This is a genomic window from Faecalicatena faecalis (assembly GCF_012524165.2).
GTDB classification, from domain to species: domain Bacteria; phylum Bacillota; class Clostridia; order Lachnospirales; family Lachnospiraceae; genus Faecalicatena_A; species Faecalicatena_A faecalis.
The window spans coordinates 1-57,671 of sequence record NZ_JABACJ020000023.1; the positions used below are offsets into that span (position 1 = coordinate 1).

Annotated in this window: 46 protein-coding genes and 3 pseudogenes (1 of these 49 running past the window's edge); 4 read left to right on the top strand and 45 right to left on the bottom strand. The window is 42.2% G+C overall.

Annotated elements, in window-relative coordinates; all coding sequences use genetic code 11:
* Positions 1 to 122: 122 nt before the first annotated feature.
* On the bottom strand, positions 123 to 482 hold the full coding sequence (locus HGO97_RS18485; protein WP_004452794.1) for an MmcQ/YjbR family DNA-binding protein: 360 nt from the start codon (positions 480 to 482) through the stop codon (positions 123 to 125).
* Between the two features lie 259 nt (positions 483 to 741).
* Here HGO97_RS18485 and HGO97_RS18490 point away from each other — a divergent pair, with 259 nt between their 5' ends.
* Both HGO97_RS18490 and HGO97_RS18495 read left to right on the top strand, forming a co-directional pair.
* The gene (locus HGO97_RS18490; protein WP_117761217.1) at positions 742 to 1,065 is read left to right on the top strand and encodes a MobC family plasmid mobilization relaxosome protein; all 324 of its coding nucleotides are present in this window, start codon (positions 742 to 744) and stop codon (positions 1,063 to 1,065) included.
* Positions 1,032 to 2,411, top strand: a complete 1,380-nt coding sequence (locus HGO97_RS18495) for a relaxase/mobilization nuclease domain-containing protein (RefSeq protein WP_216244414.1) — start codon at positions 1,032 to 1,034, stop codon at positions 2,409 to 2,411. The genes HGO97_RS18490 and HGO97_RS18495 overlap by 34 nt, the downstream gene beginning before the upstream one ends.
* 16 nt (positions 2,412 to 2,427) lie before the next feature.
* On the opposite strand, the gene HGO97_RS23880 is transcribed toward HGO97_RS18495, so the two are convergent.
* Complete coding sequence (locus tag HGO97_RS23880; RefSeq protein WP_246597581.1) at positions 2,428 to 2,946, bottom strand: hypothetical protein; 519 nt, start codon at positions 2,944 to 2,946, stop codon at positions 2,428 to 2,430.
* 10 nt (positions 2,947 to 2,956) lie between these two features.
* Positions 2,957 to 3,415, bottom strand: a complete 459-nt coding sequence (locus HGO97_RS18505; RefSeq protein ID WP_216244438.1) for a YaiI/YqxD family protein — start codon at positions 3,413 to 3,415, stop codon at positions 2,957 to 2,959.
* Here HGO97_RS18505 and HGO97_RS24455 point away from each other — a divergent pair.
* Positions 3,405 to 3,560: pseudogene (locus HGO97_RS24455) on the top strand (ISNCY family transposase); the annotation flags it as partial. The gene HGO97_RS18505 and the pseudogene HGO97_RS24455 sit on opposite strands and share 11 nt — an antisense overlap.
* Positions 3,561 to 3,711: 151 nt before the next feature.
* On the opposite strand, the pseudogene HGO97_RS18510 reads toward HGO97_RS24455, so the two are convergent.
* From HGO97_RS18510 to HGO97_RS18520, 3 genes and pseudogenes are all read right to left on the bottom strand, one after another.
* Positions 3,712 to 4,041: pseudogene (locus HGO97_RS18510) on the bottom strand (MobA/MobL family protein); the annotation flags it as partial.
* Between the two features lie 238 nt (positions 4,042 to 4,279).
* A complete protein-coding gene (locus tag HGO97_RS18515) occupies positions 4,280 to 5,758 on the bottom strand; it encodes an NHL repeat-containing protein (RefSeq protein ID WP_216244415.1) in 1,479 nt (492 codons plus the stop codon).
* Between the two features lie 40 nt (positions 5,759 to 5,798).
* Positions 5,799 to 6,539 carry a hypothetical protein gene (locus HGO97_RS18520; RefSeq protein WP_216244416.1) on the bottom strand — a complete coding sequence of 247 codons (741 nt, stop codon included), beginning with the start codon at positions 6,537 to 6,539 and terminating at the stop codon, positions 5,799 to 5,801.
* Between the two features lie 77 nt (positions 6,540 to 6,616).
* Here HGO97_RS18520 and HGO97_RS24565 point away from each other — a divergent pair.
* Positions 6,617 to 6,982, top strand: a pseudogene (locus HGO97_RS24565) (ISNCY family transposase); the annotation flags it as partial.
* 117 nt (positions 6,983 to 7,099) lie between these two features.
* On the opposite strand, the gene HGO97_RS18530 reads toward HGO97_RS24565, so the two are convergent.
* The 39 genes from HGO97_RS18530 to HGO97_RS18715 all read right to left on the bottom strand — a co-directional run.
* Complete coding sequence (locus tag HGO97_RS18530; RefSeq protein WP_117891090.1) at positions 7,100 to 7,915, bottom strand: TPM domain-containing protein; 816 nt, start codon at positions 7,913 to 7,915, stop codon at positions 7,100 to 7,102.
* An 11-nt stretch (positions 7,916 to 7,926) separates the two neighbouring features.
* Positions 7,927 to 9,021: a hypothetical protein gene (locus HGO97_RS18535; protein ID WP_216244418.1), complete on the bottom strand. Its 1,095-nt coding sequence runs from the start codon at positions 9,019 to 9,021 to the stop codon at positions 7,927 to 7,929.
* Positions 9,022 to 9,036: 15 nt separating this feature from the next.
* Positions 9,037 to 9,798 (bottom strand): hypothetical protein, encoded by a 762-nt coding sequence (locus HGO97_RS18540; protein ID WP_216244419.1) that lies wholly within the window; start codon positions 9,796 to 9,798, stop codon positions 9,037 to 9,039.
* 53 nt (positions 9,799 to 9,851) lie between these two features.
* Positions 9,852 to 11,159: a zinc ribbon domain-containing protein gene (locus HGO97_RS18545; protein WP_117891087.1), complete on the bottom strand. Its 1,308-nt coding sequence runs from the start codon at positions 11,157 to 11,159 to the stop codon at positions 9,852 to 9,854.
* Positions 11,160 to 11,196: 37 nt separating this feature from the next.
* Positions 11,197 to 11,652 (bottom strand): hypothetical protein, encoded by a 456-nt coding sequence (locus HGO97_RS18550; RefSeq protein WP_117891086.1) that lies wholly within the window; start codon positions 11,650 to 11,652, stop codon positions 11,197 to 11,199.
* A gap of 30 nt (positions 11,653 to 11,682) precedes the next feature.
* Positions 11,683 to 12,276 (bottom strand): hypothetical protein, encoded by a 594-nt coding sequence (locus tag HGO97_RS18555; RefSeq protein WP_117891085.1) that lies wholly within the window; start codon positions 12,274 to 12,276, stop codon positions 11,683 to 11,685.
* Positions 12,277 to 12,297: 21 nt separating this feature from the next.
* The gene (locus tag HGO97_RS18560; RefSeq protein ID WP_117891084.1) at positions 12,298 to 12,780 is read right to left on the bottom strand and encodes a DUF3592 domain-containing protein; all 483 of its coding nucleotides are present in this window, start codon (positions 12,778 to 12,780) and stop codon (positions 12,298 to 12,300) included.
* 23 nt (positions 12,781 to 12,803) lie between these two features.
* The gene (locus HGO97_RS18565; protein ID WP_117891083.1) at positions 12,804 to 14,267 is read right to left on the bottom strand and encodes an SPFH domain-containing protein; all 1,464 of its coding nucleotides are present in this window, start codon (positions 14,265 to 14,267) and stop codon (positions 12,804 to 12,806) included.
* 77 nt (positions 14,268 to 14,344) lie between these two features.
* Positions 14,345 to 15,250, bottom strand: a complete 906-nt coding sequence (locus HGO97_RS18570; RefSeq protein ID WP_216244420.1) for a hypothetical protein — start codon at positions 15,248 to 15,250, stop codon at positions 14,345 to 14,347.
* Positions 15,251 to 15,303: 53 nt separating this feature from the next.
* Positions 15,304 to 15,687 (bottom strand): hypothetical protein, encoded by a 384-nt coding sequence (locus tag HGO97_RS18575; RefSeq protein WP_216244421.1) that lies wholly within the window; start codon positions 15,685 to 15,687, stop codon positions 15,304 to 15,306.
* A 255-nt stretch (positions 15,688 to 15,942) separates the two neighbouring features.
* On the bottom strand, positions 15,943 to 16,584 hold the full coding sequence (locus tag HGO97_RS24290; RefSeq protein ID WP_287840947.1) for a response regulator transcription factor: 642 nt from the start codon (positions 16,582 to 16,584) through the stop codon (positions 15,943 to 15,945).
* A gap of 24 nt (positions 16,585 to 16,608) precedes the next feature.
* Positions 16,609 to 17,553: a PAS domain-containing sensor histidine kinase gene (locus HGO97_RS18585; RefSeq protein WP_216244422.1), complete on the bottom strand. Its 945-nt coding sequence runs from the start codon at positions 17,551 to 17,553 to the stop codon at positions 16,609 to 16,611.
* Positions 17,546 to 19,144, bottom strand: coding sequence for a histidine kinase N-terminal 7TM domain-containing protein (locus tag HGO97_RS18590; protein ID WP_246597583.1), 1,599 nt, complete (start codon positions 19,142 to 19,144; stop codon positions 17,546 to 17,548). Before HGO97_RS18590 ends, HGO97_RS18585 begins: the two co-directional genes overlap by 8 nt.
* 491 nt (positions 19,145 to 19,635) lie before the next feature.
* Positions 19,636 to 19,758: a hypothetical protein gene (locus HGO97_RS24085; protein ID WP_281419978.1), complete on the bottom strand. Its 123-nt coding sequence runs from the start codon at positions 19,756 to 19,758 to the stop codon at positions 19,636 to 19,638.
* 75 nt (positions 19,759 to 19,833) lie between these two features.
* Positions 19,834 to 22,587 (bottom strand): YodL domain-containing protein, encoded by a 2,754-nt coding sequence (locus HGO97_RS18595; RefSeq protein ID WP_216244423.1) that lies wholly within the window; start codon positions 22,585 to 22,587, stop codon positions 19,834 to 19,836.
* 80 nt (positions 22,588 to 22,667) lie between these two features.
* Positions 22,668 to 23,543 (bottom strand): helicase, encoded by an 876-nt coding sequence (locus HGO97_RS18600; RefSeq protein ID WP_246597585.1) that lies wholly within the window; start codon positions 23,541 to 23,543, stop codon positions 22,668 to 22,670.
* 120 nt (positions 23,544 to 23,663) lie between these two features.
* Entirely contained in the window at positions 23,664 to 25,334 is a 1,671-nt protein-coding gene (gene ltrA / locus HGO97_RS18605) for a group II intron reverse transcriptase/maturase (protein WP_216244425.1), read from the bottom strand.
* 578 nt (positions 25,335 to 25,912) lie between these two features.
* Positions 25,913 to 32,701 carry a DEAD/DEAH box helicase family protein gene (locus HGO97_RS18610; RefSeq protein ID WP_216244426.1) on the bottom strand — a complete coding sequence of 2,263 codons (6,789 nt, stop codon included), beginning with the start codon at positions 32,699 to 32,701 and terminating at the stop codon, positions 25,913 to 25,915.
* Positions 32,702 to 32,769: 68 nt separating this feature from the next.
* Positions 32,770 to 33,858, bottom strand: coding sequence for a DUF5688 family protein (locus HGO97_RS18615; RefSeq protein WP_216244427.1), 1,089 nt, complete (start codon positions 33,856 to 33,858; stop codon positions 32,770 to 32,772).
* A gap of 6 nt (positions 33,859 to 33,864) precedes the next feature.
* On the bottom strand, positions 33,865 to 34,005 hold the full coding sequence (locus HGO97_RS18620; RefSeq protein ID WP_008688072.1) for a hypothetical protein: 141 nt from the start codon (positions 34,003 to 34,005) through the stop codon (positions 33,865 to 33,867).
* An 88-nt stretch (positions 34,006 to 34,093) separates the two neighbouring features.
* A complete protein-coding gene (locus HGO97_RS18625; protein WP_216244428.1) occupies positions 34,094 to 40,384 on the bottom strand; it encodes a SpaA isopeptide-forming pilin-related protein in 6,291 nt (2,096 codons plus the stop codon).
* Between the two features lie 69 nt (positions 40,385 to 40,453).
* Positions 40,454 to 42,529 (bottom strand): DNA topoisomerase 3, encoded by a 2,076-nt coding sequence (locus HGO97_RS18630; protein WP_216244429.1) that lies wholly within the window; start codon positions 42,527 to 42,529, stop codon positions 40,454 to 40,456.
* Positions 42,526 to 43,086, bottom strand: coding sequence for an MT-A70 family methyltransferase (locus tag HGO97_RS18635; RefSeq protein ID WP_118576006.1), 561 nt, complete (start codon positions 43,084 to 43,086; stop codon positions 42,526 to 42,528). Before HGO97_RS18635 ends, HGO97_RS18630 begins: the two co-directional genes overlap by 4 nt.
* Positions 43,087 to 43,090: 4 nt before the next feature.
* The gene (locus HGO97_RS18640; protein ID WP_330654297.1) at positions 43,091 to 44,506 is read right to left on the bottom strand and encodes a CD1107 family mobile element protein; all 1,416 of its coding nucleotides are present in this window, start codon (positions 44,504 to 44,506) and stop codon (positions 43,091 to 43,093) included.
* On the bottom strand, positions 44,478 to 44,780 hold the full coding sequence (locus tag HGO97_RS18645; RefSeq protein WP_008688068.1) for a DUF4315 family protein: 303 nt from the start codon (positions 44,778 to 44,780) through the stop codon (positions 44,478 to 44,480). Before HGO97_RS18645 ends, HGO97_RS18640 begins: the two co-directional genes overlap by 29 nt.
* Positions 44,781 to 44,822: 42 nt before the next feature.
* A complete protein-coding gene (locus HGO97_RS18650) occupies positions 44,823 to 47,624 on the bottom strand; it encodes a CD1108 family mobile element protein (protein ID WP_216244441.1) in 2,802 nt (933 codons plus the stop codon).
* Positions 47,625 to 47,642: 18 nt separating this feature from the next.
* The gene (locus HGO97_RS18655; RefSeq protein WP_118018859.1) at positions 47,643 to 47,753 is read right to left on the bottom strand and encodes a DUF3789 domain-containing protein; all 111 of its coding nucleotides are present in this window, start codon (positions 47,751 to 47,753) and stop codon (positions 47,643 to 47,645) included.
* 16 nt (positions 47,754 to 47,769) lie between these two features.
* Positions 47,770 to 50,226, bottom strand: a complete 2,457-nt coding sequence (locus HGO97_RS18660) for a VirB4-like conjugal transfer ATPase, CD1110 family (RefSeq protein WP_207211679.1) — start codon at positions 50,224 to 50,226, stop codon at positions 47,770 to 47,772.
* Positions 50,108 to 50,572, bottom strand: coding sequence for a PrgI family protein (locus tag HGO97_RS18665; protein WP_092073132.1), 465 nt, complete (start codon positions 50,570 to 50,572; stop codon positions 50,108 to 50,110). Before HGO97_RS18665 ends, HGO97_RS18660 begins: the two co-directional genes overlap by 119 nt.
* A 23-nt stretch (positions 50,573 to 50,595) precedes the next feature.
* A complete protein-coding gene (locus HGO97_RS18670) occupies positions 50,596 to 51,465 on the bottom strand; it encodes a VirB6/TrbL-like conjugal transfer protein, CD1112 family (RefSeq protein WP_055057307.1) in 870 nt (289 codons plus the stop codon).
* A gap of 12 nt (positions 51,466 to 51,477) precedes the next feature.
* Positions 51,478 to 51,693, bottom strand: a complete 216-nt coding sequence (locus HGO97_RS18675; RefSeq protein ID WP_017144663.1) for a Maff2 family mobile element protein — start codon at positions 51,691 to 51,693, stop codon at positions 51,478 to 51,480.
* Positions 51,694 to 51,816: 123 nt separating this feature from the next.
* Positions 51,817 to 53,676 (bottom strand): VirD4-like conjugal transfer protein, CD1115 family, encoded by a 1,860-nt coding sequence (locus tag HGO97_RS18680; protein WP_227597995.1) that lies wholly within the window; start codon positions 53,674 to 53,676, stop codon positions 51,817 to 51,819.
* Positions 53,677 to 53,699: 23 nt separating this feature from the next.
* Complete coding sequence (locus HGO97_RS18685; protein ID WP_109273659.1) at positions 53,700 to 54,191, bottom strand: PcfB family protein; 492 nt, start codon at positions 54,189 to 54,191, stop codon at positions 53,700 to 53,702.
* A gap of 82 nt (positions 54,192 to 54,273) precedes the next feature.
* Complete coding sequence (locus HGO97_RS18690; RefSeq protein WP_118440636.1) at positions 54,274 to 55,068, bottom strand: ATP-binding protein; 795 nt, start codon at positions 55,066 to 55,068, stop codon at positions 54,274 to 54,276.
* Positions 55,068 to 55,886 carry a replication initiator protein A gene (locus HGO97_RS18695; RefSeq protein ID WP_216244430.1) on the bottom strand — a complete coding sequence of 273 codons (819 nt, stop codon included), beginning with the start codon at positions 55,884 to 55,886 and terminating at the stop codon, positions 55,068 to 55,070. The genes HGO97_RS18690 and HGO97_RS18695 overlap by 1 nt, the downstream gene beginning before the upstream one ends.
* Positions 55,887 to 55,895: 9 nt before the next feature.
* Positions 55,896 to 56,774, bottom strand: coding sequence for a replication initiator protein A (locus HGO97_RS18700; protein ID WP_216244431.1), 879 nt, complete (start codon positions 56,772 to 56,774; stop codon positions 55,896 to 55,898).
* Positions 56,767 to 57,159 (bottom strand): hypothetical protein, encoded by a 393-nt coding sequence (locus HGO97_RS18705; protein ID WP_055060295.1) that lies wholly within the window; start codon positions 57,157 to 57,159, stop codon positions 56,767 to 56,769. The genes HGO97_RS18700 and HGO97_RS18705 overlap by 8 nt, the downstream gene beginning before the upstream one ends.
* A gap of 13 nt (positions 57,160 to 57,172) precedes the next feature.
* On the bottom strand, positions 57,173 to 57,571 hold the full coding sequence (locus HGO97_RS18710; protein ID WP_005344165.1) for a single-stranded DNA-binding protein: 399 nt from the start codon (positions 57,569 to 57,571) through the stop codon (positions 57,173 to 57,175).
* Between the two features lie 13 nt (positions 57,572 to 57,584).
* Positions 57,585 to 57,671: the 3' end of a hypothetical protein gene (locus tag HGO97_RS18715; RefSeq protein ID WP_044921493.1), read on the bottom strand. 312 nt of this gene lie beyond the right edge of the window; the window shows 87 of its 399 coding nt (coding positions 313–399); the start codon falls outside the window, past its right edge — the gene reads right to left on this strand; its stop codon occupies positions 57,585 to 57,587.

Below are 57,671 nucleotides of genomic sequence, written 5' to 3' on the forward strand. Positions count from 1 at the left end.
GCAGGGAGGGTCTCTGGAACCCTTTCTTTTTATACTTCATTGACAGTATAATGGTCATTTCAGAGACAATCAAGTGTAGCATAAGATTGCTAATTTATTCGGGCAATAACACCTTGTCATCATCACTTTTTCCCATCAATCAAATCGTAACTCATATCCAGAAAATCCAATATCTTTGATTCCCCTACTGTTCCATCCAACAAAATCGTAATCCAATGCTGCTTATTCATGTGATAGCCCGGCAGAAAACCATAGGTCTGGATAATCATTCCTGTCATTTCCGGATCACATTTAACATCTATAATTTCCACGGTACCGTCTCCATTCAAACCAAGTTTGGATTTTTCGGCATTCATGATCACCGCATACCATTTTCCATTTTGGTGGCGAAGTACTGCACTATCTGGAGAACTGCTCCACAAATATTCCGGTATTGTTCCATACTGCTTCTTTACATATTCAAAGATTTCTTCTCTATCCACAATCTATTCACACCCTTGGATGTTCTCGTATCTTGACAATAATCATACCACATTTTCATGATCTGCACTACCTGTTCAGTTTCTCAAATTCTTTTGCATTTTTCTTTTCTCTCTGAATTTATCTATTAGAGGGTATAACAGCAAGGACAGGAAGTGAGGATACACTTCCGGGAAATCCCAATTTAGTGAACCCTGCCCTAAATTGAAAAAACGCTGAAAGCAACGATACTACTGTCCTCTCAGAAAGGAGAACCCGCCAATGGCTGAAAGAAAGAGAAACAAAGAAATCCATTTCTATGTCACCGAAGAAGAACGAAAGTTAATCCGCAGGAAGATGATAGAATCAAAGACAAAAAACATGGGAGCTTATCTGCGCAAAATGGCAATCGACGGTTACATCGTCAACACAGATACCACTCCACTGAAGAAACAGTATGAGGAAATGCACAAGATTGGTGTAAATATCAACCAGATTGCAAAAAAGGTAAATACCACCGGAGATCTATATCCGGAAGAAATGCAAGAATTGAAAGAGATGGTAAAAGAAATATGGCATATCTTAAAATCTTCCCCATTAAAGTAACAGACAAGAAAGCTCTAGACTATATTACAAATCCAGATAAGACAGATGAAAAACTGTTAGTTTCCAGTTTTGGCTGTTCCTCGGAAACTGCAGATCTTGAATTTTCTATGACAAGAGAAATGGCAAAAAAGAATGGAATGGACAAGGGTGATAACCTGGCATTTCATCTGATCCAGTCATTTAAGCCTGGAGAAGTTGATGCCGAAAATGCCCATCGCTTAGGGCAGCAATTTGCTGACGAAGTACTGAAAGGAAAATATGAATATGTGATCAGTACCCATGTTGACAAAAATCATATCCATAACCACATCATCTTCAACGCTGCAAGCTTTGTTGATCATCACAAGTATGTTTCCAATAAGCGGAGCTACCATAAAATCTGCCGGATCAGTAATCGCATTTGCCATGAAAACGGACTTGCCACCAGTATGCCAACCGGAGAAAAAGGTAAAAGCTATAAAGAGAATATGGAATATCATCGTGGCACCAGTTGGAAAGCCAAGCTACGTGTTGCAGTTGATAAGGCAATCTGGTCTTCCATCAACTATGAGGAATTTCTACAGAAAATGCAGTTAGCCGGATATGAAATCCGCCAAGGAAAGCACCTGTCATTCCGTGCACCGGAACAGCAGAACTTCACTTATATGAAATCTCTCGGAAGCTATTATTCCGAAGAAAATGTTCGCATCCGTCTGGCTAAAAATCGTAGCAAAGTAAAAACTCCAAGACATCTGTCCAGAGAAGCTCGCTTGTATATCAATATCTCCACTTATGTCACAACTGGAAATCGAGAGGGATTTGAACGATGGGCAAAGCTCAATAATCTAAAAGAGGCAGCCCGCACCTTCAACTATCTTTCCGAAAATAACCTGCTGAATTATGAAGATTTCCAGCAGCATGTTTCTGACATTGAAGCTTCTGTTAAAGCGGCTGATCAGAGAATAACACAAGTCAACAATAATCTGAGCAGACAGAAAGTCATTCAGAAACACTGTGATTCTTACCGGCTCTGCCGTAAAGTGATTGAAGATTGCAAATCTGCAAAAAATCCAAAAGCATACCGCAGTAAGCATCAGGCAGAATACCAACTCCACGATTCACTAAAAAAAGAGCTTCAGGATCTCGGTGTCACCAAAATCCCAAGCTCTAATAAAATCCAGAAGCGAATTGAAAATCTTGAATGTGAACAGACTGCTACTGTCCGGGAAAAACAGGAATTACAGAAAAAGCAGAATACACTGGAGATCATTCAGCAGAATTTCACTGCACTCCTCGATGCTCCAGAGATCAGTTCTGACTTACTTCCGGCAAAACGGGAACCTGTTTCAGTCACAAGAGATAAATAAAAATTGCACTGACAACTCAATTATTCTCTTCCAAATCTTCCCAAGGTTTCAGACCCATTTCCTCCCGGGTGACACCATACGGTGCACCTCCGGAGGTATAACCAGCAATAAAGAAAAATCTGTCATCTTGCAAGATTTCTTTTTTAGCCAGATTATCTCTTGTTTCTTTTTTCCGTCTTGCTCGCCTCTGCTGCTTCTTTTGTTTCGCAACAGCTGCTTTTTCTTCCGGCGTTTTCTTATGTTTTTTTGCCATAAGTGTTTCCAGTGTAATCCCACTCTGAATGTCTCTCAGGATACGTTCTTCATAACTCTTTTCACGCTTTTCCATAATTTTATAAAATTCTTCATATTCCGTTTTAGGAGCAAGCGATTGAACTGCTGTAAACAACCTTTTGCATATATCATTCACTTCAGCATCAACCGGCATTCGCTGATTCTCAAGATAAAACTTCAAGTACATTTTGTATATTTTATCTGCTATTGCACTCTTCTGTTTTTGTTTTAAGTCTTTATAGCTTCTGTTGTTCCTCTGCATCTATAATTCCTCATCTGACATCTTTCTCACGTGCCATCAAAAGCATTTTTTCAAAAGATTGAGCGAATCTTTCATCATCTTCCTCCGTCCGCTTCTTCGGTCCCTTGATATGACATTTACGGGAACTTCTTCTGGCTTTTTTATTCAGGTGACGTTCCATTAGCATCTGATCAATATTATCATTCGTGTACCATTTACCTGATTGATGAATAGCATAAGCACCTTTTCCCAATGCCATTGCAGCTACACCGTAGTCCTGTGATACGACAATATCTCCTTTATGGCAGATACTGATCAGTTTATAATCTACTGCATCTGCTCCTGCACCGACAACAACAACTTCGCTATAAGCTGATGACAGAACATGATTCGTATCACACAACAACGTTACCGGAACACTATTTTCTTTTGCGATTTTTTCAATGATTGCAACTACAGGGCAGGCATCTGCATCAACAAATATTTGCATCTTTGCCGGACGAAAAACACAAAACGAAAAAACGCTCCATGCAGATTTGATCCTTGCAGGTATCACACAACTTATTACCGTTGTTCTTGCAGACAAAATTCATCATCATGAATATATTCGCAGTTTGAAACCACTCATTGCTTAGGCTTACCAGCTTAATTAAATCAGAGGTTTATTTAAGTGCGCCCCAAAGTATAAATTAGTCACTCCCCATGTTTAAGTTATATCCCAAATGTAAAGCTCTTTCTTTTTGTGTTCTAAACACAAATAAATCTAACGAGTTTCGCAATTACCTAAATAATACTGCATACTGCCCGAAGATTTCCCTGTTCATCTAAAATCTCTTTCTTCGTGCGTCTGTGCTTGCCCTGCTCATCATAAAACATATTTCTGGTAGCAATTTTCACTTCTGGATGTTCCAGCATTTTCCGTTCGCTGAATACGAGATGAATATGGTAATTGGTCATTTTCTTGTTATGGTGAAGTGCCGCACTGCATTCCACATCGTACCTTTTATGAAAGCTGTCCGTGAAAAGCCTTACCACATCATCTGCCTTGTACTCAACAAAACTTTCCGGAAGTGCAATGATAAACTCCCGTCCTTCAATACACTTCCCAGCTGTTCCGCTTGTATTCAGTGTTATCGTATGGATTATGGCATGGACCAAAAAAGCACTCGATAAAAAGGAGGGGATCCTGATGTTGATCCTCTATGCCATTTATGTTGTATATATCTGTATACGATAAATATGAAAATTGATTCACTGATGTGATAAAATTCTACCTTTATATTGGAAACAGGAAACAGAAAAATCACTTGCCGGCAGATAAATTTCTGCCGGCAAGCGATTTTTATTTTTTCAATTAAAATCCTGTCAATCTGAAAAACATCAATTCATTTGCTGATCCATCGTCTCGTTCCTGTGTCAGCATAATTAACAGAGAGCCGTCATCTAAAAGCTGCATATCTTCCAGCCATGGATAACTGACACCAAATATGTCCTCTGTAGAAATTGCACCTACGTGCGTTCCATCTTTTGCCCAAAATTGTATTTCGCGCATATTTCCATCTGCAGCCACAAAACCATTTTCTGTTTCCGCCATGCCCGTAATGGAACCGAGCTTGTCCGGAGAACTGATATCTTCTCCACCTAATTTCAAAAGCTGATTACCATCATAATCATAAACAACAATTTTTGTGCCTTCATCTTCCGCAGCCATGGATCCGGCAACCATAATATGACTATTCGTGATCTGTACGTCATCTATCATGGAAAACAGTCCCTTGCGTTCTTCATCGTTATTTAATCCGGTCAGTATCCACGGTTCTGCCGTCAGGTTACCGCCTTGATTCGCAATCTTCTGAGTATCACTGTTCACCCAGAAACTGATTCCCCATTCTCCGGATGGATGCATATTCAGATCTCCGTCTACTGTTGTCTGAAGTGCTTTTTTCCCATCTTTTACGCCAATTACATCTCCGATTCCCGGTGAAAGATATAACATTCCACTGCTGTCCCCAGACAAATATTCAAAATCATCGTCTAATTCCATCGAAGAAACGAATTCAAGTCCACTTTCTGAATATTCATAAGTATCCAGTTTATTCTCCAGCAGATGGAATACCTGATTGCCCTGTTTTACAAACTGATGATCCATAATCTGCATAACGCCCTGTGCTTCTTTAAATGGGATATATTCCGGAACGATTGTATAAGAACCTACCATCTGCTCTGCCAATATAGGTTCAAGAGGCTCTCCCTCCCATGGCCATGGTGCGTCTTTATTTCCTTCATCCTCTAATTTCAGCACAATTCCTTCCAGCAATTCTTTGTCAGAATCATCTATTTCCTGTCCTTTTACTCTGATATCATAGGATGTGCCAGACTGTTCATAACGATACATATACGTTTTTTCTATGGAATTACTTTCCGGCATTGCTGTATATTCTGCATTTCCTATTGTTACAGTGTCCATTTTCCCTTCAGCATATGCCTCTAAATCCACTCCAAAGGCAATTAAACTCTTTCGATATGTATATGAATCCTCCTTGGTCGCTTCTATAGAAATAACATTCTCGGATCCATCTGCTGTATCTCCATCAAAAAATCTAACGTAAGAATATTCTTCATCTTTCTTCATATTCTCTTTATCGTAGTTCCATGCCTTTGGATAATACACTGTAAATAAACTTAATTTAAGACTTTCTCTGTCTTTAAATTCTGTTTCTTCCTGCTCTGCTTTTTCCGATTTTTTCTTCTCCGGATTCTTTTTTTGTCCACATGCCGCTATCATCATCATACATATCATGATACACAGCACACACCACAGTTTCTTTTTCATGGCGTCTTCCCTCCTTTCATGATTTCCACATCCTTTTCAGTTATTCACTGTCACTTTTTACACAGTGGAATGTGTAGTAGTCATCATCATCACTGTAGTCTACTTTCAAAGTATCATCGTCATTTATCATCACTATAAGAGATGGATTTTCTGATTCAATCGAACAATATCCCAGTGCAACTGACCATGGGAAAGTCCCAATCTCCTCCCCTTTATAAATAACTGTTACATTACGGTCACTTTTGAAATCAAGACGCAGTGCATCATTGATGTTGTCTACTCCTTCCATAGAAGTCTGAGGTCCGTCTCCTAAAAGTTCTTCCACACTTTCTGCAGCCCACTCACCTATGACTGCATTTTCCTCCTCTGTCAGATAGAGTGCCGGATCCATTGCATCCGTTCCATCCTTTGCAAAAATCACCTTTACTCCCATCTCGAGCATATTATCAAAAGAAATAATATCTTTTCCGATGATTCCCACCATTTCTTCTCCTTCGATGCTCAAGATAAACTGATCATCTTCGACAGACCATTTTCCATTCCCTGTAGTGTCTCCAGCTGAAAAGGAAACTTTTCCGCCATTTTTCACTTCAAATTCAAAATCTCCTCCGAAAACTTCATCTATACTGACGGACATTCCCATCATCTGAGCGGACACCGCTACCCATTTCCCTTCATACGGGTTCTTTTCTCCTGATTTCCCGGAGCCTCCACAACCAGTCAATACTATCATACTGATGATAAGCACTAGTCCAAATAACAAATTCAACTTTTTTCTCATAATCTTCTCTCCTTTCAATTACTTATTATCTAGGCGTTTGCGAAACGCCACAAGCCGCATAAATACTGCATTTTTTGTTACTAAAAATGAAATATGTCTATAACAAATCCACGCAAAAGACCCATCGCAAATGCATGTGTGAATCTCCATGTACTACATCCTCATGCGGAAGAATGATTCACATATATCCAGAAAAGGATCTGCGTGCTTACCCGGGTGTCCTTCGAGGTACCGAAGAATGGGAAAATACTTATAAAATCAGGACTGCGGTTGAACGTGACATCAATCACCTCAAAGAGCATTTATGTCTTGCCGGACGAAAAACACAAAACGAAAAAACGCTCCATGCAGATTTGATCCTTGCAGGTATCACACAACTTATTACCGTTGTTCTTGCAGACAAAATTCATCATCATGAATATATTCGCAGTTTGAAACCACTCGCGTCCCATTGCTTCTGGTGTCATATACATAGAAAGCGGGTTTCCCAGAGCAAAATATATCATAGCAAACAAAAACAGATACTAGAAATCATACCAAAAGCATCTGTCACCCCCTTCCTAGAATTTCGTACCTCCACCACCATGCGTTCTACCAGAAGATGATGTGTGGGTGCTGCTGCCTGAAGAACTCTTTTCTTTTGCAGTCTTTGTTACCGTATGGTACAAGAACAAATCTCTGCTTTCTGTGACATTCATACTTCCATCTTTCACATAATTTCCTGCTGCCGCCTGGAAGCGAACGGTCTTCAACTGTGCCTTCATTCTTCCAACAATAATGAATGCCAAAATCACACCAACACCAATGGAAATAAAGATCCAATAGAATGGTAATGCATCTTTTGGAAGTGTCCTTGCTGTATACGGGCTTCCATTTCGTGCCTGTGTAATAAAATCATCACAAAGTTCAGCAAATGTCATACATGCGGAAAAATAATCCTGCGATTTCAGATCATCCATCATCTGTTTTGGAATATACTTAATGCCCGCATCGGTAAAAGCAGTGATACCATAACCGCAGGTTGATATATAAACATCGTTATCTTCTGTACTGATCAATAACAGCACACCATCTTTATCCGCTCCATATCCATATTCGCAGTAGTCATACATGTCATCTGCAAATTCCTCAACTGTTAATCCTTCGAGTGTATCCGTTGTCATGACGATTACGTCCATCTTCTGTCGGATACTGATTTCATCCAGGACATCGAGCAATTCGCTTTCCTCGCTGTCAGTCATAAGATCGGCCTGATCCTGCACCCGGTAATATTCATCCGCAAAGCCTTCGGAATCCTCTGCATATGCCGGAATTGTCATACCAAGACAAAGGATGAGGATAAGTAAAAACGATATCATTTTCATTTTCTTTTTCATTCCGTCACCCCCTAAAATAGTCCAATAAAGTGCAGAAGTGTCGCCGCACCATAGGTTACTGCTGTGAATGCTACTGCTAGAATTGCAGTCCAGCGAGTTGCTGCTGCTTTATCTACCGGCAGATCTCCGACGAATTTTCCGGTCTGTCCATTCATTGCAAATGTGTATTTGTTTCCATTCCATGTCGTATTCAAAAGCCATACTGGATATAATGCATACTTCGCTTTTCCATTATGAAACTGTACACTACTATTTTCTGCTGTGACACTGTTATATCCCTGAACGGTTTCAGCAAAAGCCTCCTCAGTCGAGCGCTTTACACGTGCATTCGCCCGTTCGATACTCTCTTCCGCTGTCACATCATATTTATCTGCCAAATATCCGGCAAGGTAAGCAGTCTGGAAATCCACTGCTTCCGCACAGTTGTATGGTTCAATGGATTCCATCAGATCATCCGCCATTTTAGACGAACCGTCTACGGGAACATTTTCAAAGCCAACGTTACCGCCTCTATGTACCATAAAGTAGCTGGTTTCCGTATAATCGTAATCACTGTCACTCCATACACGGATCTTGGTTGCCCGGTAACGCACATTGGCATCTACATCGGTATCAAAAAGCCAGAATGGAACATAGACTCCTTTGATCTCATCAATATGATTCTGATCCTTGAAGATCTTCGGCAAAAGACGCTTTCCGGTTAAATGCTTCATCAATCCTTCTTTTGCCGCTTTTTTGTCCAACTTAAACGGTATTACCAAATCCGGCTTTAATGCTCCTGAGAACTGTCCCATCATGACAATCGGATTGTCACAGAATGGACAAGAGGTCGCTGCCATATTGGCATCTCCCACAATCTCTCCTCCACAAGACTTACATACATAAGTACGTAATCCTTCGGTTTCACCTTCCTGCCATTCTCCACCGGCATTGGTTTCCCACTCCATACTATCTGTCTGTTCTTCCTGTAGTTCGTCGTCATACCCCTTCAGTGCATCCATTTCGAACTCGGTGTCACAATATGGACACTTCATCTTCTGAATCGTACTGTCAAATGCTATTGCGCCACCACAACAAGGACATTTATATTCCTGCAAGGTTGCCATGAAAACCCTCCTCTCTTACTGAGCCTGTCGGTCAAATTCTGCAAGCGCTTCATCCGCTCTCCGGATCCACTCTGTACGGTCGCCATAGATTGCTGCATCCAAAGAGTTCATTGCCTGCTCTGCCTTTTCTGCCATATCTGCATCTCCTCGTACCGCAGCATTGAATCCAACAGAAATATCTTTCACTGCATCCATCTGTTTCTTCCAGTTATTCATTGCATTGCCCAGTGTTTTCTGGATTCCAAACAGACTATCAAAATATTTTTTCAGTTTTTCAAAATCCAGACAATTATTCATCGGAAGCAATACATCATAAAGTCCCGGAGTATTAATAAATGCAAGATGTGCTACTTCTTTTTTCTCTGTCTTATCGCCATTTCTTACTTCTTCTTTTTCGAATTCATAAGCACGCAGATCTGCAATCCGATATACACAGGCTCTGGTACTCTTTCCGAATATCCAGAATTTATAATCCACCTGGGTAAATGCCACCAAACCGATATCCTCTGCTACGTAAAGATGCACACCGAATCGTTTCAGTTTCTGCGCCTTATTCTTTGTTTTCAGACGAGGTTCAAAGAAGTACTCCCAAAGCTTTGTTCCACGTTCTACCTGTTCCAAATGTGACTGAACACTTGGAAGATTTGCATGCACATAGTCAAATGCTTTCATACCCTTACTTCTACAATTCTTTCGGCAAATGCAATTTCCATCTGCCAGTTTCTGAGTCTGGATTAAGTTAATTTCTGCTCCACAGATTGCACATTTGTTTGCCATAATTCATTCTCCTTTCAACCAATACCGGAATCCCGGTTATCTTCTTTTCTCGTTTATGATTCTCCTGTTGCTTTCACGACCCATTTGGCATTGTCTACCTGGAAGCTATAACCACAGAAGGAACAACAATTGTGTTCATCTGGTATGAAATTGGCTCCACAGGATGGGCAATCTTTTTCCTTGAAAAATGCTCCGTCCGTCTTCCTTCTTTCTGGATATCTCGCCCTCTGCAAAACGAGTGTCGTTTTTGTTTTCTTTGTATACGGTTTTCCGCTCTCAGGCAGGTAGGTTTCACTTCCATATGCCGTAGCGGTAATTTCTGTTGTTTTGTCTGTATTTACAACATTTTTAAGTATGATCGATCCGATTCCATAATCCATCAGATCGGGCTTGTTTACATCTTTATAAAGTGCCTCATTGATGCAGGATCTCAGATAATTTTCCGAGTATCTTACGATTTCCTTTGGCAGCTTTTCCTGTTTTTCTTCCTTGGATTGGATAATTTTCGCAATTCCCAGAAGTATAAGCAGTGTAGCAATTACACCTATGGTAAGAGAAATATCCGTGTCTTTAATCAGGTAAAGGCATAAGGTCAGACACAGGAACATGATGCCCGAGTAAGCTAGCAATAACAATCCATATTGCATGTTCGCACCCATTTTCTCATAAATTTCGAATGCCTCTGTCTGCCAGTCGTAGAATTCACTTTGTATCACACCGCCACAATATGGACAGATGACTTGCTGACTGCTCAGTTCCACCTCAGCTCCACAGGATGGACAGAGGATCGTCCCTTTATCGGAATAAAATTCCTTGTTCTTACCCTGACGGTCAGAATGACGGATATGCCTTGACTGAAGAATCCGAAGGTAACTGTTTTTCCGATAGATCTGATGCACTGTCTTACCAGCTTGAGGAGAAATAAGACGTTCCAAAGAACTACATTGCAGGATAGACTCCCTCCACTCCCGTCCGTCATCATTCCATCTTTTGAAATTATTTTTTGGAAGTGGTACAACGTCCGTCACCTGGATATCTCGGCAAAGCTTACGCTTTCCCAGCAGTTCCACCTGATGAACCATCTTTCTGCGAAATGTAAGATCCATTCTCTTTGGAAGATAACCCTTATCTGCTTTTCCAAGTGGAAGTAATACATTTTCAAAGGAATCCTTGATGTCCTTCTGAAGCCTTGCCCCTTGCAACGGTGTTTCACGCTTTGCAAGAATTCTTTTCATTTTTGCTTTTTTCAAATTCTTTGGCATAAACTGTTCAAAGTCTATGTCAATGATTTTCTCAGCAATGGCAAACGCACAGATTATGGTAGCTGCAAACGCAAACAGCATCGCCTCTGACAATCCCATATTTATCCCTCCTCATCTATCATTCTATCTGGTTGACCTATTGTTCCTTCTCTTTGCTCTTACCAAATATTTCATAGATCAGGAATATGGAGATAATGATTCCCGCCGGGATCATCATAACGGAGGTAATGTTATCACCTATATCGCCTGTGTAAAGCTTGTATTCTCCATTCAAAGCCCGGTAAGCCTTCTCTGTCACTTCATCCCCCCGGGATATATCTCTGGAAAATACATCTTTTCCTGTATAAGTTTTTCCATCCACTTCAAAGGACAGAATTGCGTGATACTTTACAACTTCATCGCCCTTTTCATCGGTCTTAACACTTATCTGATAATCTTTTACAACGGCGGTTACCTGACGAACATCGGAAGATAGTTTATATTCTATACTGAAAAAAATATGAGTAATTCCATATACAACAAGCCCAATCGAACCAATCAGTAAGAATACACATATCACCTTATTTTGTGCTTTATCTGAAAGTACCTTCACGCAACCCCCTCCTTCCTATCTTTTCTTTTACTACTTTGTTTCTTCCTCGGAATCCTCTAACGTTACCTTAAAAGAACTCAGGAAATGCATAAAATCCTCACTGTCAACAAATTCCTTCACATCTAAATCTTCACACTCGAGACCCTTTGTGAAATTTACTTTCACTGCATAAACCATATTTTTATCAGATGGTTCCGTAAGCACTAATCGGATCTCACACTCACGAATGGAATCCTCTTTTCCCCAGCTTCTAAATACCTTAGAGCCTTTGTAATCCCCAATCGTGATATGTTCGAAACCACTGTGATCTTCTCCGTAGTCCTCAGCCTCACGTACCACTGTAGAACTTTTCGAATTCTCATGGAACAATACAATATCAATCGACGTATCATTTTCTTGATTTGCTAGTGTTAAACTGCTTGTATCTGACGTTTTTTCCTGATAGCCTAACTCCTTGGCAATTTCAAAGCTGATACTTGCTTCATCCTTTTCCTTCGTATAAGTATCTACTTCTTTCTTATATCCGTCTCCCTTTTTCCCGTCATCCTTTGAGCCACATGCACAAAGTCCAACAAGCATAGCAGCAATCAGAAGTACCGATAATTTTCTATATTTTTTCATCATTTCCCCTCTCCCTTCCAATACTTACAATCTTCTCCCCTCTTTTTCTTCCCGGTGATACTTGATAAGATCTTTACTTTGTGCGACAAAACCAATGAGACCTAGCGGAATCATTGCAGCAAATGCAAGAAAGTAAAACGGAGTTGGCCCTGGTTCCAATTTGTATCTTCCCTTTGAATCCCGGTAAACTACAATCCGCACAGTATCTCCTTCTCTTTTTTTCTCAGAGTAAGTTTTAAAATCGTCATATGTTGTTCCATCGATTTCATAAGTAAAGCTTACCTTATATTCTTCTTTTCGATTTCCGTTATCGTCTTTTTCATTCGTTTGAGCACAATTGTAAACGAGTGCATCAATTGTTCGGACATCGGTGGAATTCTTATACTCCCAGCTTACTTTCTTCGTATATATCATGCCACCGATTCCGGCAATAATAATGATAATACTTAAAATCAAAGCACCGATTGTGGCCTTATGCTCCTCTCTTTCTGATGGTAGTCTATACATAACACTCCCTCCTCTCTCTCGAATTACTGTCTGTCGTTTTCGTCAAAGAGGTCGCCACATTCTGGGCAGAATTTTGGTGGGTGTGCTGGATCTTCCGGTTCCCATCCACATTTATCACAACGATAAAGCGGTGCACCTTCCGGTTTCTTGGAACCGCAATTCTGACAGAACTTACCCTTATTTACAGTACCACAAGAACAGGTCCATCCATCTTCCTCTACTGGTTTCGGTGATCCACATTCTGGACAGAACTTTCCGGTCGCTGTAGCACCACATTTACACTTCCATGCACCTGGCGCCGGCTGAGGTTCTGGCTTCTTTGATCCACAATTCGGACAGAAGTTTCCATTTACCACTGCACCGCAAGTACATTTCCATCCATCTGCTGCCGGGGCTGCCTGAGCCGCCTGCTGCGCTGCCATCTGCTGCTGTGCTGCCTGCTGCGCTGCCATTTGCTGTGCCTGCTGCTCCTGCTGTTGCTGTCCCATAGCAAATAAATTCTGTGCGTTCATACCGCCACCTTGATTCATTGCCATACCCATGCCCATGAAGCCAGTCATAGCACCAGCCTGATTGCCTGCTGCTGTCTTCATTGCATCTGCCTGTGCACCAACCAGTGTTGCTGCCGCCATAGTAGGATCACGCATAATTGCTGTACGCTGTGCCTGTTTAATGAGTTCTGCATCTTCATCCGGAAGAGTTACAGAGCCAAGTGCAATACTTACAACCTGTAATCCTCGAAGTGCGCCCCATTTTTCTGAAAGTGCAGTATTCATTGCATTTTCAAGATCGGTATTATGAGTTACGATCTGGTTTGGGCGAAGTTCCAATTCAGACAAATGTCCAAATGCAGGCTGCAAAGCGGAGATAAACTCTGTTTTAAGAGTCGCGTCTAATTCCTCACGTGAATATTCCTGTTCTACGTTTCCGCAAACATTGGAGTAGAATAACAGCGGATCGGCAATTTTGTAAGAATATACACCAGAACAACGAATAGATACATCAATATCAAGTCCAATCTTCGAATCTACTACGCGGAATGGAACCGGATTCGGTGTACCAAAACGGTTCTCCAGAATTTCCTTTGTATTGAAATAGTAAACTCTCTGGTCTTTTCCAGTATCTCCACCATAAGTAAAACGTTTTCCTACAGTCTTGAATGTCTCTTTGATACTTTCGCCAAGATTTCCCGCAAAAATAGATGGTTCACTTGATGTGTCGTAAGTGAATTCACCTGGCTCAGCGCAGACTTCTACGACCTTCCCCTGTTCCACGATGATCATACACTGTCCATCTGCTACGGCAATACCTGAACCGTTTGAAATAATATTGTCATTCCCTTTTGTGTTTGAAGAACGTCCCGTAACACGTTTCTGCCCTTTAGTAACAAGTACCTCCTTTGGCATAGATTCACAGTAAAAAAACTCTTTCCATTGATCAGCGAGAGTGCCACCGACAGCACCCATACCTGCTTTAATAAGTCCCATAATAATTGCTCCTTTCCTAATAAATGATCCTCTCTATGTTGTCCGGTTTCTACCGGCAGATCACAAAAAATAATACTTTAATATATGATATTCCATGCATCCCCCATGACATCATAAGCGTAAACCTGATTATCACAGACACCATAAAGCTGTTCCTGTACAAACTGCTCGTCACTATCAGTTCCCAGTGCGAACAGCATACAACATCCTCCATCGATCTCGTCTGTATCACCTATATACATAAGGCTCATGCCTTGTTCCAGTCCTTGCCTGACCTCATCGATCTCCTGCAGGATTTCTAACGCAATCTCTATCGATTGACCATCTGAGAAATCCTCATATTCGGTAAAATCATAAACACCTTCCAGCTCTGTCAAATGCCCATCTTTCAAAGAAATCGACGGGCGGAATTCCATAGCGCTACCACCATCCGTAACAGAAATCAGTACATTGGAATAAATCTCGCTGAAGTTACAGCGTAGTACAAGAACTTCTCCCGGCTTTCCTTGAAACAACGGGGTGCTTTTCTCATCTATGTATTCCCCTTCTTCTGTTATTTCAGAAGCATATATCGTAATCCTTCCCTTATCATTCGGCGGTACGATTGCATACAGTTCCTGACCCTCTGTCATAAAATAAGCCACATCGGACAAGAATGGATAGGTCTCTATGAATGCATTTGCCTCCAGATAAATGGATAAATCTGTCATACTCAGTTCACTGTCTACATATCCCAGGAGAGCCACTCCCGCTCCACAACTGTTCTGCCCAATCTGCTTTTGCAATATCGAAAGTTCCGATGCTTCCGCTTCTGCCTTATCGTCATCTGCTATTTTATTATCACCTGGTATCGTAACAAGCTGACCATTCTGATGCTTGCTGCCATCTGGATCTGAATTCGTTTTCCTTGTTTTCAGTCCACATCCACACACGAAACTGACAAGCAGTAACATCACACCTAATCGTAACGGGAACTGTTTCATATCCTCTTTCTCCTTGTAAATACGTTTTCCTTGCCTCAAATAAATTGGCCTTCTTACATCGCATAAATCTGATCCATCAGATATTCGGCAGTCATCGATCCGTAGAAAAACTGGTCGATAAGGCCATTTTTCTTTGCATCCCGAATGTCCTTTGCTACCTGTTTTTCAGTATTAGAATCTACGATAAGGGCAATTTTACAACCGGGACACACTGCCTTTACCTTATCCCGGAGCTTCAGCCTCTCACTGAGTTTCCAAGGAGTATAACTGGTTACTTCCATCATAAGCACATACGGTTTGTACACTTGACATAATTCCAAGGTATCTTTTGGAGACTCTGTACGGATCACATCAATATCATAGTCCGAACTTCTGAAGGCAGTCGCTACGGAGTCGGCAAACAGAAAATTCTGCATATCCACCACTATTTTTCGCATCGAACATCCCCCTTTCTTTAGCGATATATCCGATGTGTGTGTGACATCTTATTTCTTGGTATTATTTTAGCAATGAAATACGGTTTTGTCTGTCCTCAAAAGTGTGGACAAATTTATTAATGCGCCTAAAATTTACAGAATTTTCCAACATTTCCACATGCTAGACAAGGCACTACCCTGTAGCAAATGTTCTGAATCGTCAAAAAAAGACACTAACCTATGTTAATGCCTTTTTGTCATTATATGTAGTTTACTTCATTTTTTTGTATCAAACTGATTACCAGGCACAACCAGACGCTTACTGACTGCTGCCACCATCAGACGATTGCGGTTCGGATATCCGGTCTTCTCCAGCATACGGTTAATATACGTCCGCACAGATGATTCTGCCACATGAAGACTGGCTGCGATCTCTGCATTCGTCTTGCCCTCACACAACAAACGCAGGGTTTCCATCTCTTGATCCGACAAATTACAAGAAAGCACATTTCCAAGCTGTACCGTTGGCACACTGTCTGGCCAAAACTGCTTGCCCTGAAGGGTACCTTCGATCACGTCAATCAGATCACTGGAAGGAGAATCCTTGTACCAGAAACTGTCCGCTCCTATTCTTCTTGCCCGGTCTAAGAAGCGTCCTTCTAACATTGAGGTGACCATCACAATTTTAATCCGAGGGTAGAACTTCTTGATTTCTTCTGCTGCTGTCAGGCCATCGGAGTCATTTTCCGTGCAAATATCCATCAAAATCAAATCGATATGCCCCTCACTACATCGAGCAAGTGCTGCATCTGCACGCGTTAATACACCTGCCACTTCACATTCACCACTTTTTTCCACACTAGAACACAAATACATACGGACAAGTGCCTGATCCTCAACAATTAGTATCTTTTTCACAGCTCTTCATCCCCTTTCTAAGAGCTAATTCTTTGGTATATCTATTATCAAAGAAAACTTTGGCAAACTCTGTACATTCATCGTACCTCCCGCTGCCTCTATCCGATGACGCAAATTGGTAAGACCTCCGCCTTCCATAATCGTTTGCTCCGGCTGCTTGCCATTATTCCCTATCATCACCGTATAATTATCTGCATTGTTCCAAATATTTATCTCAAGTTCCGTTGCCTGTGCATACTGGATTGCATTATTCAGGCAGACTTGCATCGCAACATACATCAAATCTGCCGCACTTCCCTTAGGCTCTTCTCCCTTCATCTGTACCATCACACCACTACTCTTTGCATCGTGAAACAGTTTTTCCTTTGCGGACAAAAGAGCCGCTTCCCGAAAGGCAATACTTTTTTCCCATTCCTGAAGCACCATTCCTGCATCCACCTCACCTAGATCTCCGGCAAGATACTGCTTTGTTACCGTAATGCTGGCAGCCAGACTATCGTGCATCGCAGATTTTGCAGCCAAAAGTTCCTTCTCCTTGGCAACCGCCTCAACATTTTCAGAAAGTTCACGAAGCTTCTTTGCATCTTCGTCAAGCTTCCTATTATCATCTGCAAGCTGCACCAGTGCCCGATGTAATTCTGTAATATCAGCAGCTGTAAGCTGGGTATAGACTTCTCCATACCGGTCTGTTACTTTCGTCCATTCAAATTGCCATACCGTCTTATCCGGGAAACGATACGTATCCTCCATATCCGAAAGCCTTACCACGCCATCCGGTGGTGAGGCAAGCGCAATCTTCACCTCACCAAGATATTGCATATCACTTTGGAACAGATATTGACTCAGACGATACATCTGCCGATTGCAAAGCACAATTCCTCCAAGATTGTCAAAGAAGCATACTGCTGTCGGAAGCTGATCAAAGCTTTCTTTAATTGCATTCACTCGGAGCTTTTTCCATTTACCCATTGTCCCCGCCTCCAATCTGTGTTCGAATAAGCCATAACCCTTCCTCCATACAGGCTGTCACTTTCGAGGATACCACCTCCAAAAGATCACCCTCACATTCCACAGAAAGGTTCATCTCCGTATCGGACAAAGAAAGAAAAAGCGAATGTAAACCACCTCTCGTCATTCCCACTACATCTTTCACCAGTTCCAGCAGACGAGCGACTTCTGATGTACGCATCGCCCTTGTTGTGAGATATGCTACCCCACATTCTGTTCCTCCTGCATTTAACGCACGCACAGCTTCATCAAAAGTCAGACGAATCTCCTGTTGTGGCAGCATCTCGTATTCCTTGCCAAGGAAATACAGATTCGCACTTCGCTTAATATATGTACCAATCAGCATGATTTCCTTCATATAAGCCCGTAGTTCATCTGCATCAGCATCCTTACACAATGCAAGTAATTCACATATCCGGTCGGTCTGTTTTCCATGCTTTGCTTCCAGCTCATCATAAATACGATTCTTCTCAGCCAGCTCATGTAACTGCTTCTCTATCAAATAAGCATCGTGCAGTTTCTTTTTATTTTCTTCCATTTTGACCTTATTGGCATTCAAGTGGCTGCGAAGTTCTGTCAATTGACGGATATTATCCCCCCAGACAGTATAACCAATCTTGATTGGCGCTGAAGAAATACGCATTCCCTCTGGACTGATGATCGTTTGTCCATCCTGCGGACAGACCATGTCCTCTCTTGCCGTCTTAGAGCGGAGCAGCACGCGACCATTCTGGTCAACAATACAGGACACCAGTGTCGTTGCCTGAAATAACCCGACATACCCAGTATTGGACTGTATCATCCTGCAATGGATACAGCTTTCATAAATCGATGCATACAACAGACAAAACATAGCATTCATATCGCCAAACATAAAACGTACCTTTGGGAAATCCACCAGATACAGCAATCCGTACAATAACATGACACAGCCTAGGATAAATGGCATCATTCGCTTTCTGCCAATTTCCGGAACACGACTTTGCCGTAATAAATGAATGATGGTAAACAACATGCAAACAACCATCCATCCCAGACACGCAAAATATAGCAGGCGATGAGAATATACCTTGTTATCAGGCACTCCCGGAATCCCGCTTTTGAAGACAAATACCCGTTGATGCAGGTCATTTGTAATCACTGCCAGAAATAACAGCGCAGGAATCACTGCCAGTATCTGACTCTTCGCAGGCAGCCGGTAAGACTCAGGCTTCCCCATATACATAGCAACATACACCCCAAGGAGCGGAATAAACAGCATGGGAAGGTAATACAGATACCACAGATAACGCGCTACCGTCAGATTAGTAACGATCTCATATTTAAATGTCCGAAAAATCATCCATATCAGTATCAAGGCTGCCATCAGACGCAGACAATGCAATACTGGCTTCTGAATGATACGCTGATCCAGGGAATATCCCCACAGGACAAACAACAACAGATATAATGCAGCACGTACATAACTTGGATTGCTTCCGCCAATGTCATACATAGCAAGAAACCGGCAAGCATATGCTACTGCAATAATCCCAAAAACAAGAATCCTCATGCATAATTGTCTGGTGTTTCGTTTCACGTAATGAAGCCCTCGCTTTCTCTTGGACTCTCAGTTCCAAGTTCTCTTCTTATTCCAATCTCTTCGGAATACCTCGCTCTTCCTGCTGCAAGATACGCATCATACAACACATGACACCTTTCTACTGTGCATCTGAAGCAATCTCGTATCTAAAATAATTATAATATACCCCACTTTTTTCCGCAACGCATTCACAACAATTCATGATTTTCAAACCAGTGGACAATCTTGTAAGGCATGGTGCTAGGAAAATCAAATCCCTGTTTTTACAATAGGATACTGGATGCGCAGATTATGAAATACTGGAAGCTCTTGTGAAACAGACGGATTTATGCTATAATTTAATTTGAAAAGGTATGCCCAATCCTACTGATATCAATGTCATGGAGGGAGCTAAAGCAGTCAGGGAAAATGGCTGTATTAAAACACAAAAAGGACGCAGGATTACTCCCACGCCCAAATTACTATCTGGCTTTATCTGTCCTTACCATTGGCACTTCTTTCGCTGCTTCAACCTTCATATCTGCACCGCCTCTTGCTTCAAATGCATCCGCATTGTACTGATACTCATATGCTTCAGCAACCATTGGAGCATACACAATCTCTGCGTTGACTTTCTTTCCACCTTATTCCTCGTGCTCTCCTTATGCTTTTTGTTGGCTTTACATTACGCCCCGATCAGCTCCTCTCTCCGGCTTATCTTTTCCCTGTTTTTCTTGAATTTTCCTCTTATTGATTTCCAGTCTTTCATGAATGGAAGGCTTCTTTGCTTTCGCAGCCACCTTCTTATCTTCTGTCCACATAATCAAAGCCTCTTTCCCAGCAGTCTTCGTATTTTTCACTTTCGTCTCTGCGGTTGCTCTTTCTCTTCCTGTCAAAACGTCTTGTTTTTCTGCAATCTGCTGTTCTCTCCGCTCCTGCACACCTTTTTCTTCTAGACTACAAAAGCTCTGCAAATACGGCAATACATGATTCTGCATATCTGTCAGATCTTCCATATACTTCTGATACTCTTCATTACCTTTTCCTTGCTGATAACTGATCCAGCTTTCATCTGTCAATTTCATTTCATTCTGCATCTTTAACTGACTGATGATACCGCCGTTTCCGGTGCCAATATCTATCTTACCTTGAAAATGATGCAGCATCTTGTCACCCTTCTCAGCATAATATACTGTAAAAAACATCTGTGCTGTCGTTTTTGGTTCGTTGGTGTTTAGATCACGTTCAGCATACCAGACTTTGTCCTGTTCTACGGTTTTGGAATCCAAATCAGATAACTTCTGGCATCTTGGATTCCCCAGCTCACTTTTCTCACAATAATTCACATACACCATCGGTTCCATATCTTTTGGAAGTTCCGGTTCATAGGCTTTCAGTCTTTCCATCAATACACCTGCACGCACAGAATGATCGCATTCCTCGTCTACGATATCCTTCAGATACGAAATATAGGAATGAATATTCCCGCTTCGCAAATCCAGCATTACTTCCTGTACCGTATTTTCTCCCGTCTCCACATTATCTCGATACTCATACGGATCAAAAGCTTCTGCAATCTCATCCAGTGCCTCTGCTAACTGTTCTGTGGTCATCTTCTCTGGATACATTGCTTCTCGAACATCCCGCATCGGAACGTACTTATAGTCAGGTAATGCTTCATGAATTTTCTCAATTCCTTCCCTTACTAGTGCAAATTCTCCATAAAATCGAACATCGTCCATCAGATTTCCAAGTACTGTATTTCCTTTTACAATTGCAAATTCAGCGTCATCGTAGTAACTGTCTTCCGGATCACGATAAATAATTCCCATTGAGCATCCAAGATAGGCAGTTTCTGGATTCTCTCTATATTTTTCATAGACTGCAGCTATCTGATTAACATCGGTACTTTTTTCATAAGCCCCCATATCGTGAAACTCATCGCATTCTGTGGCGAAATATTCCAGATACGGTTCTTTCTTCGGTGGCATATTATTAAGGATGTTATCAATCATGTTGTAATTTGCCTCTTCCAGTTCCTCTACCTTTGCCAGTGGTTTATATTCGCCCTGGCTTTTCTGAATCTCTGCCATTACAATCTCATCCATTTCTTCTACTTTTTCCATCAACTGATCATAATCCCCACGGATGCGTTCTCCAGTCCAGTCTTCGTCTTCCAAAAGTTCTTCCGCCGCTTCTTCAATAGAAATTTCATCATTCTCATAAACGCCACCATCCATCAAGCGGAAATCTTCATCATAAAAGGAATAATCATATCCTTCTTCTGTTATCTGAATAGCAAAGTAACGTTCTCCTACCTCATATGCCAGTTCACTAAGAACCTGTTCTTCCAGATTCAGGAAAGAATCCAGCTGTTCAAAACTGATACTGTCTACAAAATGAGCGGTTACTTTTTCCCCGTCATTCAGAACTACGATATCACTGACAGACAGGGAATGTCCACGGAAGTCTTCCGGTCTGTCAATGTTGAACTTTTCAAAAATATCATCCAGTGACATATTTCCTGATAATTCACCAACATAGACCAGCTTATAATCTTCTTTTTTTATCTGCATACCATGACTTTCAATAAAACTCATATTCATAAATGCATAGTTTTCTCCCGGTGAATCATCCCGGATCTGATAAATTCCAAATGTCCTTCTTGTTCCTAACAACAGGTTTGCTTCTTTCAAAGATTGAATCTGTGGATATTTCTGCATTTCCCATTCCAGGTTACGAAAACGCTCCCGTTCTGCCATGGACATCTGATAATGCTCCGGTCCTCGTTCAATTTCCATGCGTTCTGTGACATACATCGGTGATGAAAAATTAGTGATCAGATAGATATCTGCTCCAGCATCGTATAATTTCAATGCTTCTTCCTGGTCAATGACACCCATAGGCTCCTGAAATGCTCCAAAATCTTCATCGGCATAATCCAGATTCTGATCCCTTATCCGTTCCCACATCTGTAATTCCATGCCAAACAGACCTTCATGCGCCTGTATCATTTCTTTACTTGCATACTCTCCCTTGCCGCCATCGCTGCCCAGGCAATAAATCTTAGAACCCATTCTGTGATAATCCAAAGCTGCTTCTTTTCTGAGCGGTACCATATCCTCTGCTGTATATCCATAATCACGTAATTCCAGCTTGCCTATGGTTGGATCTGGTAAGTCCTGAATATCCATTTTTGCATCATCCAGAAGTTCCTCTACTTTATCTTCATCTGCCTGATTGATTGCATCTGTCAGATTTCTTACCAACGTCCTTACTTTCTCTTCCTCGCCAATCAGATTTGCATATTCAAAAATCTGTTCCTTTACATCCGCTGGAATCTCTATTTCCATGTGTTCTGCACGGTCTATCTGTTCCTGCGTATATTCCTGCATTTTCTGCGTTTCTTTTCCTGTTATCATATTTCTAGCCATTCAAATTCCTCCTGTGTTCTAAAAAATGGCATAACCGGCAGAACCTTCTTCTACCAAATTATGCCATCTTTCCTGTTTACTTATTCCAAACCGAAGTCCCGTTTTCTGGTTTCCTTGCCAGTTTCACTTTCCCGTTGACTCTTTTCTTTATAAATCTGCAGTTTTTCATGGATAGAACCACGTGCCGGTCTTTCTTCTTTCTCATCTGATTCAGACACCTCTGCTTCTGCATCTTCCCGTTCATCCATATTGAGCAATGCATTTAGCTCTGACAGTCGCTCCAGTTTCTGGTTCAACTCCTCTTCTTTTGGAAATGACTTTCCCACTTCTTCTTTCGCATTTGCCAGCTGTTCATACACTGTTTCCAGTCTTTGTTGTGCTTCTGAAAGCTTCTCTGGATAACTGTCCAACAGATTGTTGATACGGGTAATATTTCCAAGTGCATCTGCTCCAAGATGAACTTTCGAGACAGCCTCGTGTTTGACGGATAGTATAAATTCTTTACTCCATCCATCAAACTGAATCCTCATATTGAATCCCTGATAGTTTCCGATATCCATCGCAGCATCTACTGATTTTATATCTTTACATACCGCCAGAAGTGCTGCTCCTGCCTCTTTCTTTTCTGTGAACACTTTGCAACCAATCTCCATAGCAAACTGTTCTGTATCTGTGATTTTATGCTCCGAATAATGAGCGATATCTGCCTTGTAGCTGTCTATGATCTCCGTCAGTTTTGCAATCTGTTGTGGAAAGTTCCTTGCAATATCATCTTCCAAGCGGTACTGATTATTCATGTGGTTGGCTTTTAAAAGCTTTAATTTCGCCACATCCACATCTAATGCCATCTTCTCTTTTACTGCCGGATTTCCGGTTGCCAGTGCCTTGACCTCTGCATAGGAAAGTGCCGCTTCGTCCACATCTTCACAGCTTCGCACAGGTGCTTTACTGGTCATAATCTGAGAAATGAATTTCTGCTTATTCTCGATCAGCTGGTCGAGTAGGTCAGCGGTATTACTACCGCTTTCCCCTCTAAGAACCGTGCGTGAGAGTTTCCCCTCACACGGCTCAAGCACTTATAAGCCCTGCGTTAGCAGAACCAGTTCATCAACATTTTTCGAGTAATGAAGTTCTCTATGGCAATCAGCATGTAATAAAACATTCTTTTCTTTAAAATCTGCTCCTACTTCCGTATGGATTCGGAAGCCCCGTTCCACTGTGATAGGTTCACCACAATGCGGACAAATGCCTTTCTGCATTTTGTACAGTGCATTTAATTTCTTTCTTCCATTGATTTCCCGAAGCATTCTCTTTGTGTCTCTGTCCTCAAAATATTCTGTGAAACACTCGTCAAATGGTGTCGCTTCTGATTTTGTTTTCAGCCACCTTACTATTTTAGTGTCAGTAGCATATATCAGATGTAATTCAAATGAGTCTGCCATATTTACACTGAATGTCCAGTTCCTTGTGCCGACTCTCCTGAAATATTTCTTAGCTATCCATTTGTGGCTTTTCTTCGGATGCCTGCGTTTGCACCATCTCCACAGACATCTCCATACATCGAAATCAAATCTGTCAAACGCCTGCGAGGAGACATTATACTTTTGGAAATTTACCCAACCTCTGATGACCGGATTTAACTTTCTTATCAAGTCTTCCTGCTTCATAGATGGATTTTGCTTTATAATCTCCCGTATCTTATTCACAATGGCTTTATAGTTCTTTTTGGATGGTTTTGTAAGAAGCTTGTCTTTATACCACCGTATATTACATCCGAGAAAATCAAAACCATCTTCGATATGGGTAATCACTGTCTTTTCTTCTGACAGTTCCAACCCTCTCTCTGATAAAAATTCCCGGATAATCGGAAGAACACCTGCTTCCAAAAGCTCTCTGCTTTCGCCTGTGACGATGAAATCGTCAGCATAACGTATAAAGTTCACTTTTGGAAAATATGCTTTTCCATCCCTTTTAGTTTTGTGGTATTTCTTCCTAATCTGGATTTCCAGACCATCCAACACCATGTTGCAGATAGTTGGTGAAATAGCCGAACCCTGTGGGCTGCCGAGGTCTGTCGAAAATAATCTTCCGGTCTCAACGTACCCACTCTTTAACCATTTACGCAGAATATCTCTGTCCATTGGGATATGGTTCAGTATCCATTCGTGACTGATATTATCAAAACAGCCTTTAATATCTCCTTCCAGCACCCATTTAGGGGATTTTGCTTTATTCAGACAGGTAAAACACTGTTCGATTGCATCCTGAACACATCTCTTTGCTCTAAATCCATAGGAGTTAGGGTCAGCAGTGACTTCCGCAATCGGTTCCAGTGCAAATTTGTACAATGTCTGCATCGCTCTATCCTTCATACATGGGATACTGAGCGGCCTCATTTTTCCGTTCTTTTTCGGGATATATACCCTCTTTAACGGTAATGGTTTGTAGCCTCTTCGTTTTAAACTGAGAATTGCTTCATATTTCAGTTTGGGAGTAGACCATAAGATTTTGTCTACACCTGCTGTCTTTTTGCCTTTATTACTCGTTACTCTTTTTACAGCTAAAGCACGTCCGTAGAAAGAGTGTGTAAGCAGCCATTGCAAAGACTTTACTTTGCCGGTTCTGCCCTGTTGATGAGCCTTTACGATACGCATTTGCAGTTTTTTAACGTATGCATTCGCTTTGTTCCAGTCGATGCTGTCCCATTCCTTTGCAACGTCAGAAGTCGCACACATTTTCATGTTCATTTGCCTTACTCCTTTCAAAAATTCTATAAACTCTCTCGTAATTAAGCACCATGCGGAATTCTGCTCCCCTTTCGGGTGGGGCAAATTTTGAACCCCTATCCGTCCTCATTACAAGGTCGGCATTCGCTTCCTCCGCAATCCTTTACCCGCATTCCCAACGGCTTCCCTTACGGTCCACTTGCCTTTGCAGGCGAGAATACGGGCTTGACACGTTCCACTTAATCAACAATCATTGATAGTTTAGGTTCCACCTCTACTCCGGCAGTCTTATGTCCGTGTATTCCTATCGTGGAGAGGAATATCCAACTGCACACCTTTTGGTTCAAGCCTGTCAGCTACTTTGGCTTGTTCAGCCTTAACGAAGCTTACGGTGATTCAGTTAATTAACCATGCTATCAGAAAGCCTTCACCCTAACCGCCTTGTAGCTGGCAGTTTCGCTTCTCCCTCACGGGATTAGCTCCAAATAGGGTTCCGTTTATATCCGCTTCCGAACAATGCCATTACTGGCAAAGCCGGGGATATTGGCTTCATCCAACGGAATGGATGGTTTGGTCGGGGTTACCGCCAAACAGTTAAATTAAGCGACTTCGTGTCGCACCCACATGTAGCTGTCGAATGTGGATTCTGTTACATATCGGAAGATATGAACCTTTTTATTATGATTTCCCTGGCGGATAATACGCCCTTCTCTCTGTTCCAAGTCAGATGGTTTCCAGCCAATATCCAGATGGTGCAACGCAATCAGACGATCCTGCACGTTGGTCCCGGCACCCATCTTTGCTGTTGAGCCAATCAAAAAACGAACCTGCCCGGATTTCACTTTTCCAAACAGCTCCGTCTTTTTTGCTTCTGTATTTGCATCATGAATAAAAGCAATCTCTTTTTCCGGTACACCTTTTTCCATCAATTTCTGCTTCAAGTCATCATAAACATTGAAGTTGCCATCGCCTTTCGGGGTACTCAAGTCACAGAAAATCAATTGTGCAGATTTCTGTGCCGCCGTGTCTTTCCAGATCTCATAACTTTTCTCTGCACAGACTGATATTTTGCTTTCTGGATTATCTGGCAATAATTCGTTCACCAAACGCTGATCCAATGCCAATTTTCTTCCATCATTGGTAATTTTCAGCATATTATCAACCGAAGCATCTACCCCTCCGTTTCTGACAACTTCTGCACGTTCCCCCAGACTTTCTACGATTTCTTTCTGCTGTTCCGTTGGTTTCAGCACCACTGTTTCATATTCTGCCTCTGGCACAGGAAGCTTTAACTGATCGGAAGTCTTGATATCTGCAATCTCCTTAAACATATTCATCAGTTCCGGAATATTATAAAATCTTGCAAATCTTGACTTTGCACGATAACCTGTTCCTTCCGGTGCAAGCTCAATGCTGGTGACTACCTCGCCAAATGTGGAAGACCAGGAATCAAACAATCCAAGTCCCATATTTTGCAATTTACTGTTCTGCAGATACCGTTGCATAATATACAATTCCGTCATACTATTGCTGATCGGTGTGCCCGTAGCAAAGGTAATGCCTTTCCCTCCGGTAATCTCGTCCAGATACTGACATTTATTGAACATATCCGCCGACTTCTGTGCTTCATTCTGTGCAATTCCGGCTACATTTCTCATTTTTGTATAAAGAAATGCGTTTTTATAACTGTGTGCTTCATCTACATATAAATGATCCACTCCCAGTTCTTCAAACGTAACTACCTGATCTTTTTTCTCTTTCTGATTCAGTTTCTCCAGCCTTGTCTGCAATGTTTTTCTTGTCTTTTCAATCTGTTTGACGGTATAACGTCCACCATCCTGTTCATACCTTGCACTCTGGATTGCCATTTCCAGATCATCAATCTGCCTCTGAAGCATGGCTTCCTGTTTCTCATCAGAGATTGGAATACGCTCAAACTGGGAATGTCCAATAATAACAGCATCGTAATTTCCCATAGCGATTCTGGCACAGAACTTCTTTCGATTTGCCGGTTCAAAATCCTTTTTCGTTGCTACCAGAATGTTCGCCCCTGGATATAACTGCAGGAATTCTGCTCCCCACTGCTCCGTCAAATGGTTTGGAACTACAAAGAGGTTTTTCTGAGATAATCCCAGACGTTTGCTCTCCATTGCCGCCGCTACCATTTCGTAAGTCTTCCCAGCTCCTACTACATGTGCCAGAAGCACATTATCACCGTATAGCTGATGTGCAACTGCATTTTTCTGATGCGGTCGAAGTTCTATTTCCGGATTCATTCCTGGGAAAGTCAGATGACTTCCATCGTATTCACGTGGGCGGATACTATTAAAACGTTCATTATACACGCTTACCAGCCTTTCTCTCCTCTGTTGATCCTTGAAAATCCAATCTTGGAATGCAGCCTTCAAGGCATCCTGCTTTTGTGATGCCAACATAGTTTCTTTTTTATTCAAAACTCGCACTTCATCCCCATTGTCATTTACGACTTTATCATAGATTCGTACATCTTTTAGATTCAAGGTATCTTCCAGAATCCGGTAGGCATTTGCTCTCTCCGTTCCATACGTTGCATAGGCAAACGCATTTCTTGGACTATCGGCATTCTTTCCTGTAATCCTCCACTCACCATTTACCTCAGAGAATTTTACCTGTATTTCCTTCTGTGCAAGATACCTCGGCGTATGAAGCAGTTCCACCATAAACTCCTGATAATCCGAAGGTTCAATCCAGGTGGCTCCAATACGCACTTCAATCTCCGATGCTTCCAGATCTCTCGGCTGAACTGCCTCCAATGCACGGACATTCGGTGTGAATTCTGGATGATTCTCTGCAAAAGTTCTCGCAGTGTTTAATTTATCCCTGACGTTTCCAGAGAGATATTCATCTCCGCTTTCCCACTGGTCTGTCAGTGGATTTTTGAAGATAACTCCAACCAGCTCTTCTGTGATTTTCTCTTCGGTCTTTCCGGTCAACTGTGCCATATATGGGAGATCTACTTTAGCCTTTTCATTTAGGGACAGAGCAAGTGCTTCTGTGGCTGTCTCCACACTTGTCACAGCGACCGCCTTTTTAATGGTTCGTTTGGTGAACATGTCCGCTTTCCGCTTCAATGTTCCATCTTCATTCAAGTCTTCCAGGGAACACAGCAGACAATAAGAAGAGTCATCAGAAAATGCACGTTTGTTAGCATTACTTCCAATAACTCCATACTTTGCTGTGTAGGTATCATACACCTGATTCAGTTTTTTCTGCTGTTTCTGGATTTCTTCGTCTGTGACAAATTCTTCCATCTGCATGGCGATCAGTTCACGAACGGTATCACGGATTGCAACCATGCCTTTTACACGTTCTGCAGTGGCTGCAGGCATTTTCACCTGATTCATCAAAGAATTGACACGGTAATATACCTGATCATCTACCACCGTATAGCTGTAATTTCGAACATTCGGATCTGCCGGAATACTCTCTGGCATCTCATCCAGTTCTGCCTCTATATCTACTGCCGCTACCATGCTTCCCTTGATGTGTTTTACAGCTTCTTGTAACTGTAATTCCAGATCAGCTCCTTCCATTGGAGCACAGGTTGTTTCCATACCATACGGACCGGACACTTCTTTCATCTCACCAAGAATCAATCCCGGATGCTGAACAAAATACTTGTTAATGGTAATCCCATTTGCATCACTCTCTAAATTCACCCAGTCTGGCATCTCTTTTGTGAAACTCTCACGCTTCTGGAAAAACAAAATATCCGCACTGACTTCTGTTCCTGCATTTGCCTTAAAAGCTGTGTTCGGCAGTCGGATTGCCCCCAGCAAGTCTGCACGCTCTGCCAAATATTTCCGGACTTCCGGTGATGCCTTGTCCATAGTTCCCTTTGTTGTGATCAACGCAGCTACACCACCTGGACGTAACTGATCTATAGTCTTGGCAAGAAAGTAATCATGAATCATAAAATTGTAGCGGTCATACTGACGGTCATTGACCTTATATGCACCGAATGGCACATTTCCGATTGCCACGTCAAAGAAATCATTGGGATAATCCGTCTTCTCAAAGCCTTTGATCTGGATATTGGCATCTGGATAAAGAAGTTTAGCAATTCTGCCACTGATGCTGTCCAGTTCCACCCCATAGAGTTTGGACTGGTTTAGATTCTCTGGAAGCTTTCCAAAGAAGTTCCCAACTCCCATAGATGGCTCCAGGATATTTCCCTTTGTGAATCCCAGATTCTCCAACACCTGATACATACTTTCAATCACAATCGGCTGTGTATAATGAGCATTTAAGGTGGACGCTCTGGCGGCAGCATATTCTTCCGGTGTAAGGACGGTCTTTAATTCCAGATATTCTGTCTCCCATGCGGATTTTGTCTCATCAAATGCATCTGCAAGACCTCCCCAACCAACATATCGGGATAAGATTTTCTGTTCCTCTGGTGTAGCATTACGGTTCTCATCCTCACATTTCTTTAATAGCTGGATAGCCATAATATTGGCTCGGAATTTCTCCTTCGGTGTTCCCTGTCCAAGTTCATCATCTGTGATGTGGAAGTTCGTTGCTTGAATCGGTTCTGCTATTCCGTTAATCTCTTCCAATGATTCTTTTTCTTCCGATACTTCAACTTCTCCCGACAGTTCTTTTTCTTTTTTATCATAATCTGTCCACACACGTTGAGAAATCGCAGTAAAATAGGAAGACTCTTCCTCCATGATTTCTTCCCTGATTTCCCGTAATTCAGCTAAGGTATCCGCATTTACTGTTTTGTTGTGATAATGATAATAAAGTACTTCTTGTCCGAGTTTTACATCCAGACGTTCCAATTCTTGTGTTGACATTCGATTCCAAATATCATCTTTTTCCGTATGAATCGTGAAACCTTCTCCATCATCATGATATTCTAATGTGTATTGAAGTCGATCCTCTTCTCCCTTAACTTTGCAATCAAAATCATGGATTTTTGTTCTGGTACCGGACATATATTCTGAATCAACTAATCGCAAATCAGTTATATCTTCCGCTGTCAAAGTATCCTGCTCCAGCTGTTCTCCTAACATCTGCTGTGCTTCTTCCAGATCTGCCAGTCTTTGTGCTTCCTGTCGTTCTTCGTACTTTTCCATTTCTTCCGGTGACAAATAATCATCTGTGCGGATTAACTGGCGAACACGTTCTGCAACCTTGTTCCACTTTAATAAAACTTCTACCTCTGGACTGCCAATTTTCCCTTTTGCAAGTTTTAATCCTTTTGCATCATGGGATGCGTCGGAAGCATCTGCTCCTGGTATTCCGGGTGAGGAACCACCTGTTCCATACTCATTTTTCAGGAACTCAGCTGCATCTTTCATATCATGATGTTCCATGAAATACTCATAGATTCGGTTACGTCCTCCTGCAGTAATGCCGCCTCTTCTTAACACTGCGTCAATTTCATCCTGTGTGATAAAGGATAGTGCCGGACGTTCGACCGTAAATTTCTGGTCTACCCAGGAACGCTCCCTCTGAAGATCCTGAAAGCGTTGGAAATATTCCGGATTATGCTGAATCTCCCAGCGGTGATAATCTCCCGGATTCTCATCCATATATTTCTGCAGCCATTCAAAACGATAGACAATCGCATCTGCTTCCTCTTGATCTGTCCATGCTCCACTCACTACATCCTGCCAGTCTGAATATGATTGTTTCTTTTCCCAGTTTCTGCAAGTATCCCGAAAATGAAGTGCAAGAAGATTGGTCATTTCTTCCTGCTCCTGTTCAATGGCATTATTGGAAATCAAATTATCCACGTAATTTCCATCCTCATACATATCCCGAATTCTGTTCGCTGCTTCTTCCCACGTAACCATGCGGTCAAAGTTTCTTCTGGCAGAGTCCCCTCGCCGGATACGGATACCATCATTGTCATACCAGATACTGATTTTCTGACCATCTATGGTAAATCCTTTGCCACCAGTTCCATATTCATCTTTCAGAAAACTCCGCATTTCTTCATTATCCAGACCTTCAATCAGTCTTGCTGTAATATGAAACAGTGTATTTTTCTGTCCGCTTCCCGTGCGGAGAATATCATTTACCACTTCATCGGAAATAAGAAAAGCGGCTGGCTGTTCCAATGCAGCTGCCGCTTTCCTTATTTCTCCTAACTGTTCCTCTTCTGTTGGGAACAGACTTAACTGTAAATAATCTCCTGAATCACCAGCTCCTCTGCCTGTGCCTTGATCTGGTTCATGTGTCTGGTCCATGCCATCCCGTCTGCCATTTTGTCCGGTGCCGGATCTTTCTCCAGAAGTTCGTTCATCAGGTCGTCTACTCTCTGTCTTGCCTGGCTGTCGATCTCCATCAGATGACTGTCCAGACGGTTCTGCAGTGTCAGAATGTTGAACCTGGCTACCTTGTGATTTCTCAGATACTCTTTCCGCATCATTCCGTACTTGCCGATGGTTCCTCTCGTCTCTTCCAGGCTGATATCTGGAATCTGATACTCTCCGTTCTGACTGTAAGTGATCTCTCTCATAGTCTGTTTCCTCCTTATTTTCTTCTCTATCTTCTGTTTTATTTGTACTGCTTTCACGCATTAACGTGTCAAATTCATTATAGACTACTTCTTTTTCTTTTGCAACCGTTTTCAGGTCATTTTCCAGATTATTCAGCACATATCGTCCAATCTGCATCAGGACTGGTCTGCTGATCTCATTGACTGCACTTCCCAGATGTCCTAATACTATCAGCTGATTAAAGTCCGTAATATGCCGAAAATCCTCTGCATCCAGATATTCCTGTGCATCCAGTCCACACCGGTTTAGTAATACATACCAGACACTATTGGTCATCAGTTCCCGAAATTCGACTTCCTGATTCTGTTCGTCCAGTTCTTCCAGAAATGTCCCTGTTACGTCCAGTCTCAGTTCTTCCAATGCATCTGGAAGCCATTCTTGCATACTCTCCTTCGCTGCCTGATGCAGACTTTCAGCAAGTCCTCCTTCTGTATCTTCCAGTGATAACTGCTCCTGCAGATAATCTGCAACCAGCTGTTCACCTTCCACCGGAAGATTCCATAACTGTGGATCTTTTCCCAGATTCCGCACTTTATAAGTGTCCTGCACATCAAATACATACCGAAGTTTTGTTTTTGGTCCGGAAGTATTGTCAATCAAGGCAATCCCCTTGGATCCCTTTTTGATCCAGCGGTACATCTTCTGATTCCAGATTTCCATGGATGCTACGGCAGATGCTTCCGGTCGCTGTGCATAAATTAAAAGCTGTTCTGGAAAAGTGTATTTGTACAATCTGGAGGCAGTATTTAGGAACCGCATCCATTCCTGCGGACTGGCAGCCACATCTTTTGCCACCTCTTCCGTCAGCTGTTCCATTGCATATAATTTATTTGCCATGTGCTACTCCTTTTCATAAAATCAGGGACTGCTTAGTACAGTCCCCTTAAAATCATCGTTGTTTCTCTTTATAATGCTGCGGCAAGATCTTTTGACTTATTCTTTGGCACTTTGTCTGCCTCTTTTGCCTTGATCTCTGCCTTGGCTTTTTCCAGTCTTCCATGGATTCCACCTTTTACTTCCGCTTTTTCGGCTGCTTTTTCTTTCTCCAGACGAGATTCCCTACGCTCAGCATTTTCCATTACTGCGGTCTTTTTATCACAGAACTGAACCTTATCCGAAAGCTGTTCCTGTCTTTCCACCTGTGTCTCATTGACTTCCTGTACCATCGCATTTAATTCCGGAACCTGAAAAATGCCGTTATCAGGGAGAATCAGCACTTCATGAATGGAAGATGGGATGACAAAGTAATCACTTCCCAGGCATTCCCCAATCTGTTTACGAATATCTTCCTGCAGTAACAGGGAAGCTCCATTCATCTTAGCTTTGTTTGTCAGACAGAACATTGGGTTTTCCATGGCTTCCATATCCATTTTTTCATTCAGCAGGTTTTCTGGTTCTTCACCAAAAATCATAGATTTGATAATCTCATTCATATCCATAAGTGTGACACCACGTTTTCGGTCTGCCACCATCGCATCCGCTTGAATCTGTTCGGCAGATACTCCCCACTCGTTCATCAGAGAAACAGTTACCGGAATACTGCTGATCCCTTTTTCATTTTCCTCCAGATTTACTGCATAATAAGCTGCAAAATCTCCGTGTTCTGTGACTACTTTATCTGCAAGAAGATCGGTATTCCATTCCTTATCACAAATTCTCATCTGTAATTTGTCCTTCATCTTTTCATAATCCAGAATATCTGGAACTCCCATATCAAAAAATTCTGCTTTTCCCTGTGCCTCAATACGCATATCAGCCACATCGCCAACACAAGAGTCTACATCTTTTCCATGGATATATTCCTGGTAGAGGGAATCCAGATAGACTGTCGGTACGATTCTCTGATCTCCGTTTGGAATCGTAATACCTGTCAACTTCAAACCGTTGTTTTTTTCTACTTCCTGAAGTTTAATTTCTGCGTCCTTATAAGACTCTGGCAGATACTCCTTTACATTGTCTTTGACATATTCATAAAATTCTTTTCTGTTCATCATACGCTTTTACCCCTTTCTGATCATGTGATGGTTCATTCTTTTTCTGCTGACCATCTGCTCGGCTTTCTTCTGATAAGCCATCATTCTCTTTACTGTTTTCTCCTGGTTTTTTCGTGCTTCCTGTCTTTTTTCCATTGCTTTCATCATAGTTTTCTGTTCCTTTCTGTGATTTTTTTGTATGAAAAAGGGAGCCTCACATAGAAGCTCCCAATCATAACCGTTGGTTTTAGTTTCCTTATTTCCTTTTCCTGCTGATATAAAGTCCTGCCATACCTCCTGTGGAGATTACAAGAAGCAAGATTGGCAGCCAGATATTCGTGCTGTCACCTGTTTTCGGTGCGTTTGATACCTTTGTCTCTTCATGGGACTGTGGTATATCCGGTGTGTTCGGTGTTTCTGGAACTTCCGGTTTCTCATTTGTCAGATTAAAGGTAACTTCTACAACCGGTGTACTGTCATCTGCATAGGCAAATGTCACTTCATGCTTGGTCTGATCCAGTGTGTATCCGTCCAGTGTCTTTGTTTCCACCAGATAATACTTGATAGCGGTATCATATTTGCCGTTCTTAAATGTGGCAATCTCATACAGCTTACTTTCTGCATGACCGGCAGCATCTGTCTTTAAGGTTTCCAGAACTTTTCCTTTGCTGTCACGAAGTTCAAATTCTACCCCTTTCAGCGGTTCTCCTGATGATTTATCTGTCTTATTGAGAATCACTTTTCCCTTGGCAGTGTCATCTTTCATAGCTACTTTCTGGATTTCTCCAGTATCCTTTACTTCAAAACTAACATCCGATGTCAGAAGATATCCTTTCGGTGCCTGCTCTTCACGTAAGGTATATTTACCGATTGGAAGTTTTTCGATATAGTGTGCTTCCTCTGTGGAAGTCCAGCTCTCTACTACCTGATCATCCTTATCGAGAATCGTCAGTTTCGCACCCGGAATTTCAGTTTCTCCTGTGATATCTGTCTTACTGATCTGCACTTTTGTCACATCATCTTTCATCTCTACTTTCTGAATCTCGGCTGTATTTTCTACTGTAAAGGTAATACTTTCTGCAGTGGCATATCCATCTGCCGGTTTTGTCTCTGTCATGGTGTATTCCTTGCCAACCACCAGTTCTTTGATCACATGGGATTCTTCCGTAGAAGTCCATTCATCTACTGTGTTGCCATCTGAATCCGTCACTTTCAGGTGTGCACCTGGAAGTTCTTTACCTGTTGTCAGGTCTGTTTTGGTCAGCTCCACTGTGGTTGGCTGATTCTCAAAAATAAAGTCGTAGCTTACTTCTGCCTGGTCTTCTCCGGCATATTCAAAGGTAAATTCCTGTACTTCTTCTGTTGTAACAAATCCGTCCGGCGCAAAGATCTCTTTCACATAGTATTTTCCGTCTACCGGAAGATCTGCCGTAAAAGTAATCTGTCCTTTTTCATCCGTTACCCGCTGCTCGATCAGACTGTCTTTCTCAAGGAGTACCTCGCCCTTTGCATTTTTGATATCTTCACTGGTATAAAGACCAAAGACACCACCTGCAAGAACACGTTCTGTATCTTTTTCTTTCTTCAGAACCGTAACCTTTACTTTCTGACGGGCATTCTGCCATTTCTCATCATAAGTGATGACTGGTGTGTCCTGATCACGGTAGGAAAGGTCAACATATCTCGGCTCTTTGTCCAGCACATAACCATGGGCTGTTTTTACTTCCTTCACATAGTATTTTCCTGCCGGAAGATCTCCCATCTGTGCAATACCATTGGAATCTGTGGTAATGGTTCCCACTTTTTCATCTGCTTTGAAATAATCTTCACTGACACCATCTGCCGCTTTGATATCTTCCGAAGCAAATACGTCGAACGTCACATCTGTAAGGCTTCCGGTTACATACTCAAAAAGATGCTCCACAGTACCTTTTACATGATCCAAAAGTGTCACCTTATCCAGAAACTCTCCATTTTTGTTGATGATCAGAAGTCCTGTCGGAACTTCATCTTTCATCTCTACTTTCTGAATCTCAGCAGTATCTTCCAGCGTGAACTTCACATCCGTTGCTTTCAGATATCCATACGGTGCCATTTCCTCACGAAGAGTGTATTCCTCTCCAACTGTCAGTCGTTTGATCACATGTGGCTGATCTTTTACAGAAGTCCACTGATCCACAACATTTCCTTCTTTATCAAGAACAGTGAGTTTTGCCCCATCCAGTTCCACACCTGTGGTTATATCAGATTTTGTAATTTCTACTGTTGTCGGCTGGTTCTTTTTCACTGTTTTCAGTTTTACTGTCTTCACATCCTGTCCCTGGTAAGAAGCATCCAGATTCAGAACTTCATCAGAGGATACAAATCCCGCCGGTGCTTTTAACTCTTTCACATAATACTGTCCAAGCGGCAGATCCAGCGTACATGCTGCAAGACCATCGTTATCAGAAGTCATTTCCTGCAGAAGTGTATCTGCCTTTACAATGATCTCACCTTTCTCATTCTTCAGATCTTCTGTGTTATAGATGCCAAAGACAGCTCCTGCTACGGTTGCACCATTTTCTGCATCCTGTTTTTCTACCTGGATTGCAACTTTCTGGCGGTCATCGCCAACCATCACTTCCTGTTCGATCACAGGTGTATCCTGATCCGCATAGACAAATGCGGCATCCGATCTGTCATGGTTCAGGACGAATCCTTCCGGTGCAGTCTTTTCTACCACATAGTAAGAACCAAGCGGCAGGTTATCAGCAACTGCTTTTCCGTCTTCCCCGGTCGTTACCGTTGTTACCAGTGCATCTTTTGCATAGATCAGCTGTCTGTTCCCGTTTTCATCTTTCTGATAATCCGGTGTATAGATATTTTCAGCTGCATAGACATGAAATGATGCACCCTTCAGGTATCTTTCTTCATAAACAAAATCCTTTTTAAATCCGGTCAGCATCTCACCTTTTTTATAGATCGTCAGCTTTCCTTTTACCGGATGGTTCTCATAGTCTACCGTAATAATGGCATCTCCGCTCTCAGAATCCATCTGGTATGCTGTATTTGCATCCACCGCAATCTCTACATAGTTCTTATTGATTGTGTACCCTTCCGGTGCGTTGACTTCCTCAATCCGGTAATGTCCGATCTTCAGATTCTTCGGCATGATCAGATATCCCTGGCTGTCCGTAAAATAGGACTTATGAGTGGTTGTCACTGGGTAAGTTGTTACCTGCTCCACATACTTCTTGTTGTCCAGGTCATATACCTTAAATTCTGTTCCGGCAATCAATACGGATTTCTTTGTTTCATCATCTTTTTTCACGATTTTCAGTTTTGCCTTAAACTCTTCATCCAGAAGCACTCGCCAGATCTGTGGCTCGTTTGGATGATGTTCTGTGATATTCACTTCAAAATCATCGACTGGCTTGTAATTGTGCGGTGTTGTAGTTTCACGCACGATATAGCTTCCAAATGGTAATGGAATACTGCAGGCATACCCTTTTTCATCTGTGAAAATCTCAGTTGCTCCATTTTCTCCACTCACTACTGGTTTGGCAGAATCAAAATCATAGCTTCCATCTGCTTTCTTTGTAAGGGAAGATTTCAGATAAACTGTAAATCCGGCTCCGGATAACAGATCTGCATCGGTCTTTCCATTGTTGGCTGCTTTGATGATCTGAAATGGCTGTTTGATGACCTGCTCACTGGAAGTGCACTCTCTTTTTACTTCTGCTGTCATATCTCCTTCATAACTACACGTAAGATCATGCTCTTCTGCATCTGCCAGGTATCCGGTCGGCGGAGTAATCTCTTTGACATAATATTTGCCAAGATATAGGCCATTTACAGAAGCCTGTCCTTTGTCATCTGTTGTAAGAGAAGCTACCTGCTCTCCTGCTTTATAAATAGTTCCAGTTGCTCCATCCGGGTGCACAATATCTTCACGAGCATACAGTCCATAAACTGCACCTTTCAGTGTGGCATCTCCCTGCGGTACTGCTTTTCCTGTCTCTTTATCCACTTTATAAAGATTGATCTTTGCTGTCACACGGTCATTGCTGAAGGTATGGGCAAAAGATACGGTTGCTTCTTTATCATTGGTGTAAGAAAACTTGAACGTATACACATCTTCTGTATTTCTTACATAACTTTCCGGTGCCTGATCTTCCTTTACAGAATAGGAATATCCAATCGGAAGATCTGCTGTGAATTTTGCAGTCCCATCTGCTCCAGTAGTTGCTTTCTCAATCAGTGTTCCTTTTTTCACAACAACGGTTCCGTCTGCATTTCTAATATCATCGGATGCATACAGAGCAAAAATACCGCCATTCAGTGGTTTCTTTGTATCTTTATCCTGTTTTACTACGGAAACATCTGCTTTCTGTCTTTCGTTGTTAAAAGTCACATCTGCAAATACAACTTCTTTATTCTGTCCGGCATAAGTCAGAGTCACTGGCTTTTCTTCGCTGCCGTTATAGAAATTGTCCGGTGCTTTTGCTTCTTTCACCACATAGCATCCAAGATGCAGGTTCTTCAGTGTAACAGAACCATTCTCACCTGTTGTCAGATTTTCTTTTACAAGGTCCCCTTTGCTGTACACTTTTGTGCCATAAGCAGTTACGATATCTGCTCCGGCATACACGTTATATACTGCATTTTTCTGTCTGCGGTTTTCATACTGGAATACCGTTCCATTCTCACTGACATCTGCTCCGGTAAGCACCTGTCCTTCTTTGTAAATGGTAAGCTCTGCCAGCTGTTCCTTATTTTCCACGGTTACAGCTGAGGTCTTACTTGCTACCAGTTTTACATTTGTTGCCGTTGCATTTACCACATATCCCTGTGGTGCTGTGATCTCTTTCAGATAAACAGTATCCTGTGTCTTGATGATCGTAACAGAAGATTTTCCATTCTTATCTGTTACCGGCATCTGAGTGATCAGTTTTGTGCAAGACTCATCGCTGTATACACCGAATACTGCACTCGCAAGATTAACATCCGCCGTGTCGTCTTTCTTTACGATTTCAATCGTAGCCTGTTCAATCCAGGACACCTTTAAGCTTACATATTTTTCATCAGCGACACCTTCTCCAAACACAAATGCCAGATCCTGAACACTTGCATTCGTAGTCAGTTTATATGCTGAATAATCTTTTGTAATACTTCCCTTCATTTTTGCAGAAAAAGTAGCACTTACATCTCTTGTCTGTGTCAGAGGAGCTGAGAGATAAAACGTGGTTCCGCCTCCAATTGTTACGCTTGCACCTGCCGCACTTACATTTCCAGTAGATACATTATGGAGCTTTACTCCTTTTGGTAAGTCCATTGTGATTTTCTGCTGGGAAGATGCGTTGAACTGAATGTTCTCCGTTCTCTGAACATTTCCATCTACATAAGCTTTTACATTCGGCTTTGAAAATGACATTGCTACATCTGGTATTTCCGGCTTATTCACACAATAATTATAGAGTTCTTTTGCCAAAGCCTCTCCTGTAGCATTTGTTCCGTAAAATGCATCACTACTTCCGTTGGCATATGATGCAGCCATGTGAATAATGATGAATCTTTTTCCTTCTGAAAAATCCGTGTGTTTATTCGCAAAAAAGCTTTCACTTCCTGCGGCATCTGTACCGTAATAACACACTTTTGCTAACGCCTGATTGTCTCCAATCTTTGTGATTGTATAATTTCCAGATCCTGGTCCAGGTTTTGCTGGCTGTACACAATACGCAGTTGCTCTGACGCTTCCGTAGCTGATATAGTACGGCTCTGTCAGATAGGTTCCAAGATTATAATCTGCATATCTATACAGTGGTCCTTTTTCAATTGTTACCTGCTGTGTACTTCTTGCTGAATAAGCCGAAACTGCTTCAAATGTTGCAATCTCTCCTTCTTCCATAGCCTCAAGATCCACACCTTCGTCTCCTGCCTGTTCCAAAACATCATGAAGCTCTAACCCTGATTCTTCATCATAGGTATCCTGGTTCTGTGCCTGCTCTACCAAATCATCAAATTCATCAGCGTCAATATCGGTAATCTCCGATTCTGCTTCTGAATCCTCCGCTTCTTCTGTCTGCTGTTCACTGCCAGCTGTTTCGGATTCAGTCACTGCTTCACTCCCTGCCGCCTCTGTCTGTACTTCTGTTTCTTTCTCACGCACAATCAGTTTTCGGCTGACTTGGTACTTCGGATGCTCCTGATTTACCGGTTCCACATAATAGACCGCTTTGTAAGTGTCCGCATGATCTGTCGTAAAATCCTCATCCTTGTCGTTCTTTGCTTCCTCAAATGTGACTTTGACCTTGTTATCATCCTTGATTTCCAGTCCTGTGTAGTCTGATTTCACATCAAATACACTGCCTGTTTCGATTTCATAATCTTTGGCAGTCACCACCTCATCTTCATCCAGAAGGTCTTTCACTTCCTCATAAAGTGGAGGTTTTTCCTCTGGCTGGATCTCCGCTGCATATGCAGTCATCGGAGATAACACTGTACTAAGCATTGTCATGCCTGCCAGCAAGCCAGATAGTACTTTTCTAAAATTACCTTTTTTCTTCATGCTAAGGTCCTCTCTTTCATAATATTTGTATTAAAACAGACAGTCCTTAGACTGCCTGCAATACACTGCTTATCGTTGCGGGAAACTCAGATTGAACTGCACATTTCCCTCGCCGGGATCAACCATCTCCACTGTTGCTTCATACTGTCTCCCTGTTTTTCTGGATACCAGATCCTTATAATGGATTTTTCCTTTAGACAGGAACTTCTTTGCTGCCGCCTTATCCATCTTTTTTCCCTGGCTTGCAAGGAATTTATCATTCTTCCATAAGGCAAAAGCACAGTTCCGGTCAGAACAGTAAAAGTTTACTTTTCCTTCCCTGACATCAGCTCCACAGCGGGGACATTTGCCAATGACTTCTCCTTTTGCTTTTCCCTGAAACTGCTCTTTCTTTTCTTCTGAAATCCCCTGATATCTGGCAACCAGTTCCTGCATCAGCTCTGTAATCCCATTTAGGAATTCATCTGCTGTCTCTGTATTCTGGGCAATGTGATTCAATGCCATTTCCCACTCTGCTGTCATCTTCGGAGATTTAATCTCATCCGGCAGAACCGTAATCAGGACATTGCCATCATCTGTCGGCACCAGATTTTTCTTTTCCCTTTTCACAAAACCAGACTGAATCAGTTTTTCAATGATTGCTGCCCTTGTTGCCGGTGTGCCAAGTCCTTTCTTTTCTGTATCTTCGGTCAGTTCTTCATTCCCTGCACGTTCCATCGCAGAAAGCAGGGTATCTTCTGTGTACTGTTTCGGTGGCTGTGTAAAATGCTCCGATACAAAAGAATCACAAGGACCGTAATGCTTGCCATCCCAGATATCCAGCTCCGGCTCTTCTTTTTCACTCTTTACGCCAAAGAACTGTTTCAATTTATTTTCGATCGACTTGAATCCTTCCTGCTTTGTTTTCTTTGCTGAGAGATAAAACGTATGATAATTACAGGTAATCTGGCATTTATGGCTTTCATAAATATAAGGATCTGCGGTTGCTGTCAGTACCCTGGCACTGATCAGATACAAAATCTTGCAGTTTCGTTCTTTCAGTTTACCTATATCTGCCTTTGCTACTTCCACGGTCGGGATAATTGCATGGTGATCAGATACTTTCTTTGAATTTAATACCTTACTCACGTCCGGCTGATATTCCAGCCCTTCGGCATAGGGCATTTTCCCAAGTAATATCTGAATCAGAGTTTCTGTGCTTTCTCCCATCTCATCTGTCAGATACTGGCTGTCTGTTCTCGGATAAGTAACAAGCTTCTGCTCATACATCTCCTGCACGGCATCCAGCGTCTGCTGTGCGGTATAACCAAACATTCGATTGGCTTCCCTCTGCAGAGTGGTCAAATCATAAAGCTTCGGAGGACGGACCGTTTTCTCTTTCACATCATCCTTCTCCACTTCGCACATACGCTCCATACAGTCCGCAGCCACTCTATCTGCATCTTCTTTTTTCTGAAAATGCTCTGTGACCGCATCCATATCGTCAAACTTGATATGAGCCATATAATATTTCTCTTTGGTAAATTCCTTGATCTTCTGATTTCGATCCACGATCATAGCAAGTGTTGGTGTCTGTACTCTTCCAACTTTCAGATTCTGGTTATACAGAACGGAAAAAAGACGGCTCGCATTGATTCCCACCAGCCAGTCTGCCTTTGCCCTGCAAAGTGCTGACTGATAGAGACTGTCATAATACGAACCGTCTTTTAATGACGCAAATCCATCTTTAATTGCCTGTTCTTCCATGGAAGAGATCCAAAGCCGCTTCATCGGCTTTCTGCATCCTGCCTGCTCATACACCAAACGAAAGATTAACTCACCTTCACGTCCTGCATCAGTTGCACAGATTACTTCATTCACTTCGGAATCTCTCATCAGTTTCTTTAAGATTCCAAACTGCTTCTTTGTACCCTCCAAAATCTTGTGTTTCCAACATTCCGGCACAATCGGCAGATCTTCATATCTCCATTTTTTATATTTTTCATCGTATTCCGATGTATCGCATAATCCCACCAGATGTCCTACGCACCAGGAAACGATATAACCGTTTCCCTCCACGTAGCCATCTTTTCTTGTTCTGGCTCCAAGCACGGAAGCCAGTGCCATCGCAACCGATGGCTTTTCTGCAATCACTAATGCTTTCATTCTATTTCTTCCTCACTTTTCATTTCTATATCTGACTGTATTTCATTTCCCCAGACATCCCACCCAGGTGTTGTCTGTCGTGCAAATAATTCTATTCTCGGTACATCACCAATAAGCTCAACAATTCTATCTCTTGCCACATCTGGTTTTTTACTGTGTCTTTCAATGTGTGATAAAATAATCTGTCGAACATATGCTGATTTCCTATGAACAGACCCTTTCGTTGCAAGCAAACAAATTTCAGCATTGCTCCTTGTCCAGTGTCCCAGACCAAGAAACAAAGTATCTGCCTTTTTATTCTTCTTTACCCACACGAACGCTACTGTCTTGTATTGAAATCCCCATGCTTGAATCACACTTAATCCTTCTCTCAGCTGTGGAAAAGTGACCCAGAGAAATAAAACACAATCTTTATCCGCTAATTTTCCAACTGGAAGATCACAGATTTCCTGCAAACTCATGGTCGGGTAATGGTCTGCGGCAATTCCCTGCCCCGCCTTCCTGTTATACTGCCAAGGCGGATCAGCGTATATAATCTGATATTTCTTATTCCGCACTCAATCATCGCCCTTCCTCCTCTTCTTCATCTTCCAGCACATTATCGTCAAAATCTTCATCTCTCAGGATTTCCGGTTCTGTACTTTCTTCCTGCTCATCTGCATCGTCTACTTCCCGCTTTTCAGACTCTGAATCTTCGGATTCATCTTCATCCTCTTCCATCTCATCCTCGTCATCATATTCATGCTTTGGTTTATAGACTTTGAAGTAATATCCTCCTGCCGCAGCTCCGACTGCAACCAGTGCAATCAAAAGATACGTTCCAAATGGACTTTTATCTTCAGGCATCTGAATATCATCCTCTACCTTATCTTTCTCGGCTGACTCTGTCGTTTCCGGCTTTTCTTCCTCTGCTTTTTTCTCTGGTTCTGCATAAACCGTATCTACTTCCGGAAGTATCACCGAATCAGAAAGTGTAAAGTTCATCAGATCTTTTTCACTAACTTCGGTAAGGAAATACACATTATCCTGAGATTTTGAATTGTCGATGATCAGATAGAAAATCTTACCACTCTTAGTTGAAATGGTATAAAACTCTTTTGTGCCTTCCGTAGCTGTTTTGGTAACAGAATCTGCTGTCTCGCCTTCTTTATTAAGCTGTTCCTCAATACCTGTCACTGTCCGATCATCCACGGTTCCTTTTGCATCTGTCGGCTCAGAAGCCTGTGCATCCTGCGGAAGCGGTGAAGTCGTTGTTTTCTCAGTCCCAGTTGCATCTGCACTGGTCGTGGTTGCCATTGCACCATTACTGTCACTGGAAGTTTTCTGTTTCTCTGCCTGCTTCTTTGCCCATTCATAATAAGGATTCTGTAACACATACTTTTCAGACGTATTTCCGGCACCGTCTGTTACCGTAATCTCAATCTGTTTTGTAGTAAAATCTTTCTGTGTCAATTGCACTCTCAGCATTCCATCCTTCAAGTCTGTATAAGTGGTGCCATTGACTGTTACTGCAGTAATCCCTGATACTGTATCATTCCCCTGAATCGTCAGCACACCATCTGTCAGGGAAGCAGAGAGTGTAGGCTTTTCCGTGTCATAACACTTAATAGAGCGATTCTGCTCATAGACCTTCCCCTCACCATCTGTAACACGCACATACACTGTCTGATTTCCAGTGATCGTGATACTTCCACTTCCGGTTACATCCTGCCAGCTTCCATCTTTTCCTGCTTTTGCTTCAATCTTTGCTATTGAGAAACCTTCCGGCATATGACTGGCATCTACCGTAACAGCAATGGTTGTTTCTCCCTGTTTCCAGCCATCCGGTTTCTCAATCGTGATTGCAGGCGTGGTATTCTCAGCTGCATAAGCAGTCTGTGTCTGGAGCAAAGGTGTTGTCAGGCAAAGAAATGTCGTTGCTGCAAGCAAGCTCTTTTTTACCCTGCTTTTAGTAATTGTTCTCTTCTTCTGTTTCATTTTTTCCAGATTCATCATCGGCTTTTGTTTCCTCCTTCTGTATTTCTACCCTGCCGGGCAGTTCATTTTTCATTCTCTTTTTGAAAGCTTCCAATTCCGGAATACTCATATCCATTGCACGGATAATTCTTACAATTTCCAGATTTTCCGCTTCTGTTTTTGCAATCTCCGCAGCCTTGAACCGCTTTAAATCTGCTTCATATCTGGCTTTGGAAGCTTCCATTTTCTCTTTGGCTTTCTCATAATCTGCCGTAGCTTTTTCAAGACTTTTCATCGGTTCTCCTTTCCGGACGGCTGATGCAGCCGCCCTTTTTTCTTACCATCGTCCAAATCCATAGAAATGGCTCTGCCAGTATGGGGAATTGATGGACGTATACTGCACCGGATGTCCACAATGGATCATCTGACCATTGCCTACATAGATTCCGATATGCGTTACCGGCTCCCCTGCGTCGTAAGTTCCAGTAAAGAAAATCAAATCTCCCGGCTGCGCCTCCGACTGGGATACTGGTGTACAAATGTTGTACAGTCCCTGTGCTGTTAATCTTCCTGTATTCCTTACACCAGAGTTTGTCAGACAGTAGCTTACAAATCCGGAACAATCGAATCCACTTGGGGAATATCCACCCCACACATACGGTGTTCCGAGATATTTTGCCGCTTCTTCTAGTAATCGCTGTGCCGCTTCACTGGTGTATTCATTGCCACCAAAACTGGAACCTTCTCCTGTTTCCAGATAAAAGATCGGGTTCAACCGTTCTCCATTTTTTAACAGTTCAATATGAAGATGGCTTCCTGTCGAATTTCCAGTGTTTCCTACCAGACCAATTTCATCACCTTTGCTAACAGATGCTCCTGCAGATACGCTCCGGCTGCTAAGGTGTGCATAGCGAAGCTCATAACCTTTGCTGTCTTTGATAATGACGTAATTTCCATAGCTGTCATTATAAGCAGAAGTTGTAACCGTTCCGGTCAGCCCTGCCATTACTTTTGTCCCTTCCGGTGCTCCGATATCCATACCATTATGAAGCTGATTTGCTCCTGATATTGGATGAATCCTGTATCCATAATAGCTGGTCACACTGGAATACCAGTTAAAATCAACCGGTGTTGCAAACATCTGCAAGTTGCCTTTTGTATCGTTGTAGGCACTGAACAGTTCTTTCTGGAAAAATCCCAGCCTTTCCTGACAGATTGACATCAGGTTTCCACTATTTAAGGTGACATTCAGTACATCTACATCTCTGGTCCTGGTCACTTCCACTTCCTGACTTCCATTATCATCCGCCAGATAACATTCCCATGTCTGATGTCCATGTGCAGATGCTGCCGCATGACTGTCATAATAGACATCAAACTGTACACCGTATCTTGCGAAAGCTCCGGTATCTTCTACAATATATTCGACACCATTCATAACTACCTTTGTTCCCATTGGTACAAACGGATTGGAAGCATCTACCGCTAAGGTATGATTGGCAGTTGGATATGCTCCACTGGCAGTCGGTCCTCCGCTCCAAACACCACAACAGATCGGACAGTTACAATATCCACTGGTCACTACTTGTCCCAAAGATTCTCCAACTCTTACAGTTGCTGTCTCTGTCACAGTCTCATTGACTGCTTCTGTTTCTAACCGATACTGCAATGCAAAAAGAGCATCCAGTTCTGGCTTTACCTGTTCAAAGGTAAATTCTTCATACTTTGCTGACAGATAACTGATCAGGATAAACGGATCATGCTCAATAGGTCCGATGTTATATCGGTATTCCTCATGTCCCGGTTCTTCAGATTCCATGTTGTTGATCCGCTCCTGCAGATTAGCTTCCAGCTGTGTATAATACAGTTCCGCTTCCCGGATTGCCTGATCCGATGACAGATAACTGGTTCCGGTGTAAGTGATCACATTTTGTAAAAACACTGCAGAGCATGACGTGACATTCGTTATGATCAGAAACATCAATCCGATCAGAACTGCTACACTGATATACACCTTCCGGTTTTCTTTAAAGAAGTTGGTGACTTTGCCGCCAATCTTCTTGATATAATCAATCGTACCTTTTGTAGCTGTTCCTACTGTCTGTTCACTTCGCTTCGCTTTGGCATAATCCCGTTTGATCTGTTGCTTCTGAATCTGTTTTTTCAGTTTCTTCTGCTCCTGACGGGTTGCCGCCTGTGTCTGTTTCTCTTCCTGTCTTTCAAGTCTGCTTCTTTTTCTGGATGCCCTCTGTTTCCTGCGTCTGGCACTTCTCTGTTCCAGCCGGTAAACACCTTCGCCGCTTTCTTCTAACTTATGGGCACCTTCTACCGCCGCATTATCGTCTTCATTTTTGCTGATCTCACGGTGCAATGCTACGGAAGTTGCACTTCCTGCTTTCTTGACAACAGAAGCTTTTTCTGTTTTCACAGATTCCCCTTCACCAACCTTCAGGCGGGATTTTTTCTTTCCAGGAGCTTCTCCATCATTTGCCTGATAGACCTGTGCCTTCTTGGAATGCTGCTTTGCTTCCTTCTTCTTTTTGGCTTCCTCATAAGAAAACTTTTTGGCTTTTTCCTTTTGTTTCTGATGTCGGAAATTGACTCCATCCGCATCCATCTGGTTCAATTTCTCCATATCTTTATCATTTTTCACAGAAGCACCCGTTTCCTCATAAGCAAACTTCAAACGCTGTTTTTGTTTTGGCTTTTTGCTGCCACCTGTCTGATTTCTCCGGCTGTCTCCTCTGTTTTCTGAAAGATCCGCACGTTTTTCTTTCAGTCTCCCTGACTGGCTGGCTTCGGATTTTTCTGCAAGTCTGGATTCTTTTCCGACTTCAGCACGGATTCTTTTCCGGTTTTGTTGCTTTCTATTTTGTCCAAAATCCTCACTTTGGTTCTCTGTTCGCATCAGTTCCGGTGCATCTCTGGATTTTTGCACAGAGGGACGAATATTTTTCCCACTCCGTTCAGACTGGCGGGGAGACTTATCCACAAGGTGTTCTTCTTTTTCCCCCTGTTTTCTTCCCATCTGCACATCACTGGCACGGTTACTGACACGAACAGAAGATTTATCTGTCAGGTTTTCTTCTACCAGACCATCCTTTGTCATCTTCTGGACTTTCTTATCCCTGACTTTCATTCTCTGTTCTGCCACTACTTACTCCTCCTTCTTCGGATACCCTTTCCCTGCCTGCAATAAGCAGAGAAAAGCGATGCCGAAAACAGCACCGCCACTAAAAGTTAATACATATGAAATTACTCGTAACATTGTTTTCTCCTTTGATTTAACCTGCTTCAGAGGTCTCCTCTAAGCGGGTTGTCATGATTTTATAGAGGGAATTCTTCGGGAATCTGTCTACAAATGGGATAATGACATTTCCATAGAACAGAAGTCCTTCCCCCTCATTACTGTTGGTTACATAGGACAGCTGGGTTGGTGAGATATTCAGCTGCTTTGCCAGAATCTGCCTGTCTCCGGAAGCCTGGTTCAGCATATAAATAAAATCTGAATTTTCAAATATATTCTCTATCTCCCTGGAAGACAATAAATCTTTTATATTCTGGGTGATTCCAGTTGGAATACCACCCCATTTACGAAATCTCTTCCATATCTCCACACTATAAGCTGCGGTCTGCTCTTCCTTCAAAAGAAGATGGAACTCATCCACATAGTATCTGGTGGACTTATGAGCAGAACGGTTCATTGTTACCCTGTTCCAGACCTGATCCTGAATGACAAGCATCCCAATCTTTTTCAACTGTTTACCAAGTTCCTTGATATCAAAGCAGACAATACGGTTATTAATATCCACGTTTGTCTGATGGTTAAACACATTCAGAGAACCTGTAACATAGATTTCCAACGAAGTGGCCAGTCGCTGTGCTTCCGGCTCTTCCTGTTTTCTCAGAAGGTTGTATAAATCCTCCAGGATTGGCATCTTCTCCGGCACTGGATCGGCAAGATATTCCTGATATACTAACCGTACACAGCGGTCAATGATGGTCTTTTCTACCGGCTCCAGTCCATTCTTTCCTCCAACAATCAGCTCACACAAAGACAGAATAAAATCTGCTTTCAGTGACAGTGGATTATCTTCCTCGGAATAGTTCAGGTTCAGATCCATTGGATTGATATACTGGTCAGATACTGGCGAAACCCGAACTACCTGCCCATACAGTGCCTGCACAAGTGCCGAATATTCGGCTTCTGGATCACAGATAATGATATCGTCTTCCGTGATCAAAAAGCAGTTTGTAATTTCCCTCTTTGCTGAGAAAGACTTACCGGAACCTGGTGTACCAAGAATCAGTCCATTTGGGTTCTTCAGACGCTTCCGATCAACCATGATCATGTTGTTGGATAATGCATTCAGTCCATAATAAAGAGCTTCCCCTTCCTGAAACAGTTCCTGTGTCGTAAACGGCACGAAGATCGCTGTTGAAGATGTGGTAAGCCCTCTCTGAATTTCAATCCGATTGACTCCCAGCGGAATACAGGACATGAGTGCTGCTTCCTGCTGATAATCCAACTGTTTTAAAGAACAGTTATATTTCTGTGCGATTCCCTGCACCTGGAAAATATTATTATCCAGTTTCTGACGCTTCTTTGCTGTATTCATAACCAGAACCGTTACAAGGAACATTCTCTCATTTCTGGACTGCAGATCTTCAAGCAAGTTCTTCGCTTCTTCTCCATAGGTTACAAGGTCCGATGGAAGCACGTCCATATCATAACCGGAACGTACCGCTCGTTTCTGCTCTTCGATCTTCATCTTATCCAAATCTGAAATCTTGCTCTTGATCATCTTGATCGCTGAACTCTGGTCAATAGACTGGATATGGATGTTGACATTAATACTGTCATCTACATCCAGGAAATCTGCAAGCATCCGGTCTGTCAGCTCTGGTGCAAGAATCTGCAGGTAACTTACACTTCCCATCGTTCTTCCCATCAAAAATGTCTGATTCTTGGAAAAGTTAAAGGAAGTCGGTGCAATAAAATCTTTAGTTTTTAATCCAGTTTCCGGCAGCATCTTATACTGGAACTTAAATGGTTCGATCCGATCCTGGTTGAACACATGATACAGAATCTCCAGCCTTTCCAGTCCATTCAAAGAATGTGCCTGTGCTCCCAGAACCTTAAAGTTATTTAAGATATCCGTTTCGATTCTTTCAAGCCTTGGTCTTGCCACCTTCAGGCTTTCTGCTTCGATTCCAAAAGTGATATATTTTGTCTTTACCAGACCATTATTTCCTTTGGAAAGCTGATTTTTCAGCATAGTACGGTACTCTTCACGAATGGCATTGAAGTCATCGTTCTGATCCGGAATATCGATGCTTTTCTCAAATTCTGCCACATCCACCTGCTGATTGATAAAGGACAGCTGCACACTGATGGAAGAATCAAAGTAATTTAAGAAATCACAGTAATTCTCAAATATCGTGGTCTTATCCTCATTTAAAGCAAGCTGATAATTGATGTCATAAAACTGAATTGTCTTGGAGAAAAAGGTCTTTGTCACCTGGCAGATACCATCCTGCAGCATCCGAATATACGGAATACTCTGCTGTGCAGTTGTAGGAATGTTTTTCTGTTTCCTACGGTCCCGTTCCTGTTTCTTCCTACGCTTTTCCTGTTCTCTTTCTTTTCTGCTTTTTTTGTTTTTTCTTTCCTGACGGTTTCTTTTTTCCGCCAGGGACAGACGCTCCTGCTGAGCCTCCTGCTTTGTCTTTTTTGCCATCCGGCACACCCTCCTTTTTTACAAGGGTGGAAATCTCCTGATAAAAATTTTCTGTCTTATATGGTCTTACCGCCGGACAGATAAACTTCTGTCGAATGATATTTGCCACCACTTTTTCAAAGGGAAGCCCGTCTTTTTCATACATCGCCATGAAGAAAAACGGAAGCATGACCGTTACCATCAAAATGGCAGCGATACTGGAACCGATTGGTTTTCTCATGAACAGATAAAACGGAATTCCCACAACTGCGGCAAGTGAAAAGAAAATCAACTGCCGCTTTGTCAGATTTAATGCTACTTTTGTTTTGACCTTGGTAAGGTCTTTTGGTACTGGTACATACGCCATGGTATGCGCTCCTTTCCTGCCCGTTAGTGGGCATTGAATATCGATTTGCTAAGGCTTCCGGTCTTGAATAATGAAAATGCAAGAATCACGGTATAAGCCGCTACTGAAAACATTGCTGCATGAAGGTCACTGGATATGGTCATTGCATTTACTAAAACTGCATAAATTCCCACACAGACCATCATGAAGAATCCCTGAAATGCCAGTGCGAACAAGCCTTTTAAATAGTTGTTTCCGATATTGCCCCATTCCTTATTGGTCATGGTGGCAAACGGAATTGGTGCTATGGAAGTATAAAGGTAAATTTCTATCATTCTTCCGTACAAAATAACGGTTATGATGATTGACAGAATCCGCATGGTAATACTGATCAGCAGCGTTTCCATGGATAGCAGGAACAAATCCCCTAACTCCATATCCTCCAGGGCATCCACAATTCGTGTAATTGCTTCTGTTGCATCCACCGCAGTGTTTCCTGATATCACCCCGGCGGCATTATTGACCACATGTTGGCCAACGTCAAAGACCGCCATCGTGATATTGAACGTATTTGTCACCAGATAAATGGCTACATACGCTTTGAAGATCCAGAGGAAAATGTTATAAGTCTCAAATTCATGGAAATTGTTTTTTTGTGTTACCATCGTGATCAATTCATAGCACAGGACAAAGGTGATGATCAGTCCCGCAATGGGGACGATCACCGTTTGGGATATATTCTGAATCAGATTAAAAATCCCTGCATTCCACCCCTGCGGTGTCTGTCCCACCTGCCCGGCTATGGTTCCCACCTGCTCATTGACAGACGTGAACATGTTATCCAAACATGACTTGATAAGTCCGATCAGGATATCCTTTATCGCTTCCGTAATTCTCTCAATGATGGTGTTCATCTACCACTCCTCTTAAGAGAACAATGTTGCCAGCTGTGGAATCAGGGTAGTTCCCAGCAGCATGATTCCGGCACCAGCCATCAGCTGTTTGATGCCCTGGGACTTAGCGCCGGGATTGTCATTTCCATATCCTTCCAGAAGGTTCACGACACCCCACACACCAAGACCTGCGCCGATTGCGACTACAAGAGTTTTTAAAGTTGTAATTGCGCTGCTAAAAAATGCCATATATTCATAAACCAAAACTGACTTCTTTCAGGTGTTTACGGGAATGAAAAAACACCGACTAAAAAGCCGGCGCACCTAATGTCAGTTATTCCTTTCCTCATTATTTTTCGTTCATTCCCAAGGTTACTCCGACAGTTCTACATGAATCACTTCCACCTCTTCTTCGGGTTTCGGTGTGTACTGTGGATTTAACTCTTTCTCTACTTTGTACCGGTTCTTCTCGTTTTCATCTGCAAGAAGCCGATAGTTTTTGTGTTTCGTGATATCATATTTATCCGAGAAAAATGGTCTGGCACCACGGATCTGCAGGATACATTTTCCTCCATCCATGACTGCAATCTCATCTTCCGTCATCAGCTGTTTGCCTGTTTTCTGGTAGTTCAATCCAAAGGACTTCTGATTACTCCTCGTCTCCGAAGTGTTATACAGGTCAATGGTTTCCTTCCCCAGAAGCTCACTCATTTCCTTTAAGGTGGTTTTCTCTTTGCCACCAAGAAAAAGTGTAGTATCACAGTTGCCCAGAATGGTATCTGCACTATCCTTATACATTGCCTTTAGCTGACTCTGGGACTGCAAAATAATAGAAGCAGAGATTTCCCTGCTTCGGATAGTTGCGATCAGCTTGTCAAACTGAGGAATCTGCCCGATGTTGGCAAACTCATCAGCGATGACACGCACATGCACCGGCAGTCTTCCACCATATACATCATCTGCCTTATCACAAAGCAGATTGAAAAGCTGTGACTGTAACATGGCAATCACAAAGTTGAATGTGGTATCCGTATCGGACATGATCAGAAACAAGGCTGTTTTCCTGTCACCGATCTTATCCAGTTCCATTTCATCGTAAGACATGATCTCACGAAGTTCTGCGATATCAAATGGGGCAAGTCTGGCTCCACAGGATATCAAAATACTTTTCGCTGTCTTTCCAGCCGCCATTTTATATTTTTTATACTGTCTGACCGCAAAGTGCTGCGGATCTCTTTCTTCCAGTTCCTGGAACATCATATCCACAGGATTCTGGTAAGTTTCATCCTCTTCACGGGTTTCGCTTTCGTTCAAAAGATCCAGAAGGGTATTCAGGTTCTTTTCCTCTTCATCCCCTTCATACCAGATAAAAGCAATCAGTGCTGTGTACAGCAATTTCTCTGCTTTCACCCAGAAATCTTCGGAAGCTTTTTCCCCTTCGCCTTTGGTATTCACAATGATTGTTGTCACCAGCTTCAGGATATCTTTTTCAGACCGTATATAAGCAAATGGATTGTAATGAAGGGACTTGGAAAAATTGATGGTATTCAGAACCTTAATCACATATGGCTCATGTACCACTTTTCCAGATTTATCTTTCATGATATTTCCATTCTTATCTTTCTTAGGTGGTCCCTTTGCTAACATCTTCCCGCACTCTTCAATCAAAGTGCCTTTCGGATCTGTAATGACCATGGAACAGTTCATTTGCATGACCGATGGTTTTACAAAAAAACGTGTCTTACCGGAACCACTGCCGCCGATGACCACTATATTTTTATTTCTTGCATACTTTGGCTGTTTAGGTCTACTTTCCATAGTCAATGCTTCTGTTGCTGTCAATGGAATGTTCATCCATGGATCTTCTGACATATAAGGCTTGATATCCTCTGCATTTCCCCATCTGGCTGAACCATACTCGATTCCTTTCCGGAGTTTCTTTGCATCTGCCTGTTTCTGCCAGACCAACACTTTCAGAACGACTGCAACAACAATACCTGCTAGCAGATCTTTCCAGTTATTGCTTAACACAAAACCAGCAAAAATCCGGTCTGCGTGTTCCATTGCATATAATAGTTTGTTCCCCATATCTTCTCCCGGACTGTTCCGGTAAAGAAAAAATGCCCGGTCTGCATAGAAAGCAGCCAGAGCATAAGGAATATTTGTAAGAACCAGTTTCTTTTTATCCAGGGCGGACAGCCTGACCCTGATCTTATTCTTCCATTTTTGCATCAGATTTTTACCGATTTGCTTTTTCATCGGCTCTGCTCCTGATGCCGGTTCTTTACTTTGTCCTTCGATTTCTTTGGCATCATTGCCCGGTAAGCTGCAAGACGCTTATGAATAGAAGGTTTATTCGCTTTTTGAATCTGTTTCTGGGAAAACTCACGGAAAGCAGCATTGAGTGCATCCTGATCACGTCCCTTGAAGAATACCAGATAAACCGGAGGCTCTTTGCTCTTGTCTTTTTTCAGAGCATAATTGATCCCGTATTTTCTGGCATACCGTTCAAAGGACTTGATATTTTTGTCCGTGATCTCGATATTGACCATCCCGGCATTCTGTTTTGCCAGCTCTTTTACCGTGACCTTTCCCTGTTTCGGCTGATTTTTCTGTGCTTTCTTCTCTACTGATTTCTGCTTCTGATGACGCAGATACGCAACAAGAACCTTTTTCAACAGGTCTGCTGTAATCTTAGTAGCCCGAATACAGAACGTGACCGTTTTCTGAGTTACCTCTTCCTGCATGACTTTTCCCTCCTTTCAGCGATTCAACTGCTGTCCAGATCTGTAATCATGGCAATCACCCCCTTTAATAAAAAAAGACAAATTAACCGGTAATCAGGTTCTGCACCTGTACGAGTTTTTCTGTCCCTTCTTCTTTTCTCTTATCTTCTCCACCACAATAGATGGGAACACACATTTCAAGTATTCTACTGTAAATACGCTGATGGGCAGTATCCAAATCTGTGGATTTCATTTCATTCAGTCCCAGATTCGTTGTTATGATCAGCGGAAGCATTTTACAATAGCGGCTGTCTATCACATTATAGACCTGCTCCAAAGCAAACTCAGAATTTCGTTCTATTCCTAAATCATCAATAATCAGCAGCGGATAATCCACAAGATTTTGTATAATCTGGTTCTTATCTGCCTGATAGCTGGTCATTTCATTTAAAATCCTGGAAAAATTCGTCATCATGACACGTTCTCCCTGTTCCAAAAGTGCATTTGCAATACAGCCTGCAAAGAAACTTTTCCCAGTTCCAACTGGTCCCATCAAAAGCAATCCTACATTTTTTCTCTTCATATCTGTCCAGTTTTCTACATACTGCCTGGCAATTAGTGTCTTCTGGTTGCTTCCATTGTCATTTTCAAATTTCCATTCCCAGAATCTTCTTTCCCGAAGTCCGACGGATTTTCTCTGATAAAGCAGCCGCTGTGCTTCTTCCCGCTGCATCTTCTCATCCAGTTCCTGTCTGGCTTTCACCTCGCATTCGCACAAACAGGACACTACATGCTCAAATCCCATCAGACTGACTTTCATCTGTTTTCTTTTTCCACAGATGCCACAATGAAGACATCCCTCTTTGTCCAGATAATCTGCTGTTACTTTATTTTCCATCACAGGCTTTCTCCTTCCTGAAATTCATATTTATCCATTCCTGCCCTGGCTCCATCCCGTTCTGCCCAAAGACAGATTGTTGCAAAATGGTTCTGATATTCTTTTCCACTGGATTTCATATAAACAGAAAGATGATCAATTCGTTTCTGGTAATCCCATGGAAAAAGCATCATCAACTCCCGCAGTTCAGCTTCCGACAGAACAACATTTTTAAATCTCCCATACAGACTGAATTTTTCTTCCAAAGCGGAAGTATTGCCCTTACTCTTATCAGTATGATTCTTTTCAGTCTTATTTATCTTAGTATTACTTCCATCCAGATTCTTGCAGTCCGGACTTCTATTTTTTTGCGTTCCGGACTTCCAGTTTCTTGCAATCCGGATTTCCAATTCTTTGCAGTCTGGATTTCCAGTTTCTGGCGTTCCAGAAGCAACGTATCTTACTGGCTTTCCTCTGATCCGTTTCACAAAATTTTTCACATATATGACAGAAGGACGATTATTCCCCTGCCGATACCGTTCGATCAATCCAATCCCATGCACACTGTCAAGCTCATAAAGAAGCTTTGTCACTGTCGTATGCGACATTCGCAACAGCTCCTGCAATTCTGCGATCGTGTAAATAATATAGACATAACCATCACCGTCAATCCAACCATTTTTCTTGGATAGGCTGATTCGATCAAGCAGAATTCCGTAAAGGAGCTTTGCGTCTGTGGACAGGCTTGCAAACTCTTTTTCTGTGAACAGAGCTTTTGGTATCCGAAAAAAAGAAAACTGGTCAGATTCTTCTGCTCTGAAATATTCAAAATCTGCCATAATATTTTCCTACTCTTCTACATCGAAATCACAATTTGCCGCACTACCTGTACCATGACATAATTCATCAAGCACATAATTGAATGCATTCATCGCCTCTTCCAAATAGATTTTCCTAGCCTCTTTATCACACGCATACATATAGGCAATAAATCCTTCATCATTTCCTATTGCGTGTACCAGAGTCTCCAAAACTTTCATAAATTTCTTTTTTGAACACTTTTTATTCTGCCTGTTCACATATTTCTGAATATCCAGTACTCTATCAGCATTTTCCTCATTCTCTTCAAGAATTCCAAACGCCAGATCCATGCCAAATTCATAGCCATCACAGGAAATCTGATCAACATCAAGCTGTCCCAGCTCATCTCGATAATTTCTTTCTTCCATTGAAGTCAGTGGTGTCCCATATTCATCCAGATATCCCATATCTGCAATTGTTTCCAGAATATCTCTGGATGCTTTCACCATTTTGTCCATAATGATTTCTCTTTCTTCCATCGGCATATTTGCCATAATGCTGTCTAATGTCATCATTGATTCTTCCTCCATCTCATTTTCATAAATATCGTTGATATAAAAGTGGTTTGCTTTTCCATTGTTCGGAATGATACGCACCAGATTTCCAACCTCCACCAGTTCCTGTACTGCCTGATCTACCCCATATCTGGTTGTATTCAGGTCTTTCTTCATTTCACTTTTTGGATAAATTACATACAAATCCCCCTTACCATCTACCCAACCATTCTGCACCGCAAATTTCAAACGATCCAGAAATAAGCTGTATAAAATCTTTGCTGTATTTGACAGATTTTTGTATTTTTCCATCTGGAACAGCACCTTCGGCACCTGCAGACAATCTACCGGCATATACTCCATCTTACTCATTGATTGTTTCCTCCTTCTGTTTGTACAGCACTTCGGCTGAATTAATATTGATTTCCAACATCCCTACAAATACCTGATAGTACAGAAGGCATATCTGTTCATCCTCTCTTGCCAGATACAATCCTTCCAGTTCATCGGACGGATGTTTCATTCCATATACTGCCTGACAAATATCATGGATTTTCTCACATTCCACACTTCTAAGATGCTGCTCCAAGGTGTGGTTAAATCTCTGCCAGTCCTCCAGTTTCTGATTTACTGACATCATGCACTGGAACAGTTCCGCTGCTTCACATGCTGCTGACAGCACTACATTTTTGTTATTGATACTTCCATCGGCATTTTTCATATGCCCTACCATATACGCCTGATCTACTGAAACCATCTTTTATCCTCCTCTATCTAAACGGCATTTCTTCTTCCATGCCCTCTGGGATCTCTAAGAACCCTTCCGCATCTTCTGGAAACGGTGGTCTGTCAACCATTTTTGCACCTGCGAATTCAATCCGGTTTGCATACACTTCGGTGGTATAAATCTTTTTCCCGGTATCCTTATCTTCATAATTACCTGTGACAATCTCGCCTTCCACCATGACCTTCGTGCCCTGCATCAGATAATCTCTGGCAAATTCTGCTTTCTTTGCAAAAGCCTTTACCGGAATGAAACTGACTTCATCGGAATAATTTCTTCTGACTGCCAGAACAAACTTGGCAATCTTATGAAGTCCTTTTTCATTCTCCACTTCGTTGTATCCGGGATTTCTTACCAATCGCCCGGAAATAACTGTTGTATTCATTGGCTTAACCCTCCTATGCTTTCATTGATTTGTAACAGATGCCGATACATGGTCCACATTTTCCATAGGCACATCCGTAACATTCATCTTTTTCCAACTC

Excerpts from the sequence above, each read along its gene's own strand:
- HGO97_RS18490 (WP_117761217.1), top strand. The coding sequence starts at position 742 with ATGGCTGAAAGAAAGAGAAACAAAGAAATCCATTTCTATGTCACCGAA.
- HGO97_RS18495 (WP_216244414.1), top strand. The coding sequence starts at position 1,032 with ATGGCATATCTTAAAATCTTCCCCATTAAAGTAACAGACAAGAAAGCT.
- HGO97_RS23880 (WP_246597581.1), bottom strand. The coding sequence starts at position 2,946 with ATGCAGAGGAACAACAGAAGCTATAAAGACTTAAAACAAAAACAGAAG.
- HGO97_RS18505 (WP_216244438.1), bottom strand. The coding sequence starts at position 3,415 with ATGCAAATATTTGTTGATGCAGATGCCTGCCCTGTAGTTGCAATCATT.
- HGO97_RS18515 (WP_216244415.1), bottom strand. The coding sequence starts at position 5,758 with ATGAAAAAGAAACTGTGGTGTGTGCTGTGTATCATGATATGTATGATG.
- HGO97_RS18520 (WP_216244416.1), bottom strand. The coding sequence starts at position 6,539 with ATGAGAAAAAAGTTGAATTTGTTATTTGGACTAGTGCTTATCATCAGT.
- HGO97_RS18530 (WP_117891090.1), bottom strand. The coding sequence starts at position 7,915 with ATGAAAAAGAAAATGAAAATGATATCGTTTTTACTTATCCTCATCCTT.
- HGO97_RS18535 (WP_216244418.1), bottom strand. The coding sequence starts at position 9,021 with ATGGCAACCTTGCAGGAATATAAATGTCCTTGTTGTGGTGGCGCAATA.
- HGO97_RS18540 (WP_216244419.1), bottom strand. The coding sequence starts at position 9,798 with ATGGCAAACAAATGTGCAATCTGTGGAGCAGAAATTAACTTAATCCAG.
- HGO97_RS18545 (WP_117891087.1), bottom strand. The coding sequence starts at position 11,159 with ATGGGATTGTCAGAGGCGATGCTGTTTGCGTTTGCAGCTACCATAATC.
- HGO97_RS18555 (WP_117891085.1), bottom strand. The coding sequence starts at position 12,276 with ATGATGAAAAAATATAGAAAATTATCGGTACTTCTGATTGCTGCTATG.
- HGO97_RS18560 (WP_117891084.1), bottom strand. The coding sequence starts at position 12,780 with ATGTATAGACTACCATCAGAAAGAGAGGAGCATAAGGCCACAATCGGT.
- HGO97_RS18565 (WP_117891083.1), bottom strand. The coding sequence starts at position 14,267 with ATGGGACTTATTAAAGCAGGTATGGGTGCTGTCGGTGGCACTCTCGCT.
- HGO97_RS18570 (WP_216244420.1), bottom strand. The coding sequence starts at position 15,250 with ATGAAACAGTTCCCGTTACGATTAGGTGTGATGTTACTGCTTGTCAGT.
- HGO97_RS18575 (WP_216244421.1), bottom strand. The coding sequence starts at position 15,687 with ATGCGAAAAATAGTGGTGGATATGCAGAATTTTCTGTTTGCCGACTCC.
- HGO97_RS18585 (WP_216244422.1), bottom strand. The coding sequence starts at position 17,553 with ATGGGTAAATGGAAAAAGCTCCGAGTGAATGCAATTAAAGAAAGCTTT.
- HGO97_RS18590 (WP_246597583.1), bottom strand. The coding sequence starts at position 19,144 with ATGAGGATTCTTGTTTTTGGGATTATTGCAGTAGCATATGCTTGCCGG.
- HGO97_RS24085 (WP_281419978.1), bottom strand. The coding sequence starts at position 19,758 with ATGGTTGCTGAAGCATATGAGTATCAGTACAATGCGGATGCATTTGAA.
- HGO97_RS18595 (WP_216244423.1), bottom strand. The coding sequence starts at position 22,587 with ATGGCTAGAAATATGATAACAGGAAAAGAAACGCAGAAAATGCAGGAA.
- HGO97_RS18600 (WP_246597585.1), bottom strand. The coding sequence starts at position 23,543 with ATGACCAGTAAAGCACCTGTGCGAAGCTGTGAAGATGTGGACGAAGCG.
- ltrA (WP_216244425.1), bottom strand. The coding sequence starts at position 25,334 with ATGAACATGAAAATGTGTGCGACTTCTGACGTTGCAAAGGAATGGGAC.
- HGO97_RS18610 (WP_216244426.1), bottom strand. The coding sequence starts at position 32,701 with ATGGCAAATAAATTATATGCAATGGAACAGCTGACGGAAGAGGTGGCA.
- HGO97_RS18615 (WP_216244427.1), bottom strand. The coding sequence starts at position 33,858 with ATGATGAACAGAAAAGAATTTTATGAATATGTCAAAGACAATGTAAAG.
- HGO97_RS18620 (WP_008688072.1), bottom strand. The coding sequence starts at position 34,005 with ATGATGAAAGCAATGGAAAAAAGACAGGAAGCACGAAAAAACCAGGAG.
- HGO97_RS18625 (WP_216244428.1), bottom strand. The coding sequence starts at position 40,384 with ATGAAGAAAAAAGGTAATTTTAGAAAAGTACTATCTGGCTTGCTGGCA.
- HGO97_RS18630 (WP_216244429.1), bottom strand. The coding sequence starts at position 42,529 with ATGAAAGCATTAGTGATTGCAGAAAAGCCATCGGTTGCGATGGCACTG.
- HGO97_RS18640 (WP_330654297.1), bottom strand. The coding sequence starts at position 44,506 with ATGAAACAGAAGAAGAGAACAATTACTAAAAGCAGGGTAAAAAAGAGC.
- HGO97_RS18645 (WP_008688068.1), bottom strand. The coding sequence starts at position 44,780 with ATGAAAAGTCTTGAAAAAGCTACGGCAGATTATGAGAAAGCCAAAGAG.
- HGO97_RS18650 (WP_216244441.1), bottom strand. The coding sequence starts at position 47,624 with ATGAAAGTCAGGGATAAGAAAGTCCAGAAGATGACAAAGGATGGTCTG.
- HGO97_RS18655 (WP_118018859.1), bottom strand. The coding sequence starts at position 47,753 with ATGTTACGAGTAATTTCATATGTATTAACTTTTAGTGGCGGTGCTGTT.
- HGO97_RS18660 (WP_207211679.1), bottom strand. The coding sequence starts at position 50,226 with ATGGCAAAAAAGACAAAGCAGGAGGCTCAGCAGGAGCGTCTGTCCCTG.
- HGO97_RS18665 (WP_092073132.1), bottom strand. The coding sequence starts at position 50,572 with ATGGCGTATGTACCAGTACCAAAAGACCTTACCAAGGTCAAAACAAAA.
- HGO97_RS18670 (WP_055057307.1), bottom strand. The coding sequence starts at position 51,465 with ATGAACACCATCATTGAGAGAATTACGGAAGCGATAAAGGATATCCTG.
- HGO97_RS18675 (WP_017144663.1), bottom strand. The coding sequence starts at position 51,693 with ATGGCATTTTTTAGCAGCGCAATTACAACTTTAAAAACTCTTGTAGTC.
- HGO97_RS18680 (WP_227597995.1), bottom strand. The coding sequence starts at position 53,676 with ATGCAAAAATGGAAGAATAAGATCAGGGTCAGGCTGTCCGCCCTGGAT.
- HGO97_RS18685 (WP_109273659.1), bottom strand. The coding sequence starts at position 54,191 with ATGCAGGAAGAGGTAACTCAGAAAACGGTCACGTTCTGTATTCGGGCT.
- HGO97_RS18690 (WP_118440636.1), bottom strand. The coding sequence starts at position 55,068 with ATGGAAAATAAAGTAACAGCAGATTATCTGGACAAAGAGGGATGTCTT.
- HGO97_RS18695 (WP_216244430.1), bottom strand. The coding sequence starts at position 55,886 with ATGGCAGATTTTGAATATTTCAGAGCAGAAGAATCTGACCAGTTTTCT.
- HGO97_RS18700 (WP_216244431.1), bottom strand. The coding sequence starts at position 56,774 with ATGAGTAAGATGGAGTATATGCCGGTAGATTGTCTGCAGGTGCCGAAG.
- HGO97_RS18705 (WP_055060295.1), bottom strand. The coding sequence starts at position 57,159 with ATGGTTTCAGTAGATCAGGCGTATATGGTAGGGCATATGAAAAATGCC.
- HGO97_RS18710 (WP_005344165.1), bottom strand. The coding sequence starts at position 57,571 with ATGAATACAACAGTTATTTCCGGGCGATTGGTAAGAAATCCCGGATAC.